This is a genomic window from Acinetobacter sp. CIP 64.2 (assembly GCF_000369645.1).
Lineage (GTDB): Bacteria > Pseudomonadota > Gammaproteobacteria > Pseudomonadales > Moraxellaceae > Acinetobacter.
Map to the genome: position 1 here is coordinate 1,997,202 of NZ_KB850122.1, position 57,671 is coordinate 2,054,872.

Here is a 57,671-nt window from a genome sequence, read left to right on the forward strand (position 1 = left end):
TGTAGATGTGGGACATAAAATCGGTTTTCCCCCATCTTCACATATTTAAACACCTTGCTATCGTCAACTTCACCTTCTTCATCGACCACTTCCGAAATACGTAAACGGATCGACTCAGGCATTTGATTGCAAACTAGGGCAAAGCGTTGTGATACATCATCTCCTTCGACAACCAGGGCCACACCTTGTTTTTGCATCGGATCATTGACCGCGTATACAGGAAGTTTTAAATCATGCCATTCAATATGATCAACATTGGTTTGAGTATCCATTGCTGACAATACAATATTTTGTGGCAACAGCATGGGTACGTTTTGATGACATTCAATAATGTATGCATCAATAAACCCCGTGGAAACCGTAATTAAATGTTGTAACTCTTGTTGGTCAATTTGTCCCAACGCCGAGTTTGCGCTTTTCTTAACCATTATTTTTTACCTCTTAGCGCACCGTAAGTAAGCTTTCAATATTCTCCAAGAGTGCTTCTTCTTGGAATGGTTTACCCATATATTGGTTAACGCCTAGTGATAGTGCACGTTCACGATGCTTCTCACCAGTACGTGATGTAATCATGATGATCGGCAAGTCGCGGTGTATTTCATGATGGCGTACCAGATTCGACACTTCAAAACCATCCATACGCGGCATTTCAATATCCAGTAACATCAGGTCTGGTTTCACGGTTTCAAGCTGTTCTATGGCATCCACACCATCTTTCGCGGTCACTACATCATAACCTTGACGCTCTAACAGACGTGAGGTCACCTTACGTACGGTCACCGAGTCATCGACAATCATAATCAAGCGACGCTCATCATAACGCTGTTTGCTATATGTCTCATCTGCCTGCTTACTCCGCGCAGTAGACTGCGCTTGTCGTGCAATATTTTGACCATCCAGAATCAAACAGACCTGACCATCACCAAGAATCGTTGCACCTGCAATCACCCCAATATTGGAGAACTGTTGCCCCACCGGTTTGACGACAATCTGTCCACGTGAACCAATCAGTTGATCAACCAACAGGGCTGTGGTTTGTCCTTGAGCACCTTTAATCAACAACACAGGTAAAGAATGAACCACTCCACTTAAGCGAGGAACAGGTTGTCCTGCAACGAACTCGGATAAGTAGCGTAAGCGATAACGTTCTTGGTCAATGGTAAAATAGTCATCCTGACTTTCAAAGTATTGTTCTAACGCCAATGGAGAGATACGAACAATACGGTCAATCTGAGCCAATGGGAAGGCAAACTGCTGATCGCCTGCTTTTACCATCAAGGCATCACTGACGGCAACCGTGGTTGGTACGCGAATGGTAAAGGTTGTTCCCTTACCCAGCGTAGAGTCGACACTGACATGACCACCCAAGGCCTTAATGTCACTCTGAACCACATCAAGACCCACACCACGACCCGAGATTTGAGTCACTTGGGTTGCCGTACTAAAGCCTGGATGGAAGATAAACTGTAGAATTTCTTCCTGATCCAGTTTCTGATCTTTGGTCATGAGGCCAGTTTGTAACGCTTTTTCTTTGATGCGGTTAACATCAATCCCTTTACCATCGTCACTGAACGTCACCACGACATCTGTCCCTTGGCGACCAATGTTCAACACAATATGCCCAGTTTCTGGTTTTTGTGCTTGTAAACGCTGTTCACGATCTTCAATACCATGGTCAATCGCGTTACGTAACATATGCTCAAATGGTGCAACCAACCGCTCAAGAATACTACGGTCCAATTCACCTTCAGTATTGTTCACCACCAGTTCTGTTGGTCGATTCAACGTCGATGCCGTTTGACGCACAATACGTTGCAGACGTGGTAATAGACGAGAGAATGGAACCAGACGGGTACGCATCAGGCTTTCTTGAATTTCAGCCTGAATCCGCGACTGTTGTAGTAATAAGCCTTCAGTATCACGTATTTTTTCAGACAGTGTCGTTTTAAAATCAACCAAATCCGAAGCCGATTCAGCAAGTGATTTGGAGAGCTGATTCAACGATGAATATTGGTCCATTTCCAGTGGGTCAAAGTCTGCATAACGTGCCTCTTCGCCACCATGACGGGCGATAATCTGGCTTTCCAACTCACCTTCCATTCGGCGTAACTGATCCGCCAAACGCTTGATTGCCAATTCCATTTCCGTCAACGTACTGCCTAACTGACCCAAATCCATTTCAATACGTGAACGGTTAATCGCATTTTCCCCTGACAGGTCAATCATCTTCTCGATGACCTCAGCAGAGACACGAATCATTTCATTGTTCTGTTCTATGCGTTCCGTGGTTTCCCACTCACCCAACATCGATGGAGGTTCAGTGCCATCCCCCTGCACAAACTCCATGGTAAATTCAGGTGTAAAGATATCTTTGGTCGAGAGCTTCTGAGGAAGTTGTGCAGATACATCGACAAACTCCATCTTCTCCAAGCTTTGTTTCAAGCCGTCAAAATTTGCATATTGACGTTTAGAGATGGCATCATTTAACCATGCCAATGCGGTATTGAGCAGGTTATCATACACATTCGAATTGAAATGATGTACACCAAATTGCTCAAAAGCATTCTCTAAATGGTAGGCGATAATCGCAATGGCATCCATTTCAGCCATACGCGCACCACCTTTCAGACTATGCGCAATACGTTGTAACTGTAGCAACAAACTACGGTTACCCCGTTGCTCAAACCATTGCTTCAATAAGCCTTGTGCTTGTTCCAGCAATTCCTCTGCTTCTTCAAGGAAGGTTTGCTCAACCAGAGAACGAACGTCATCATCCGTAGGTCCCGTCACTGTCTGCGGCAGTTGTGCCGCTACAGTATGCTCAAGAACTTCGGTTTCAACCCGCTCAGACACAGACTCAACGTCAACAGGCTGTTCATCGACCAGCGTTTCAGTTTTGATAGGCTCAGGCTGTTCCAGCGAAATCTCGACTTGGCTCGACTCAACTCCTTCAAACTCTAGTGCTGTTTCAAGCCCAGACTCAACAGAAGCAACATCCGATTGATCAGCGTGTTGCAATAATTGCACCACATGGGTCGATGGATAATCGGTGTGCTGATCACGAATGGTCTGGATACGATCCGCAATATCATCCTGTACCAAACGAATGATGGCAATCAGTTGTGGTGTCGCCTGAATCTGTTGGTTGATCAGCTTCTCATAAATGGTTTCTAATTCATGCGCAATCAAACCAATATGACGCGCTTGAATCATATTTGAACCCCCTTTTAAGGTGTGCAAATAACGCATCAGGTTTTTGAGGGCATTGATATCTTGATGATCCGTCGTCCACGTATTCAGATCCGCATCAATCCCGACCAGCAACTCATCTGCTTCTTCAAGAAAAATCTCTATCAGGTCAGGATCAAAGTCACGGTTGGCCTGATCAGACGGTAACTGCTGCTTATCCAGCGCGAGTTGCGCTGCAAATGCAGTAACATCAATCGTCGTCGTTATCGATTCAACCTTATGTGGCGTCGCAGTAAGAGCAACTTCCGTATCATCGCCTTCCATTTCGGCTGTTTTTAGTTGCTCAGGCACGGTGACTGGCACAGTTTCACGTTCAAGCTGCTCAGCAACAACTGTTGTTTTCGATAACTGCTCAAGCACAGCTAAAGTATGCGTGGCAGGATAATCCACCTGCTGATCACGAATGGTTTGGATACGATCGGCAATATCATCCTGAACTGAACGAATCGCTGTAAGCAATTGTGGTGTTGCTTGAATCTGCTGATTAATTAACTTTTCATAGAGGGTTTCTAGTTCATGCGCAATCAAGCCAATATGACGTGCCTGAATCATATTTGCTCCCCCTTTTAGGGTGTGCAAATAACGCATCAGATTCTTTAACGCATTGATATTTTGATGATCAGTTGCCCAAGTGTTCAGGTCAGTATCAATTCCGCCAAGCAGTTCATCTGCTTCTTCAAGGAAAATCTCCACAAGATCCGGGTCAAAATCACGGTTTGCTTCACTTGACTGCAATTGCTGTTTATCGAGCGCAAATTGACTGGAAAAATCCGTTGTTTGAATAGCTGAACCAGCTTTTACATGAGCTTCAGTCGCTGCTGTTTCTTCAGCTGCATCTACTTCCTCTACAACAGATATGTCATCCAAAGATTCAACATTTTGTTGTGTAAATGAACTCAACTCATTTAAAACACGTTCATGTGCTTTGGTTAAAGTGACGCGCTGTCCCGCCGCCAAGGTATCAAATAGCTGGATAAACTGTTGATGGACTTGGTGATAGAGCTCAAATGCATAATCCAAATGCAGTAAACTTGGCTTAAAAATCAGATCTTGATAGCTAGAACGCAACAGACTGGTGTATTGATACATCCCGATGGTTGCATGATGATGCGTATGCTGTAACAAGGTCTCTGTTTGTTGACTGAGTAGTTGCAGGTATTGAGGGAACTCCTGACGGGCACGACTCTCAAAATCAAATTCAACATCTAAAAGATCATTGATATTGAGTTCAAGCAACTCAGATACCAAGCCTTGCGGTCTTATTGCAGCACCATTCTTTTCTTCAAGCTGGAAATCGTAACTGTCCCATGCAACATTAAACGTCTGATAGATTTCATCGAGTTTCTGCTGTGAAGCCTGTTGTTTTAATGTATGCAAATAATCCCGTACAAACTGCGCATAATGCGTCAGCAAAGCCGTTTCATCCGAACTAGAATCCAACTCTTCTTGTAATAAGGTTTTAAATAGATTCTCAACTTTTGAGCTCGCCTCAAAAACGTGATTCACATGCGCCATGGCAGAACTGCCACGTAAGGTATGTAATGCACGAATCAAGGTATTATAATGGTCATTATTTGGGCGATCATTCTGCAAAAATTGGTCGATGGTGGCTAGATGTTCTTCGGCTTCTTCTTGGAAAATGGCCAAGGTTTCTTTAGCCAGTGCCTCATCTTCAAACGGTGCCGCCCATTCAAGTTCAGATACAGGCTCAACCTGCTGCTGTTCGAGATCAGCGGTTGCTGTTTCCTCCATCTGCTCAAGTCCAGTCATTTGCTCTTCACTGGTTAAATCAGTCGCAAGATGAAGTAATTCTGCTAAGGCTGGTTCAGGACTTTGCTGTTGTTGTAATTGCTGTCCCAACACGACCAAAGGTCTAAAGTCGATTAAATGCTGTTGAACTGCTTTAAAATCATGACAAAGTTTAAAACGATAAATATTGAACACTGTTTCTACATAACGCTGAATATCTGCATTCAAGCTAATCGTGCCTGCGATAACACGATTCAGCGTATCTTCAACTGTCCATGCCAACTCACCTGAAGATTTAGCTCCCACCATTCTTCCAGAACCTTTTAAGGTATGAAAGTGGCGGCGAATATCGCTCAACACATTCTGCTGATGTGGTTGTTCCGCCCACTGAACGAGTAATGGTTCTAACTCAACAAAGATTTCATCTAATTCTTCAATAAAAATCTCAAGAATCTCTGCATCTTGCTCAAGATAACTGTCTTCAGGAAGCGTCATCGTTTCAACTAACGTTTTTAATATTTGTTTCATAGCTGCTTCTTTCGTTTTTATCCACCAATGTGGGTAAAAATTACGTCTATCTATTACACAAGATGTAGTCCCACTGCACCATCATCTTGTTGAGATATCCAACCTCTTTAAAAATGGAAAGGCAGACACCCCCATCTGCCTTTCCAATTCGGTTTAGTCTGGTAACTTAAAGTCAGTTACAGACTCACGTAATGATTCAGCCATGTTTGCCAACTCAGATACTGAGCGCGCTGTATCAAACGTTGCTGTTGTCGTTTGTGAAGTAATTTCCTGCACGACATTCATCGTCGTAGCAATATGACTGGCTGAGGCAGACTGAAGTTTCGCTGCATCGGAAATACTTGCAATCAGTTTTGCCAAGTCACCCGATACCGTTTGAATCTCATCTAGTGCAATCCCCGCATCTTTCGCCAAGTTCGCACCACGGACAACTTCCGACGTGGTTTGTTCCATCGAGATTACAGCTTCGTTGGTATCCGTCTGAATGGTTTTTACCAGGCTTTCAATCTGCTTGGTTGCGGAAGCAGAACGTTCTGCAAGACGCTGTACTTCATCGGCTACGACCGCGAAACCACGTCCCGCTTCACCCGCCATCGACGCCTGAATCGCAGCGTTTAATGCCAAGATGTTGGTTTGGTCGGCAATATCGTTAATCAGCGAGACAATGTTACCAATCTCTTGTGAAGATTCACCCAAACGCTTAATACGTTTCGAAGTCTCTTGAATCTGTTCACGAATGTGATCCATCCCCTCAATCGAACGGTTTACCACTTGCGCACCATTGGTTGCAATTTGTACTGAACGTTGTGCTACGTCAGCAGACTCAGATGCGTTGGCAGATACTTGGTCAATTGACAATGCCATTTCGTTCATTGCCGCAGATGCCCCTGCGATTTCTTGTGCCTGATGCTCAGATGCCTCTGCCAACTGGTTGGTAATGTTCTGAGTGTCTTGGGTATAACGTGCAACTTCTTGCGAGGTATCGGTAATTCGGGAAACAAGGTCACGTAACTGATCAATCGCAAAGTTAATCGAGTCGGCAATCGCACCTGTAAAATCTTCTGATACCGTTGCATATGAACGTAAGTCACCATCTGCTAAGTCTGCAATTTCATCAAGTAAACGTAAAATCGCATTTTGGTTACGGTCATATTCATCTTGTAAGCGTGTTACGCGCTCTTTATCGGTATTACTACGTAACATCAAGAGTTGTAATACAAAGAACACCAATGCCGCTAACGATAAAATTAAAACAATAACAGCAAAGACATTGCCCCAGCCGCCTTCAGATTTATTCGATAAATCATTCAGTGAAGTAAGAAGTGCATCTGACTCGGTGAAAATTTGTGAAGATGCCTGGCGTACACGAACAATCTGATTGGCGTTTTGAAGTACTGTTGCTGCGGCAGACTTCAATACTGCATCGTAGTCAGACTTAATACTATCCACAGATTCACGTAAAGCGGCAGAACTAATTCGGTCTACACCCAGTTCAGCACTTCCATTCAACTGCGCATTTAGATACACACCAAAGGTATCAATATCGGCACCAAAGTCATTCGCCGAAACGTTTGAGTTATCTGTTCCCACCAGTACCGAGTTGATCGAACGTAAAATACGCTCGGCAATGAACACCTGGTTCTTGGTAATGATTACCTGACTACTCGGCATGTTCTCACGTACCATCTGATCAACCATCAAGTTATATTCAGCCTGAATCTCAGGAATGGTTTCACTAATCGAAATGTTGGTATCGTAAAGCTGGTTAATAACTTTTTGTTGCGATGCAATCAGGTCAATGTTTTTAGAAACATTGTCCCAAAGCCCACTCACCTTCTTGTATTCATCCGAACCTTTACCGTACACACTTTCAACAGTACTCAGGTTTTCAGCAAATTGCTTTTCAGACTCAACCAACTTCTTCATTGCTTCTGGTGTACCAGATGCAGTAGCTTCCGTTGCTTGACGTGAAATGGTTTGTGATAACAAACGCAACTCACCGAGACTACGGGTGAGTTGATTCGAACGAGGAACACTTACGAATAAGTAAATGAGGAGAATAACTGCAAGGGCCAAAGCAATTAAAGCGCGATAGATAATCGGTTTTGATTTCTCTGTTTCACCGAATAAGCGCGAAAACTGGTCAAGTTGCGTTCGAATATTATCGAAGAACGCACCGCCTTTTTTCAGCCCGGCACTATCGCCATTGCCGTTCTTTTTTTTAAGTTTAAAGCCCATATCAGCTTCTCCCCGAATACGCGTTTATGTTCCGTAGCGTAGAATTAGTTTATAAATTTTATTGATGCATTCATATATTGAGGATTGCTTAACAAACGACTCAATAAAAACACATGCCATTGTTGATTATGTTGATGGAAATGACCTTGGCAATAATCTTTCAGCTTATTATCCAGATCATTATTCTGGGAGAAAAAACTCTTTTTGTTAAAGTGTTGAATCCCCAAAACCTGATCGACGACCAACCCCACATAATGGTCTTGATGGCTAATACAAATCACTTTTTGCGTTGGTGAAAACTGACTCCGTTGCCCTGAAATAAAATGTGTTAAATCAGAAACTGAAAGCAGACGTCCACGAATATTGGCCAAACCTCTTACCCACGCCTGAGTATTTGGTACTGGTGTATATTTCGGCGGATAAATCACCTCCGAAATTTCCCCTAAAGGCGCAACAAAATATTGCCCTAACATCTCAAATGCAATACCAGACCAACGACTGACTTCATTTTGAGTTGAAGTGTATTGTTTATTGCCTCGCTTGGATAAACGAAGCAATTCGATAAATCCATTTGCTGCCATACCCTATCCCGTATTGAGTAATGAGAAGGCTCAACTTGAGCAAAAAATTAACTTAATAATTGTTTAATGACATCAATAAGTTGCTGTTCATCAATGGGTTTAGTCAAATAGTCGCAAGCCCCTTGACGTTTACCCCACACACGGTCTGTGGCCTGATCTTTGGTACTAACAATCACAACAGGAATATGTTGTGTATCCTTACCTTTACTGATTTGGCGGGTTGCCTGAAAGCCATTCATCCCTGGCATCACCACATCCATCAGCACCAAATCTGGCAATTCAGCTTGAGCCATTGTGACTCCATCAGCACCATTGGTCGCTTCAATAACGTCATAACCGTGCTTTGTCAAAATCTCTCTAAAGCGAAATGTTTCTGTAGGTGAATCATCTACAATAAGTATGCGAGCCATTTTTTCCTCAATCTTAACTTTTATTATGCACTAACGTGGTTGCGAATCGCGTTTAACAACTCATCTTTACTAAATGGCTTGGTTAAATATTCATCCGAGCCCACAACACGCCCTTTTGCTTGGTCAAACAAACCGTCTTTGCTTGATAGCATAATCACTGGAATATTTTGATAACTTAGAGAATTTTTAATTAATGCACAGGTTTGATAACCATCTAAACGAGGCATCATGATATCAACAAAAACGATATCAGGATTGGCTTCTGCAATTTTTGACAATGCTTCAAAGCCATCAACAGCGGTAATGACTTCACAACCTTCACGCTGCAATAACGTTTCAGCTGTACGACGAATCGTTTTTGAATCGTCAATCACCATCACCTTTAAATTTTGAAATTTATCTTCCATTTATTGTCCCGCCCCAATACTCAATACAAATTATGGTTGGTTTAATTTGTTTTATACAGATTAGTTGATATTTTTAACATATCTTTACTTGCATTATCAATGAAGTTTTTTGAACCAACCTATCAGTTTCTCTACACAATCACAAACAGTTCACACTTTTAATTAAATTCCTAATTTTTTTGCTGAATAACTATTTTTAAATGTAGAAATTAGCACTAATATACAACTGATTATTATTTAAAAATAAGTGATTTAATTAACTTTTTTTCGGGGAATGTAATGACTGGTTCGTTAAAGTGCGGTTTTCGCATGGGTCACTTTACAACGATTACTCGTACTTACATTTGTTCATTTTTTCTATTGTGTTTTGTTAGCTATTCCAGTGCTGCTACCACAGAACAACCTAAAGCTGTCTGGTATCGTTACTATGACAAAAATGGCGTTGCCAATGTCAGCACTTCCGTTTCCCCAAATCATATTCGTTACGGCTACGAAGCACTAGATCGTAACATGCAAGTGATAAAACGGAATAACCCCTACAACGCAGCCGCAGATGCCCAACAATCTGCACAACGGGAATCCATAGCGCGTCGTCGCGAACAGGACTTAAGACTAAAACGCGCCTATGGCAACCCACAAATTGCCGCAACAAAACGAGACCAAATTTTGGCGAACCTGAAAAAACAGCTAAACTATCAGCAAGAACAATTACAACAATTACAAAAGGATAAAATCGCGTTTAAACGTCAGGAGATGGAATATCATCGTAAAGGTGAAGTACTGCCAGCACAGCTTAAAAACAATCTGGAAAATAACACTCAAAATATTGAGAACATCAAAAAAACGGTGGAAAGCCTCCGTAATGCCTATCACAAGACTGAAGTCGAGTATAGCGATATTATCCAGCGCTTAAATGCGCTGGGCCCGACTTAATCCATATGCCCTTTTACAATCTCGACATTAAATTTTAAGTAATTCGAATATTTAAATACTCAGCTCTACTTTATACTGCGCCAAATTGAATGATTCATGTCATAATGCCGATTGCCCAAAACTGGGCATATTATTTTGCTCGTTGTTGTAGCACTTTTTAAATAACACTTAACTTTAGGACAGTTTCCATGCGCGCAAGCCGCTTTTTATTTGCAACGTTAAGAGAAACCCCAAATGATGCTGAGGTCATTTCTCATCAGCTGATGTTACGTGCGGGGATGATTCGTAAACTCGCTTCTGGCTTATACTCTTGGTTGCCCATGGGAACGCGTGTTTTAAAGAAAGTAGATGCGATTGTACGTGAAGAAATGAATCGCTCTGGCGCATTGGAAGTATTTATGCCAGTGACCCAACCTGCAGCGCTTTGGGAAGAATCTGGTCGTTTTGAACAATATGGGCCAGAACTTCTACGTTTTAAAGATCGTCATGACAATCCATTCGTGCTTGGGCCAACCCACGAAGAAGTCATTACTGATTTAGCACGTAATGAACTGAAAAGTTATAAACAATTGCCGTTGAATTTCTATCAAATTCAAACCAAATTCCGTGATGAAATTCGTCCACGTTTCGGTGTAATGCGTTCTCGCGAATTCATCATGAAAGATGCTTATTCTTTCCACATCGATCAAGCATCATTACAAGAAACTTATGATGTGATGTATGACACCTATAGCCGTATCTTCACCCGTCTGGGGCTGGATTTCCGTCCAGTACAAGCAGATACAGGATCAATTGGTGGCTCTGCATCACATGAATTTCATGTCCTTGCAGCCAGCGGTGAAGATGATATTGCCTTCTCTACTGAATCTGACTATGCAGCCAATGTTGAAATGGCTGAATCGCTTTTGGTCGGTGAACGTGCTGCTGCAACCCAAGCCTACAGCGTGGTTGACACCCCAAATCAAAAAACCATTGCTGATGTGTGTCAGTTCTTAAATACTGATGCAAAACAGTCTGTCAAAGCATTATTGGTACAAGGTCCAACAGATGAAAAAGGCAATACACCTGTAGTTGCCCTGTTCTTGCGTGGCGACCATGAACTCAATGATATTAAAGCTGAAAAGCATCCCTTAATTGCAGCCCCTTTAACATTTGCCACTGAAGAGCAATTGCAACAACATGGCTTAACGGCAGGCTTCTGTGGCCCGCAAGGCTTAGTTGAAAAAGGGCTCACCGTGATTGTAGACCGTGCTGCATCGGTACTGTCTGACTTCGTTGCGGGGGCAAATGAAGTCGACAAGCACGCAACTGGAGTAAACTGGGATCGTGATGCGACATTTACCGAAGTCTTTGACCTGCGTAACGTAGTTGAAGGCGATCCATCTCCAGATGGTAAAGGCACAATTCAAATTAAACGCGGGATTGAAGTTGGTCATATCTTCCAGCTGGGTACCAAATACTCAGAAGCATTAAACTGTAAAGTGCTGGGTGAAGATGGCAAACCCCTCACCGTGACCATGGGTTGCTATGGTATCGGCGTGACTCGTGTGATCGCATCCGCTATTGAGCAGAACTTTGATGATAAAGGGATTATCTGGCCTCAAGCGATTGCACCTTTTGAAGTTGCGATTGTGCCAATGAATGCCCATAAATCACCACGCACCCTCGAAGCTGCCGAAGCACTTTATGCAGAATTACAAGCACAGGGCTATGATGTCCTACTGGATGACCGTAACGAACGTCCAGGCGTAAAATTCTCTGATCTTGAATTGATGGGTATTCCACACCGTATCGTGATTGGTGAAAAGGGTCTCGATGCAGGTACCTTCGAATACAAAGGCCGTCGTGATGCTGAAGCCAGCAACCTCAATAAAGAAGAATTATTGGCGAAATTGATCCGCTAATCTGAACTCTAGAGATAAAAAAGCCGTTTCAATGAAACGGCTTTTTTATTGATTAAACAGTTAAATCTTTAATAGTTTCAGATGGCCCATTATTTTTCACAGATTCAATGCCCTTGTCACGCGACTGCTCACTGGAATACAGCTGACTGGTTCCAATGACCTGATGATTGGCTGCTTTCAAATTAAAATATGGTTTTTCATTCTTTGAGGTTAAGCGATCATATCGACCATCATCAGGACTATTTTTCTGTACTGATGCGATCCCATTCAATGCTGCTGCTTTGGTTTTATATAATTCACTATTTAAAATTGGTTCACCATTTCCTGCCTTAAGTACAAAACGATATTGCCCATCACTCGCCTTACTTACTTCAAACCACCCTGACATAAGAACCTCTATTTATTGGAGTTAATCATTGTTTGTTATCTCCACCAATATAGTTCAGCTATCCCAGTTTAAAAAGCTTGTTTTTTGTTCAATTTTAGTAATTGACCGACTGCATCAAACTATAAAACCAGACCAAGGCCAAACATCTCCTACTGTTGTTCTTTTAAATGTCGACGTAGTATTTTTCCGATATTTGATTTCGGTAACTCTTGTACAAACTCTATATATTTTGGACATTTATAGGCGGTCAAATGAGCTTTGGTATAGCTTAAAATTTCCTCTTCCGTTAAAGATGGATCTTTACTCACAATAAAGATTTTTGGAACTTCACCAGATTTTTCATCCTTTACCCCAATCGCAGCCACCTCGAGCACCTTATGATACTGGGCGACAACTTCTTCAATTTCCCTTGGATAAACATTAAATCCAGAAACAACGATCATATCTTTCTTTCTATCAATCAGTTCAATAAATCCCTGCTCATCCATTATGCCAATGTCACCTGAACGGAACAGTTGATCCCGAGTCATAACCTGTGCTGTTTCTTCTGGTTTTTGCCAATAGCCCTGCATCACTTGTGGGCCACGTATGGCCACTTCACCTGGCTGACCATAGGGCAGTGGATTGCCATGCTGATCAATAATCACGACATCCGTTAAGGGGACCGGGATACCCACCTTGCCACTAAAAGTCGTTTGCCCTTTGGGATTAAACGTAGCTAAAGGCCCTGTCTCGGAAAGGCCATAGACCTCACAAATAATATTGCCCGTCAACTGCTGCCATAAATCTGCTGTTGCCTGCAAGGTTGGCATCCCGCCACTCACGGCCAGTTTGAAGTCAGAAAAATCTATTTCCTTAAAATCAGGTTGATTGGCGAGAGTATTAAATATCGTGTTGACACCAGGAAATACATTTGGAGAGTAACGGCGCCAAGCGTCTAGAATGTAATTGATGTCGCGTGGATTCAATATGAGTACGACCGTCTGACCTGAATAAAGGCTATATAAAATACTGAAAGAAAAAGCAAATATATGATAAAACGGCAGAAGGCATAAAATTCGACTACTGCCACCTTGAGACGATAACAACAAATTTGAAGAAAAAGCGGCATCCATCTGCAAAGTATTAATAAATAAATTACCGTGCGTTAGGATGGTGCCTTTTGAAAGACCCGTTGTGCCACCAGTATATTGTAGTAAGGCAATATCATGAAGCTGGAGTGCTGGGCGTTGATAATGCGTAGAACCAACCTCATTCATGATGCTTTTAAATTGATATACATTACCGATAAGCTCATGTTGAACCGCTTTGCTTTCTTGCAAGTGTGGATATTTAAATCGTGTTTCCTCCGTCAATAAATCCGGAATCGAGGTCTGGATAATCGTCTTGACCTTGGTTTGTGCTTCAATTTGCTGAAAAGCTGGAATCGCATCATCAATAATAATCAAGACCTCTGCGCCAGAATCATTGAGCTGATACTGAAGCTCACGGGGGGTATAATGAGGATTCACATTAACTGCAATATAACCCGCACGAAGAATGGCACAGGCAATGACTGGATATTGCAGTAAATTCGGGAGCATGATTGCAATGCGGGTTTGCTGAGCTAAATTTAACTGTTGTAAATAACTGGCAAATCGCAGACTAAGCTGATCAAGCTCAGTAAAAGAAAGGATTTGATCATAAAAAATAAAAGCAGCAGCATTACTGAATTGCTGAAAAGATTGCTCTAGCATCTCAATTAAAGATTCATGCTCGCTAGGTGATTTTAATTGATAAGCAACATTATACTTCTGATATTCATTATACCAAGGACGTTCGATTTTCATTTATTAGAGCTATTTATTTGATGAAATTTCAAGTATAAATTTTTCTACTGAAAAAAGTTGTCGATTATGTAAAAAACTGTGAATCGACTTAGCACCATAGAAACACAATGATTATTAATAATAAATCAATATATTATGCTTTAATCAAGATCATACCTTATTACTTAGGAGCGATTAATACCTAATCCCGTGATCACAACGCTCCACAATTTCAGTTAAAATAATCAACTAAATAGCAGATAAAGAAAATAATTACCTCTCCAGCCTAAATCTAAAAAGGAGCATCTACATACTCCTTTTTAGATCAGATGATTAAACTTTTTTCACGAATTCAGACTTAAGTTTCATCGCACCAACACCATCAATTTTACAATCAATGTTATGACCATCACTTGCATCGGCAACCAAGCGAATGCTTTTGACCTTTGTTCCAACCTTCACCACAGAAGATGAACCTTTAATTTTTAGATCTTTCACGACCGTTACACTATCACCATCAGCCAAGACATTTCCGTTGGCATCTTTAATAATGTCCTGTACTTCTGAAGCAACAGCTTCCCCTTCCTTCCATTCATGTGAACATTCAGGACAAATCAATAAATCGCCATCTTGGTAAGTATATTCTGATTGGCATTGTGGGCAATTTGGAAAAGACATAAAAAAAACTCAAAAGGCTATTATGATGGATAGACGCTACTTTTTCAAAATTTCAGCCTTGAATCTCTTTCCCAAGTAGATAATTCTTCAGTACCAAAGCATGATTCAAGGCTGGGTCTTTGGCCGCATAAATCAGCGTTAAAGGTTGCTGTTTGGCCATCTCTCTCAGTTCTTGAACATGTGGATTATGACTTAATTCTTGATAATAGCCCTGCTGAAAACTCAGCCAATGCTCGGCTTGATGACAAAATGCCTGTCGCAACTCGGTTGAGGGGGCAATTTCCTTGAGCCATAAATCCAAATGTGCCCGTTCTTTCTATATTCCTCTCGGCCATAAACGATCTACCAAGACACGTTTGCCATCGGAAACGGCGATAGGATCATAAATACGTTTAATCTCGATTTGCATACACACTCGCCTACAATTTAGGCTTAGCTTTCCATTGCGATATCAATCACCTGCCCTTTTGCATCAAAACTTACACAAATCACATAATTGGTCATTCCATCGGGCAAAGTAAAATCAAGCATCTCATGCGGTTCTAAGCCGTCATCATCGCATTGATGATCCAAGACTAAAATCTCTAGCACCTGTAACGGTGTTGGAGTAGGTGTCCCAAAATGTTTTTGCCAATATGCAGATTCAACCTCCTCAAGATGGTGTTGAATAAATAGCTCTACACTGTCTTCGGCTTGTTGGTTTTCTAAAGCTTCTCGCATTGCACGACGTGCAAGCTGTTCACGGTGTTCAACAATTGCTTGTCCTGACATAGCATCCCCCGATGTCATCATCATAAACTGTATTTTTAAGCTGATTCTGCTTTTTCAATTTCTAATCTGGAATCTCAACCTGCACCAATAAGCCAAGCAAATACAATGATTCTTGCCAGCCTAAATAACACGCTTCAACTGGAATCACGTCTGGTATCCCTTCTTGGGTAATATGGATTTCAGTACCGACCAATACTTGTTTGAGTTGAATCGTCACCTGAATATCACCGGGCAGGTTTGGGTCATCAAAACGACTGGTATAACGCAAGCGTTCATTGGGAACCAGTTCGATATAGCTTCCACCAAAAGAATGAGAGTGTCCTGTTGAAAAATTGGTAAATAACATTTTATAGCTCCCCCCCTCTTGCGGATCAAGATGATGGATTTTTGCTGTGAATCCATGCGGTGGTAACCATTTGACCAAGGCATCTGGATCTAAAAAGGCTTTAAAAACCCGAGCAGGTGGCGCATTTAATACACGATGTAATTTTACTGTACCCGTCATTATTATTCTCCAATCTTACAATTCTTGCGCTGGATCGATTTATCATAGCGATTTGCTGTACAAATGCCATGCCTTCAATCGCTCATTTGAGCACGATTATCGAGAATCTAAAGCTGCTTTTTTGTGAAAAATGGCGCAAAATAACAATCCATATTTTAGTGATCAGAACGCAGATTTAGGATTGATCTATGAGCCAGCTTGCTTTTACTGCTTTTAGCTTAAATGGTGTAGATGCACAGAAATTTTTACAAGGTCAGGTGACCATTCATGTCGAACGGATACCTGAAAATGAAAATCGCTATACCGCTATTTGTGATTTAAAAGGACGTATTCATTTTGGTTTATGGATTAAAAGACTCACCCCAGAGAGCTTTGAACTTGTGACCACGCAGGACCAAGCCGAAGAATTTGCTAAGCATATTAAAAAGTTTGGTGCTTTTTCTAAAATGAAGTTAGAACAAATCAGCCCTGTTTACCCAACAGTAAATGGTATTCAAACTGAATTTTCTGCAACAGTAAGTGATATCAGTACTTGGCAAGTTCAGGCAATTCAGTCTGGGCAAGCTTGGATTAGTCAAAGTACAGAACACTTATTCCAACCACAAGAATTACGATTACATCAACGCGATGGCGTACATTTTGATAAGGGCTGTTATCTTGGCCAAGAAATCGTGGCACGTCTTTGGTTTAAAGCCAAACCAAAGCATTGGTTGCATTTAATTCAAGCCGAAGGTGATCTGCCAGCCCCAGCAACGCAACTCAGTAAAGATGTTGAAGTAGTCAATAGTGTTGCCTTTGAAACTGGTTATCTGGCACTTGTGATTGCCAAACCCGCAGCCTTAACAGAACTTGGTGTAACTGTTTTAGAGCTGCCTGAAACACTGAATGGCGATGTCGCTCGACCAAGTTAAACCCTTGTGGAAATTAGGCTTTAATATTATAGTAAAAACTCATGTGTTATCGCGGCTGCTGAACCCGATTAACTCATGAGTTTTTTATAATGGATGATTTAGCACAACAACGTAACCGAGCATGGCGACGTAAGCAAAAGTTTTTATTTCGAGGCCGAGACTGTAGACACACAACACGTTTGTGGAAGCCTGTAAAGCAATGGAAATATCTCTATACAAGACAAGTTAAACTTGCTCGGGCAAAGCAATTAAGAATCGAATACCCTCGCATTTCTAAAGCTCAATCTTTACATGATGCCCGTTTTAATTATTGGACTCTTTGATTGTGAATATTCTCTTTATTTGCAGCCGTAACCAATGGCGCAGTCCAACAGCTGAACGTATTTTCGCACAAGGGTATGGTCTACGTACCCGTTCAGCTGGCACCAGCCGTCACGCCAAACACACCATTTCATTAAAAGACATTGCTTGGGCTGAGCAAATCTTTGTGATGGAATCTCGACACAAGCAACAGATCAAAGAACAGTTTTCCAAACAACTAGCGCATAAAAAAGTGTTTGTGCTCGATATTCCAGATGACTATCACTATATGGACCCTGAGCTGATTGAATTACTTCAATTGGCGATGCAGCCCTATTTAAAATAAAGTTTCATCGCTGTTCTTGTCGAAAGTTTAAATCGACGTTATTGTTCCTATATTCTCAACACAATCGATTCCACATGAAAATAACGATCAAAACATGGTTATCCGCTATCACGCTTAGCCTTTTTGGCTTACAAACATTACATGCCGATAGCAAAACACTGGAACGCAACTTCAAACAGAATTATCCAGATATTCCGGTCAAATCGGTTAGTCCTTCTCCTTTACCGGGTATTTATGAAGTCTATGCCGCAGGTAAAATCATCTATACTGATGAAAGCGCCAAGTACCTGTTTTTCGGTAACCTCCTCGATGTCAAAAACAAGAAAAATCTGACCGAAGAGCACTTAGCTGAATTTGGAAAAATTGATGTCAAACAACTGCCGCTCGATCAAGCAATCAAATATGTCAAAGGCAAGGGAGATCGTATCCTGTACGTCTTTAGCGATCCTGACTGTCCTTATTGCCAAAAACTTGAACAGCATATGACCTCTATAGATAATGTCACAGTTTATCTGTTCTTATTCCCACTGAAAAAATTACATCCTCAGGCAGAAGCGGTTGCCAATAAAATTTGGTGTTCCAAAAATCCGTACGAAGCTTGGGAAGATTATATGCTGCATCGTAAAGCACCAAAAAATGCAGCTCAGTGTGAAACCCCAATACAAAAGAATTTAGCCTTGGGTCAAAAATTACAAATTGATGGCACTCCGACCCTATGAACCGTACCGGGTTTGTCGGAGAGTCAATATTCTGAGAGACTATCCCGATGACAAAACCAAACTATACCCCCGAAATTAGAGAAAGAGCGGTTCAATTACTAATTGAATCTGAAAAAGATTATCCTTCTACTTGGGCAGCAATCACAGCTATTGCTCCTAAAATCGGTTGTACTCCTGAAACATTGCGTGTTTGGTATTTAAAGCATCTGGATCAACTAAATCCTGCCAAAGTACAACAGATATCTGACCAAGAAAAAATGAAGCAAATGGAACGTGAAATTAAAGAATTAAAACGTGCCAATGAAATTCTACGTAAAGCAGCCGCTTTTTTCGCCCAGGCGGAGCTCGACCGCCCACACAAATAATGGTGGATTTTATCCATAACAATAAAGATCGATATGGTGTTGAAGCGATTTGTAGAATTTTACCGATTGCACCTTCAACCTATTACCGAACTTTAGATCTCACTGACAATCCAGAACATCGAGCGAAACGAGATCTACATGATGAGTATCATGCTGAACAAATTAAACGAATTTGGAAAGAAAGTTCAGGTCGATATGGTGTACGTAAAGTTTGGCAAAAATTGAAACGTGAGGGTTATGTTATTGCACGTTGTACAGTTGCTCGATTGATGCAAAAGCTAGGTATACAAGGTGTTTGGCGTGGTAAGAATAAACAAACCACCCGTAACCGAGATGACCAAAAACGGGCAGATGATTTAGTGAAACGTAATTTTAATGCTGATCATCCAAACCAACTATGGGTGGGTGACTTTACGTATATTCAAACTCATTCAGGCTGGGTATATACCGCATTTGTTATTGATGTGTTCTCACGAGCAATTGTTGGATGGAAAGTATCTACACGGATGAATACAGATATGGTGCTTGATGCATTAGAGCAAGCATTGCATGATCGAGGCATGCCAAAGAATGTGATTCATCATTCCGACAGAGGTGTGCAATATCTTTCCATTCGCTATACCAATCGTTTAGAAGCAGCAAATTTACGAGCATCAGTCGGTACAACGGGTGATTCATACGATAATGCTCTGGCTGAAACGGTGAATGGCTTATACAAAACAGAGGTGATTGAATATTTAAAAGCAGATTGGCAAGGTTTAGCAGATGTACAACTTGCGACACTAAACTGGGTAGATTGGTTCAATAAAAAGCGTGTACACAGTGCACTGGGTTATGTATCGCCTTTTGAGTTTGAAGCAATGTACTATGATAAGATTAACCCGTTAGGTCAGGTGGCTTAACTTAAATAAAAAAGTCTCCGACAAACCCGGTACGGTTCACTATTCTTACAAAATGGCATGCGGCTCTCTGGCAGCCCACAAAATGCTGAACAGATTGAGCAGCTTTTACAGGAAGCCAGCAGTAACAAATAATATGCAATGATGAAGGCTTATGACTCTTTTGCCACAGAAGGGTCACAAGCGATTATCTAAAAAAATAAAACATAAGATATTGATTTAATAGTTCTTAACTCATAGAAAATAGTTAATTTAGGTTCTTTCATTTCACCACGATTTATACAAAATCCTTATTTACATTTTTGCCTAAACTTTTATGATGAGGACAGCATATTGAGTTCTGCCATACAAGGGATGAAAGCAGATCAACATGAAAGGAAAAATAAACATGAAAAAATTGCTGATTGCGAGTTTAATTACTGTTGTTAGCCATAGTGCTTTCGCAGCAGACGCAAAAACATCGACCATTAAACCCGATCCTGTCTTTACAAAAGCAACCCAACTTTACGAAGCAAAGGACTATGCTGCTGCCTTTCAAGAAATGCAACGTTTAGCCACAACGGGTAATCAACAAGCGATTTATAATCTTGGCTACATGACTCAGCTAGGTCAAGGTACCGCAAAAGATGAGAAAAAAGCATTACAATATTACCAAGACGCATCAACTAAAGGCTATGGCCCAGCCAGCTTTAGTATTGCTCAGGCCTACCACAAAGGTACGCTTGGCCTAGGTAAGAATCCACAAAAATATAAAGAATATTTAGAAAAAGCCTCGATCCAAGGCTCAGATGAAGCAACCGTGGAGTTTGCTGACCTCCTATTCCGCCAAGGAAAACCTGAATACGACCAACTCGCCATTCAGAAATTATTGCCTCTCCTCCGAAAGGATTATTATCCGGCACGAAATTTAAAAGCAGTTTATGACCTTGGCATTGGTGTGAAGAATAAAAATCCGTTTATGCAACAGCAAGCAATTGAGAGCTTAAAGGATCTTGCCAAAAAGGATTATGCACCCTCTCTCATGATTCTTGGCAATATGCTTGCCAATGGCAGTATTATCGATCAGGATTTAGAGCAGGCAAAAAATATCTTTTCACGCTTAGCAGCTGTGGACTATCCAAATGCGAAAGAATCATTAGTCAAAGTTAACGAAGCCATTGCTGCAAAAAAAGCAGCGCCAACCAAAAAATAAAAAGCCAAAAGCAGCACTTTGTAAGTGCTGCTTGTTTTCACTTAGAACTGTTTGCTGACTTTAATCCCAGCACTCCAATTACGCCCATCTGCGGGTTCAAAGAAGCGGTTGCTTCCTTCGTTAACAATCACCGAGCCTGCATAGTTTTTATCGAACAGGTTATCTACGCGTGCAAAACCACTCACTCCCCAGTCTGCATATTTCCACGCATATCCAGTATACAATGACGCGACCGTATAATTTGGTGCTGCATCACTATTAATATCATTAACATACACTTTATCCATATACTGCACATCTGCACCTGCGTAAAAGCCCTGCTCAGGTTTCCACGCCAAACCAATAAAAGCTTGGCTCTTTGCGATTCCAGGAATTGCATTTCCCTCAGGAATCTCAGCAACTTTTCCAACCGCAGGAACTTTAGAATCAAAGGTCGCATCTAAATAGGCATAACTAGCATTGATGGCCAAATCTTTCCAAAGCGCTTTATTCCAAGCCAACTCAACACCTTTGCGTAAAGTCTTATCTGCATTCCTAAAAGTTGCACGACCACCAATATTTTCAGCTGCAACAATGTCATCCTTGGTTTGAATGTAGAATGTAGCCAAATTAAAATCACCTAACACATTTGAAGATTTTAGACCCACCTCATAGTTATCACTTTTTGAAGGTCTTAAGTCTAGCGTGCTGCTGCCACCTTTTGCAGGATAAGCCATCTCAGTGAATGTTGGCGTTTCAAAACCTTTGGCATAACTTGCATAGAGTAAAGCTTCTGGAATAACTTGCCAACTTAGAGCCACTGAAGGTAATACTTCTTCATAGCTAGTTTTGCCACTATTATCCCCATTCAGACCAACAATATAATGATCTTTCGATTCGTAATGCACATTACTATAACGCACACCTGTATCTAGACGCATCGTTGGTAAAAAAGACCATGAAGCCTGTAAATAAGGATCGACATTCCACAAGGTATTACGCTCATCACGGCGCAGGGCTCCTTTTACCCCTTTATCCCCAGTCTCATTAAAGTTTTGATAGCCTTGTCGACCTTCATTCATCGCATCAATTGCCACACCTGCACTGAACTGGGTATTCGGTAGTAAGTCCTTCCCCGTCCAGCGGAAGTCTGCACCATAATAATCACGTTTAAAATCAATTACTCCACCAGCTTGATACGGTGTCGCTGGATTTTTTTGAACCATATCTGGAATCGATTGATATTGTGTTACTTGACGTTGCCCAATGTAGGCCATCGCATACAGTTCATTTTGGTCATTGATTGGTTTTGACCATGTAAGCCCTGTTTGGGTTTGATCAATCTTTTTACGTGCATTGTAATCCAAAACATTTTTTGCCACTTGTCTTGGATTCACTTCCCAATCTGCTCGTGTTAAGCCACTAGGATCATCAGCATCAATCTTGACGTAGTTAGTGATCCAGTTAATCTTACTACCATCATCCAAATTCCACGTCAGTTTTGCATTGCTTAAAACCTTGTTTGCCCCGCTATGGTCTCGAAAACCATCGGTATCAAAATAAGATGAGCTAATCACATAACTCGGTTCATTTTGATTTTTAGCACCGCCTTGCAACACAATACCCGCGCGATTCTTATTGTGGCTGCCCCCAGCATAACTCATTTCAATCGAGTCTTTACCCTGCCCCTCTCTGGTTGTTGCCAGAATCGCGCCGCCTGATGAATTGCCATATAGTGATGAAAATGGGCCCGTTAATACTTCAAGATGGCTCAAGCTGCTTAAATCAATATTTGAGGTTTGCCCCTGCCCATCGGGCATCGTTGCCGGAATACCGTCGGTATATAAACGAATGCCACGCACACCAAAAGTAGAGCGTGCACCAAAACCGCGCATTGACAATTGCAAATCCTGTGCATAGTTCTCACGATTACGTAATTGAAGACTTGGAATTCCTTTAACAACCTCTGTTAAATTCACTTGTGCTGATTGATCATCTTTAGGCATATCCACCCTAAAAATTGAGGCTGGTGTTTGCATATATGTAGTATCGGTGCGTGTTGCCTCGACTTTAATTGATGGCAATTGCACAGCTTGCTCAGCATCAGATTCACCCGCCCAGGCAGCGCTATTACCCACCCCCATACACATTGCGACGCAACCATATAAAAGGTTAATTTTCAGTGAAGGCATGAAGATTCCTTATTTCTCAAAATTTCAAAAGGATGATTTTTAAAAGTAAGCATCTAATTATTTTATATTTAACTTACATATTTAAATTTTACGGCCATCATCAAGAACGTTACCGATCTGCATTGGCAAATAAAATTAAATACCGTCATAATTGTAAGTGAAACATTTACCCTCATTGTATTGTTGTTGAAACAACTTGAGCTCTATATGCCTGAACTTCCTGAAGTTGAAACCACCAAAACCAGCCTTCTCCCTCTTTTAGAGCAACGTGTTCAAGCAGTCACTGTATTGAATGCGAGTTTACGCTGGCCAATTCCCAACGATCTCGACAAACTGGTTGGACAACGTCTAACGCAACTGAAACGTCGCTCTAAATATATTCTGGCCGAATTTGAACAAGATCAGATGCTCTGGCATTTGGGTATGTCTGGCAGCTTTCGTTTGTGTCAAGCTAATGAAGCGCTGAGAAAGCATGATCATCTGGTGATTGATTTTGAGGATTTGCAACTCCGCTATCACGACCCACGTCGTTTTGGCTGTATTTTGTGGTTAGACCAAGCCAATCAAAGCAAACTGATCGACACACTCGGCCCTGAGCCACTCAGTGAAGATTTTAATGCGGCTTACTTAGGTGAAAAACTGAGTAAAAAGAATGTCGGCATTAAAATTGCTTTGATGGATAATCATGTGGTGGTTGGTGTCGGCAATATTTATGCGACTGAAAGTTTATTCAATATCGGGGTTCATCCTGCACAGCCAGCTTCAACCTTAAGCAAAACACAGGTAGAAAAACTGGTCATTGAAGTTAAACGCATCTTAAAACAGGCAATTGATCTTGGTGGCTCTACCTTGCGTGACTATAGCAATGCCATGGGTGAAAATGGTTATTTTCAACAGACGCTTTTGGCCTATGGGCGTGCAGGCGAAATGTGCGTAAATTGCGAAACCACACTGGAAAACTTAAAGCTTGGTCAACGTGCCAGCGTATTTTGCCCGCAATGCCAACCATTGAAGTTAAAAAAAGCTTAGGCTTATTCAGATATCCCAAGGAGAACAAATCATGCAAACTGCGATTGTTCGACATATTCTCGTCAAAGATAAAGATTTAGCTGAGCAGCTAAAAAAGCGGATTCAATCAGGTGCAGATTTCGGAAAAGTTGCCAAGCAATATTCAACCTGCAACTCAGCCAAACGTGGTGGTGAACTCGGCGAGGTGAAAAAAGGTCAGTTGGTGCCTGTCATCGATAAACTGGTCTTTAGCGCAGCAGAACGTATTTTACATGGTCCGATTAAAAGCCAGTTTGGTTTTCATTTGGTTGAAGTCAAATTCCGTATGGGCAGTTTGAGATAATCGGTCTACTTGAGCTTAAATTTAGATTTAAGCTCAACAGTCAGTTCCGAGAATAAATCTTTTAATCCTGTGGCCTCATCACATAGGTCCATGCCAATGTCATTTCACCATTAGACAACTGAACCTGAGTCTTTACACGTTGATATTGTATCCCTTCAAAATCATCCAGCATTTGCCAGTTTTGTTCTAATTTGTCAGTACTAAACAAATATCCCTCAACCAAAGAATCTGCTTCATTCAGAACGATAGCAGGCAAGCCTTTATCTGGCCCCCAATCTAGAATATGAATCGTGCCATGCACCGAAGCTTGCTGCCAGTCGCCACCGATTTCTCCCAAAATATGGGCATTTTCTCGATTTGGGCATAATGTACCATATACAAATAATCGGTTCATGTTGGTTGATCCCCCTCACAATATGTACAGCATCTTAAAATGAAAGCAGCTTTTTTTCTATGAGAAATGACGATTTTACGCCACTATCCAGCACGGTCCTGTTCCAATAGACAATAAAAAACGGCATCTCAGATGCCGTTTTTTATTCAAGCTAACTTAGCCCTGTTTTTTCAACTCATCACGAATTTCACGTAACAGTTGAACATCTTCTGGCGTTGCTTCTGGCTCAGGTGCAGCCTCTTCTTGTTTACGAATACGATTCATCACTTTCACTAATAAGAACACAACCCATGCTAATAACAAGAAATTAATAAGAATAGTTAAGAAGCTACCATAAGCAAAGACATTTAGTCCTGCGTCCTGTGCTGCTTTCAACGTCGTTACATTGTTCGGGTTATCACCAAGGATGAGGAACCAATTGGTGTAATCAACATTACCGCCCAAGATCCATGAGATCACAGGCATTACAATATCTTTCACTAATGAATCAATAATTTTACCAAAAGCACCACCAATGATGACACCAATCGCCAAATCCATCATATTGCCCTTGATGGCAAATTCTTTAAATTCTTTAATAATACTCATCTATAACTCTCCAGAGCTGAACTTGATCGCGGCCTGTTTTTGCATTGTTTATTACACAGGTGCGGTTATCCACATAATGCTGATAATTTAATATTTTTATCAAAAAAAGAAAGTTATTTCACACTTTAACAACACTTTTTATTTTCATAAAAATATGTCTTTAAGCATGTCCTTCCCATCAGATTTATGCAATAAAAAACCGCTAAATAAATTTAGCGGTTTTGTCATTTTTCGGTGAAGAAAAATTATTTATCGCGGTTACGCTTACGTTCGTTTTCAGTTAAGTAACGCTTACGGATACGAATCGATTTTGGTGTTACTTCAACTAACTCGTCATCTTGAATGAATTCAAGCGCTTGTTCAAGCGTGTATTCCATTGCAGGTGTTAAAGTTAAAGCTTCATCAGTACCTGACGCACGAACGTTAGTTAACTGTTTCGCTTTGGTTGGGTTTACAACCATATCGTCAGAACGTGAGTTAATACCGATGATCATACCTTCATACACTTCCAACTGTGGTTTAGCGAATAAACGACCACGGTCTTGAAGCGTAAATAATGCATAGCCCAAGCAAGTCCCTTGAACCATAGAAATCAACACACCATTTTGACGTTTCGCAACAGTACCTGCTTTTGCTGGACCGTAATGCGAGAAGCTTGATGTCATGATCCCTGTACCAGAAGTCATGGTTAGGAATTCAGAACGGAAACCAATCAAGCCACGTGAAGGTACAGTTGCTTCAATACGGATACGGCCTTTACCGTCAACTTCCATATTGGTCATTTCGCCTTTACGGAAGCCCATTTGTTCCATTACAGAACCTTGATGCTGTTCTTCAACGTCAAACGTTACGTTTTCGTATGGCTCTTGTTTTTCGCCATCGATTTCTTTCATGATCACTTGTGGACGTGATACGCCCATTTCGAAGCCTTCACGACGCATGTTTTCAATTAAGACTGAAAGGTGAAGTTCACCACGACCTGAAACCTTGAAACGGTCTGGGCTGTCAGTATCTTCAACACGAAGTGCTACGTTATGAATCAATTCACGGTCAAGACGTTCACGAATGTTACGTGAAGTTACGAATTTACCTTCTTTACCAGCAAACGGTGAGTTGTTTACCTGGAAAGTCATCGATACAGTCGGTTCATCTACAGACAATGCTGGTAATGCTTCAACATTTTTAGGATCACAAATCGTATCGGAAATGTTTAATGCATCAATACCCGTAATACAGATGATGTCACCAGCTGAAGCTGATTCAACATCAACACGCTCTAAACCATGGTAACCCATGATTTTTAAGATACGGCCGTTACGTGTATTGCCATCTTTATCGATAACAGTAACAGGTGTATTTAATTTTACAGAACCACGTTGAATACGACCAACACCGATAACACCTACGAAGCTGTTATAGTCAAGTGATGAAATCTGCATTTGGAAAGGACCATCAACATCAACTGCTGGTGGTTCAACGATATCAACGATAGTTTGGAACAACGGTGTCATATCTTCCGCTAATTCTTCTGGTGAAGGACCAGCAACACCACGAAGACCAGAAGCATAGACAACTGGGAAGTCTAACTGTTCGTCAGTACCGCCTAAGTTATCAAACAAATCAAAAACTTGATCGATAACCCAGTCTGGACGCGCGCTAGGCTTGTCAACTTTGTTGATAATCACGATTGGCTTCAAACCACGTGCGAACGCTTTTTGCGTTACGAAACGAGTTTGTGGCATTGGACCTTCTTGTGAGTCTACAAGAAGCAATACACAGTCAACCATCGACATTACACGTTCAACTTCACCACCGAAGTCGGCGTGTCCCGGGGTGTCAACAATGTTAATGCGGTATTCAGTGTTTGTACGTGCATCTAACCATTTAATTGCAGTATTTTTTGCAAGAATGGTAATACCACGTTCAGACTCAAGCGCGTTAGAATCCATAACACGTTCAATCTCGCCTGCGCGATCACCAAGAGCACCTGATTGTTGTAAAAGTTTGTCGACTAAAGTCGTCTTACCATGATCGACGTGCGCAATAATGGCAATGTTACGGAGAGTTTTAATATCTGACATGTAAAATTCGATACGCTTTAAATTTGAGGGCAAATTATACAGAAAAATACTAAACTTTAGTAGTGACAGTTTATTGACAGTGCATTTTTTTTCTGACGAAGTGTCATTGAATCGTTGGTAAAGCGAGCTAACTCTATTAGAATATCGCCCTAATGCCTCTCGCTTTTTATACTCCCATGTCGAATTCACAACCTCAGCAGCAGCTTGATCTGGTCTATGGACTCAATGATCGACCGAAACCTTTTGTTGCATTTTTAGCCGCTCTACAGCATCTCTTGGCGATTTTAGTCCCGATTGTGACCCCTGGATTACTGATTTGTTTGGCACTTGGCGTCTCGCGTGAAGACACCAATATGATCCTTTCCATGTCACTGATCATCTCAGGAATTGCAACTTTTTTACAATGTAAAAAAGTTGGCCCTTTTGGTGCCGGATTGTTAATTGTTCAGGGTACCAGCTTTAATTTTATCGGACCAATCATCGGGATTGGTAGTGCAATGGTGGCTGCAGGCACCCCAGTTGAGCAAGTGATGGCCGCCATTTTTGGTGTCGTCATTGCCGGTTCATTTATTGAGATGGGTGTATCACGAATTTTACCTTGGGTGAAAAAGCTGATTACTCCGTTAGTCACAGGCATTGTGGTGCTATTGATTGGTCTTACTCTGATTAAAGAAGGTTTGATCAGCATGGGCGGTGGTTATACCGCCATGCAAGACAATACTTTTGCCAATGCAGACAACTTGATCATGTCCTGTACTGTTCTTGGAATTATTATCTTACTGAATCGAATCCGCATTGTTTGGGTGAAAAGTTCAGCCATTTTAATTGCACTGGTGATTGGCTATATTCTTGCCGGTTTTATGGGACACCTGAACTTTGCTGTCCTCAATGATGCACCATTAATTCAAATTCCAACCCCAATGCATTTTGGATTAAGTTTCTCTTGGAGCTTATTCATTCCAATGGCATTCATTTATCTGGTCACTTCACTTGAAGCAATTGGCGACGTCACTGCGACCAGTAAAATCTCGAATCAACCAGTTGATGGTCCAGTTTGGATGCAACGCATTAAAGGCGGCGTACTGGTCAACGGTGCAAACTCATTCTTAGCAGGTATCTTTAATACTTTCCCAAGTTCAGTATTTGCACAAAACAATGGTGTCATTCAATTGACTGGTGTGGCAAGCCGCTATGTCGGAATCTGGATTGCCGTGCTGCTCGTGATTTTAGGCTTATTCCCTGCTGTAGCTGCTGTAATTCAAGCCGTGCCACAAGCGGTCCTTGGTGGTGCCGTGATGGTGATGTTTGGGGCTGTAGCCGCGTCTGGGATTAATATTCTTTCGAGTATTCATCTCGACCGTCGCGCCCTGCTGATTATTGCGATTTCACTTGCACTTGGTTTAGGTGTCGCTCAAGTTCCTCAAATTCTTGAACACCTGCCTGAACTATTTAAAAATATTTTTAGCTCTGGTGTCGCAACTGGCGGTATTGCCGCTTTGATTTTAAACATTGTTTTACCTGACACACATAAGTAATCAACAAACAATCGCAAGTGCCCAGTTTCACGACTGGGCTTTGTTTTTGATGAGAGATCAAAATGGATCCACGTAGTGAAGTTGTCATCCGACAGCAAGATTATTTAAATGGCCAAGTCTTATTGATCAATGCGCCCAATGATCAGCTCGCCAAAAATTTACCCGAAAAAGCCCAAGCATCCGTGTGGACTTGGAATTATGCTGATCATCTAGGTTTTTTAAAAACTGATATCAACTCACATTTTTCAGTTGAGTTTCCTCAAGCCCAATTTGATCAAGTTGTTATTTTTGTTCCTAAATCAAAAGAATTATTAAACTATATTCTGCATGTTGTCATGAGCCACCTAAAACTGGATCAGCAGGTTTTTTTAGTGGGTGAAAAAAAAGGCGGTGTTGAGCGAGCGGCCAAGCAATTACAGCCTTATGGTAAAACATTAAAACTCGATAGCGCACGTCACTGTCAATTTTGGCAAATGAAAATTGAAAAAACTGAACAGTTAAAACCACTTGAAAACTGGTTAAAAAGCTATACAGTTCAGATAGATCAAGATCAATTAGAGATCTGTGCCCTACCCGGTGTGTTTAGTCAAAATCATTTAGATGTCGGAACAGCCATATTAGTCCCTTACCTTAGCCAAGTAAAATCAGGTAAGATTGCCGACTTTGGTTGTGGTGCTGGAATTATTAGCGCTTATTTAGCCAAGCTAAATCCGAACCAACAAATTTTTGCACTTGATGTTGATGCATTTGCATTACGGTCAACTGAGCTGACTTTTCAGAAAAACAATCTGAATCTCAATCAGTTAAATCTACATGCTGTCACTGGTTTCGTCGATGCACCCAAAGATTTGGATGCCATCGTAAGCAATCCACCTTTTCATCAGGGGATTCATACCAATTACGATGCCAGTGAAGAACTTTGCCAACGTGCGAAACAGCATCTGAAAAATGCAGGTGAATTATGGATCGTAGCCAATCGTTTTCTGAATTACCCGCCCCTCATTGAGCAAAATTTTGGTCAATGTCTGGTTAAGGCAGATCAACAAGGATTCAAGGTGTTATATGCCTGTGCAAAATAAACATTTTAAGGAATTTTTATGAGCGATACATCTGCTCCTCAACACCTTCAGCGTAAGCTCGGGGCACGTCACCTGAACATGATTGCGATTGGTGGATCGATCGGCACAGGCTTATTCCTTGCTTCTGGTTCAACCATTGCAACTGCCGGTCCTGGCGGTGCCTTACTGGCCTATGCGCTCATTGGTATCATGATCTACTTCTTGATGACCAGTTTAGGTGAGTTAGCCACGCACAATCCAACATCGGGTGCATTCTTTACCTATGGCAGTCGCTATGTCGAAGACGGCTTTGGTTTTGCTTTAGGTTGGAACTATTGGTACAACTGGGCGATTACTGTTGCATTTGAATTGGTTGCGGTTCAATTCATCATGAAATTCTGGTTTCCCGATATTCCCGGGTTCTACTGGAGTGCGATCTTCCTAGCCATTATTTTTGGGATTAATGCCTTAACGGTGAAAGGTTTTGGTGAAAGTGAATTTTTATTCTCCTTGATCAAAGTCATTGCCATTATCGTGTTTATTGTCATTGGGATCTGGATGATTGCTAAAATCATGCTGACACCTAATGTATCGGTATTTCAGCACTGGACTTACAAAGAAGCGCCTTTTGTCGGTGGCTTACAAGCCCTGATCGGGGTTGCCATGATTGCCGGATTCTCGTTCCAAGGGACTGAGATGGTGGGGGTTGCAGCGGGTGAATCTAAAGATCCGAAGAAAACCATTCCTTTAGCGATTAAACAGATCTTCTGGCGCATTTTACTGTTCTATATCCTGTGTATCTTTATTATCGGGACATTGGTCAGCTATGACGACCCACTGTTGTTAAAAGCAGCTCAAAGTGAAGATATTGCACTTTCACCATTTACATTACTATATGAAAAAGCAGGCTTTGCTTTCGCAGCAAGTTTAATGAATGCGGTGATTCTCAGTGCAATCTTATCTGCGGGTAACTCTGGAATGTATTCTTCTACCCGTATGTTATTTGATATGGCCAAAGAAGGCCGCGCGCCAAAATGGTTCTCGAAACTGGATGGCCGCGGTGTACCCATGAATGCCCTCTACGCAACGACTGCGGTTGCAGCGCTGTGTTTCTTAACCACGTTCATTGGTGAGAAACAGGTATTCAACTGGTTACTCAATATGTCAGGCATGTGTGGCTTCATTGTCTGGCTTGGGATTGCGATTTCACACTATCGTTTCCGTAAAGGGTATATCGCACAAGGTTATAAGGTTGAAGACCTTGCTTACCGCGCCAAGTTTTTCCCATTTGCACCATGGTTTGCATTTATTCTTTGTTCGATCATTATCTTAGGTCAAAACTATCAAGCTCTGCTCGGTGGAAAAATTGATTGGTTAGGGTTGATCTCAACCTATATCAGCATTCCATTATTTTTGGCAATTTGGCTCGGTTATAAGTGGAAACACAAGACTAAACTGATCGCATATCGAGATATGAATGTCAAAGAAGGCGAATAAAAACTTGACCCAAATGAAAATATGAGTAAAATCGCGCTCATATTTTCAACGGCACCACATAATAGGAGGACGACAGCATGCCATTACAACTAGGAACTACACCATAAGATTTGGCACTGTCAACTCACGGACAAGTGTTCAAATATTATGATCGCTTGTCCGAATGCTCTATTTAACCTAGCATTCGCTAGGTTTTTTTACGCCTATTCGGACCAACAATTAAAATACCCGAGACAAGAAAATGGGCATACAAAAAATTCTCAATGCTGAGGCTGAATATGGCGTTCCAGTGAAAATTTTCACCAACGACATTGATAGCGAAAGTATTGAACAACTGAAAAAAATGGCACAACTACAATTTGTTTATTCACATATTGCCGTGATGCCTGATGTACATGTCGGCAAAGGTGCGACTGTAGGTAGCGTGATTCCCACAAAAAATGCCATCATCCCCGCAGCCGTAGGGGTTGATATCGGTTGTGGCATGAATGCGATTCGACTCAATCTTAAAGCGTCACAACTACCAGATCATCTAGCACCATTACGCCATGCAATTGAACGCAAAGTCCCTGTCGGCTTTGAATTACACAAACAAGTGAAAGCTAAAGCTTCTAGTATTATTCCGCTAGAAAAACGCTTACAACCCATCATCAAGAAACATCCAGGTCTGGTTCGAATGCTTAGAAAGTTTGATGCCACTTGGCAAAAACAGCTGGGGACCTTAGGGGGTGGCAATCATTTTATTGAACTGTGTCTTGATGAAAATCAGGACGTCTGGGTCATGCTACACTCAGGTAGCCGCGGTTTAGGCAATGTGATCGGCACATATTTCATTGAATTGGCAAAGAAAGAAGCACAGCATCGTTTCGGTCACGTTCCGGACAAAGACTTAAGTTATTTTGCTGAAGGCTCAAATAGTTTTGACGATTATGTTGAAGCCGTGCAATGGGCACAAGAGTACGCCTTTGAAAACAGACGTGAAATGATGCGTCTGATCCTAGAAGCGATTCGTCCACTACTACCACCTTTTCAAATGACCAAAGAAGCAATTAACTGCCACCACAATTATGTGAGTCAAGAAACCCACTTTGGTGAGAATCTATTGATAACACGTAAAGGTGCAATTCGGGCAGGTCAGGATGAATTGGGCATTATCCCAGGTTCAATGGGAGCTCGCTCATATATCGTCAAAGGCAAGGCCAATCCAGAGTCCTTTTGCTCATGTTCACATGGTGCAGGTAGAAAGATGAGCCGCAGTAAGGCAAAACTGCTATTTAGCCAAGATGACTTGATTCAGCAAACCCAAGGGATTGAATGCCGAAAGGACAGCGCTGTGATTGATGAAATTCCAGCTGCCTATAAAGATATTGATCAAGTTATGGCAAACCAAGCGGACTTGATCGAAATTGTACACACCCTCAAACAAATCTTATGCATTAAAGGTTAATGATATGAAACTCAAGGAAATGCCTAAAATCAAAGTGCGCAACCCTGTTGCACTCTCCCCTTTATTACACAAAGGTGGCGTTCATGAAACAGAAAAGCCGCGAGCCCAGCATCGCCGTGCAAGACAGGATGCCAAACAGCAACTAAAAAAACAGATGTGGTAACTCAAAATCCCCCTAACGACCAAGGAGAACAAAATGACTCCATATTTAAATTACTCAAATAAAAAAAGCGACTCAATTGAGTCGCTTTTTTATGATCTTAACTAGAGATTATCTAGCTTGACCTGGTTGTACAAGAACAGTACGGCTACCGCTGATCGCAGCAAATACGCGACGGTTCATAGCACGACCTTCTTTAGTTTTGTTGTCAGCAATCGGTTGATCCCAAGCGAAACCTTGAGTTGTCAAACGAGATGCGCTTACGTTGTATTCGTTAACAAGTGCAGACTTAACAGAGTTAGCACGCGCTAAAGATAAACGTTCGTTTAACTTACGTGGACCAGTGTTATCTGTGTGACCTTCAATGCGAGCTGTCGCATTCGGGTACTCAGCTAACTTCTCTGCAACTTTAGCAATTTCAGACTTGTATTGTGGCTTGATGTCAGACTTGTTCGTATCGAAGAATACGCGAAGTTCCATGTTAAGGTCTTCAGTCAACTCTTGTGGTTGTGGAGCAACTGGAGTTGGTTCAACTGGAGTAACTTCTACTACTGCAGCAGCAGGTTTCAAGTGACCACCAAGAACTACGTTTAAGCCTGCAAGTGCAGTATAGTTCCAGAAATCTTCATCGATGTTATAAGTACCACGAGCTTCTGTACGAAGAGACAAAGCATCGTTCAAGCGCCAGAAAGCACCAAAACCTGCATTACCCAAAGTACCTTCTTCTTTCAAGCCACGACCAGCGCGACCCAATTGAGCTGGAGTAGCATCATCAAATGTATATTTGTAATGACCAGCACCTAACAATACGTAAGGCTTGATTTTGCTGTCATAGTTTTTAGTGATCAAATCAGAAGTAACATAGAAGTTACCGTTGATTTGTTGTTGTTTGTAGCTAGCATTAGGAGTAGAACCGTCTACATCACCTTTAACTTGGTTGTATTCAGCTTCAAAACCTAACCATGGCGTTAATTCAACACCTAGTGCAGCACCAACAAATAAGTCATCCTTAATTTCAGGAGCATTTGTTAAATGCTTAGGACCATTGTTGCTTTTAGAATCTTGGAATGTGTAACCAAGCATCAATGGTGTTACTGTAATACCCGCATTAGCAGCAGCTAAAGGAGCAGCAACAAGCATAGCAAGTGCAATACGACTCAATTTCATGGAATATCCTCCAAAACAAAAACTGTTGTTCTCTAAACTCTATCTAATAATTTTGAATACTGAGAAATAGCTTTATTGCATCTTTTTCAGTCATTCACTTGGTGTTGAATCATACAAATACTTGGCCAACATTCCAAGTATTTAACAACATTTAGTTTGCAGCCACTGAAAAAATGACCTATTTCTCGCCCAAAAAGCTAGAACTTTCTCATTTAACAACGTCAAATAAAGCGCTGAGAGCTTATCACTTTTTAATCAAAATTTTAACAAGCTACCAAAATCTTTTCAATAAAACTAAATAATCCCCATGCAACGCTCAAGATTAAAATCAGATTATGCTAGTTTTTGACCAAGTATTGTTTACTTTTACATCAATGCCACAAAAACACTTATATCCATAAAAAAAGCGACTCAATTGAGTCGCTTTTTTATGATCTTAACTAGAGATTATCTAGCTTGACCTGGTTGTACAAGAACAGTACGGCTACCGCTGATCGCAGCAAATACGCGACGGTTCATAGCACGACCTTCTTTAGTTTTGTTGTCAGCAATCGGTTGATCCCAAGCGAAACCTTGAGTTGTCAAACGAGATGCGCTTACGTTGTATTCGTTAACAAGTGCAGACTTAACAGAGTTAGCACGCGCTAAAGATAAACGTTCGTTTAACTTACGTGGACCAGTGTTATCTGTGTGACCTTCAATGCGAGCTGTCGCATTCGGGTACTCAGCTAACTTCTCTGCAACTTTAGCAATTTCAGACTTGTATTGTGGCTTGATGTCAGACTTGTTCGTATCGAAGAATACGCGAAGTTCCATGTTAAGGTCTTCAGTCAACTCTTGTGGTTGTGGAGCAACTGGAGTTGGTTCAACTGGAGTAACTTCTACTACTGCAGCAGCAGGTTTCAAGTGACCACCAAGAACTACGTTTAAGCCTGCAAGTGCAGTATAGTTCCAGAAATCTTCATCGATGTTATAAGTACCACGAGCTTCTGTACGAAGAGACAAAGCATCGTTCAAGCGCCAGAAAGCACCAAAACCTGCATTACCCAAAGTACCTTCTTCTTTCAAGCCACGACCAGCGCGACCCAATTGAGCTGGAGTAGCATCATCAAATGTATATTTGTAATGACCAGCACCTAACAATACGTAAGGCTTGATTTTGCTGTCATAGTTTTTAGTGATCAAATCAGAAGTAACATAGAAGTTACCGTTGATTTGTTGTTGTTTGTAGCTAGCATTAGGAGTAGAACCGTCTACATCACCTTTAACTTGGTTGTATTCAGCTTCAAAACCTAACCATGGCGTTAATTCAACACCTAGTGCAGCACCAACAAATAAGTCATCCTTAATTTCAGGAGCATTTGTTAAATGCTTAGGACCATTGTTGCTTTTAGAATCTTGGAATGTGTAACCAAGCATCAATGGTGTTACTGTAATACCCGCATTAGCAGCAGCTAAAGGAGCAGCAACAAGCATAGCAAGTGCAATACGACTCAATTTCATGGATATCCTCCAGAGATAACAATTGTTTGTTGTGTAAGCTTAGCCTATGATTTTTCGTCCTGAGAACACGAATGTCCAACAGTATTATTTTTTAAGCTATTCACTTCACTTTGAATCATACAAACACTTGATGAATTTTCCAAGTGCTTGATAACTTTAACCTCGTAAATTATTGACAAAATTTCTTACAATTTCCGTTGTAGTTCAGTAAATTTTCAATTCCCATTTAATATTGGGATGAATTATGGTTTTAAAGCTTGCGATTTAGTATTTCTTAATTAATTTATTAGTAATATTTTTATTACCGATCCTGTTCCGGATTATAAAAAATCAATCCAAGTATTTGTTAATCAAAAATTTAATAAAAACACAAAGAGATAATATGTTTAAATTCCATGGACTGACTCTAATCGAATTAATCATCACGCTTGGAGTTTTAGCCATTCTTGCCACCTTTGCAGTCCCCTATTTCCGTGAAATTATGATCTCAAACGAAGCTGCCTACCTTAAAAGAATCCTCACAATTCATATACAAAAAGCAAAAACGGATGCACAACTTCATCATCAAAATGTGATGCTGTGCCCAAGTTCAGATGAGATTCATTGTGATCATGACTGGAATAAAGGTTTTATTGGATTTATTGATAGCAATCGGAATAGACAACGAGATGCAGAGGAAACATTGTTATTTACAATTGCACTCAACCATAAATATGGTCATTTAAGCTATAGAGCATTTGGCAATACCCCCGATTCTATTATATTTCAATCCAGCAATGGTCTTCCTCTAGCATCCAACGGCAGTTTCATCTATTGCTCAACCTCTCCAAACTATCATACGAAAATTATGTTAAGCCGAATGGGTAATATACGTTTCGAAAAGTTATCGCGTTGCTAAAAACTCTTCAGTCTAGCCTAAAATAGGTAAAACACTTTATTCAGATGCTTTTTTTACTATACTGCTTAAGTTTGGAACATTTTTATAAATTATAAGTGTGGAGACACATCATGACTGACATCGTAATCGTTAACGGCGCTCGTACAGCAATGGGCGGCTTCCAAGGTGCACTTTCAGGTGTAACAGCACCAGAACTAGGTGCAGTAACAATTAAAGAAGCAATTGCTCGTTCTGGCCTACAACCAACCGATGTAGAAGAAGTAATCATGGGTTGTGTTTTACCAGCGGGTTTAAAACAAGGCCCTGCACGTCAAGCCATGCGTCAAGCAGGTCTACCAGATTCTACCGGTGCAGTCACTATTAACAAGCTTTGCGGTTCTGGCATGAAAGCCGTGATGCAAGCAACTGATATGATCAAGGCTGGCAGTGCAGAAATCGTCGTTGCGGGCGGTATGGAATCAATGACCAACGCACCGTATATATTACCTAAAGCACGTGCTGGCTATCGTATGGGCCATGGTGAAATTAAAGACCATATGTTCCTTGATGGCTTAGAAGATGCTGAAACAGGTCGTTTAATGGGCTCATTTGCCCAAGATATGGCCAATAAACGCAGCTATACACGTGAACAAATGGATGATTTTGCGATTCGTTCTTTGCAACGCGCACAAAAGGCCATTACTGAAGGTTACTTTAAGGATGAGATCGTACCTGTTACCGTTTCGACACGTAAAGGCGACGTGGTGATTGATCAGGATGAACAACCATTAAGTGCAAAAATTGACAAGATTCCATCACTTAAACCCGCTTTTGCAAAAGACGGAACCATTACCGCCGCAAACGCAAGCTCAATCTCGGATGGTGCATCTGCACTGGTGTTAACATCTAGCGATGTTGCAACGCAACGTGGTTTACAGCCTTTGGCAAAAATTATTGCAACTGCTTCAAACTCACAGCACCCTTCTGAATTTACCATTGCTCCTGTAGGCGCGATTGAAAAAGTATTGAACAAAGCTGGTTGGGATGCGCAAGACGTCGATCTATGGGAAATCAATGAAGCTTTTGCGATGGTCACCATGTGCCCAATCGATGATTTCAAATTAGATGCTGAAAAAGTCAATATCAATGGCGGTGCCTGTGCATTGGGCCACCCTGTTGGTTCTACAGGCTCTCGTATTATCCTGACATTGATTCACGCCCTTAAACGTACAGGTGGTAAGAAAGGTGTTGCTGCACTGTGTATCGGTGGTGGTGAAGCAACTGCGGTCGCAATTGAATTGATCTAAATAATTTTTCAATTTGTTCAAAAAATCCTGCGTAATGCAGGATTTTTTAGGTTTGGGATTACAAAAAATAATGCATCCATTGCTAAAATCCCGATAAGTTATGCATTGTATAAAAAAACAACAAGGAGTCCCCCATGCAACTCAATCATTATCTAAATTTCAAAGGACAAGCAGAACAAGCATTTAACTTTTATAAATCTGTGTTTGGTGGTGAATTTGCCATGCTTAGTCGTTATGGTGATATGCCACCGACTGAAGGTATTAGCCTATCAGAAGCCGATAAAAATTTAATTTTACATGTGTCCTTACCCATCAATGAATTTACCGTATTGATGGCATCTGATACCAATGACCAGTTCTGTGCTCCCAACAGTGTCTTTACCCAAGGTACAAATCACTATATTTCAATCAATCTTGACCCGGATGAGTTGGATGAAGCGCAACGACTATTTGATGCTTTGTCTGCGAATGGCCAAATTGAAATGCCACTCGAAAAGACCTTCTGGGGTGCGCTTTATGGCGCTTTTACCGATCAGTTTGGAATTAAATGGATGATCAATTGCCAGTTAGATGAATAATCTGCATCAAATAAAAAAGCTGAACCAAAGTTCAGCTTTTTTTGTTTCAATCTCTTTACGCACCAGTTTGATAACTTGCCTGTGGCACAGCAGTTGAAGCTTGATAAGGGTTGGTAAAGTCCTGAAGCCCTGCAGCCGCTTCATGAATATCCTTACCCTCTTTCACCACAAAAGTGTCAAAGCCAGAACGTTTTAAATAGTTTAAAACGTCCTTAAAGATATCACCGACCGCTCGTAACTCACCTTGATAACCTTGGCGACGTAATAAAGCAGCAAATGAATAACCACGACCATCATTGAAACCTGCAAACTCAATAAAGATCGCATCCAGTTCATTTAATGGAAATTGGTGTGTTTCAGGTGAATCATCAACAGTAATGTACAACGCCTTCTTACCTTGTACATGTGCTAATTGATCCAACTGTGCCGTTGTAAGCACCACATCCCCCTGTGGAACAACGCCCTCTTCGGTAATGATTTGGTAGCTATTGTCAGCAATCGTGCCATCTTTAAACAGCACTTGTAGCGTTGTATTAAGCATAAGCACGCTCCTTAAATGGTTGAATGCCGACACGGCGGTAAGTATCAATAAAGCGCTCACCTTCATTACGTAAGTCAAGGTAGGTATTCAAGATTTCATCAATCACATCAGGTACAGCATCTGCAGCAAAAGATGGGCCTAGGATATCCCCTAATGATGCATCATGATCAGCATGTCCACCCAGCGTGATCTGATAAAACTCAGCACCTTTTTTGTCCACACCGAGAATACCAATGTTGCCGACATGGTGATGACCACAAGCATTCATACAGCCAGAAATGTTTAGATCCAGTTCACCTAAATTATAGATCGTGTCTAAATCTTCAAAACGGCGGCTGATCGCTTCCGAGATCGGAATTGATTTGGCATTGGCCAATGAGCAGAAGTCGCCACCTGGACAGCAAATAATATCGGTAATAAAGCCAATATGCGCACGCGCCATGTTGTGATGTTCAAGCGTTTGCCACAATTCAAATAAATCTTTTTGTGGTACATCAACCAACGAAATATTTTGTTCATGGGTGGTACGGAACTCACCAAAGGTATACTTATCGGCTAAATCTGCGATTAAGTTCATTTCTTCAGTGGTGACATCACCAGGAGCAACGCCGGCACGCTTCAAGGAAATCGTCACAATACGATAGCCTTTGACTTTATGTGCATTGGTATTAACGTTAAACCATTGTTTGAATTTCGGATGTTCGGCAAACAAAGCTGTGAAATCTTGATCTTCTAAATCTTGATAAGCAAATGGAGTGAACTCTTCATCCAATTTTTTCAAGATTTCAGGTTGAATCTTTAATGTTTCGCGTGTGTGCTGAAACTCAGCTTCCACTTTTTGTGCAAATACTTCTGGTGTTAAAGCTTTCACCAAAATTTTGATACGTGCTTTGTATTTGTTATCACGGCGGCCATGCAAGTTATACACACGTAAAGTTGCTTCCAAATAAGCAATCAAATCTTCACGTGGCAAGAATTCACGGATCACACTACCAATGATCGGGGTACGCCCCAAACCACCACCCACCATAATTTTGTAACCCATTTCGCCTGCATCATTACGCACCAGATAAACACCGATGTCATGGAATGCTGTGGCAGCACGGTCTTTTTCTGCTAAAGCCGAAACCGCGATTTTGAACTTGCGTGGCAAAAAGGCAAATTCAGGATGGAAGGTACTCCACTGACGAATCAATTCACAGGTCGGACGTGGATCCGCAATTTCACCCGCAACTACACCTGCAAACTGGTCAGTCGTAGTATTACGGATACAGTTACCTGAGGTTTGTACGGCATGCATTTGTACCGTTGCCAGTTCAGCAAGGATATCAGGGACATTTTCTAATGCAGGCCAGTTCAACTGAATATTTTGACGCGTTGAAACGTGCGCATAGCCACGGTCATATTCAGTCGCAATTTCAGCAATTTTTCTAAGTTGTTTGGTATTCATCAAGCCATACGGCACAGCGATACGGAGCATAGGCGCATAACGTTGCACATACAGACCATTTTGCAAACGTAATGGACGATATTCGTCTTCTGTTAATTTTCCTGCTAAATAGCGTTCTGTTTGATCGCGAAACTGAGCAACACGTTGGTTAATCAGCTGTTGATCGAAATCCGTATATAAATACATGGCGTATGGCTAGTCATTCATTATAAAGGCGACTAGCATAGCGAGCTTTCATTCATCAACAAAATGCTTTTTTTGCATATTTAATAACGGTTTTATTGATAAGCCTATCTAATTGCCACAAAAAGAAAAAGCCTAGACGAATCTAGGCTTTTTCGGATAATTTCTAAATGAAATTAGTTCTTATCTGGCAATGCATAAGCCACGAGATAATCACCCATTTTGGTGCCGAATGAACCGTGTCCACCCGCCATAATCACCACATACTGTTTGCCATTGGCTTCATAAGTCATTGGTGTTGCTTGTCCACCCGCAGGTAAACGTGCTTCCCATAACTTGTCACCATTTGAAACATTGAATGCGCGAATATAGTTATCTTGTGTTGCACCAACAAACATCACATTACCCGCAGTCGAAATCGAACCACCTAAACCAGGCACACCAATTTTCACTGGTGGTAATTGGAATAATGTTGGCAAGCTATCACGGATGGTACCAATACGTTTTTTCCAGACCACTTCATGGGTTTTTAAATCCACACCAGCAACAAAGCCCCAGCCTGGTTGTTTACATGGCAAACCTAATGGGGAAAGGAACGGGCTGATATCCACACCATATGGCGTGCCATACATCGGTTGCATGCCATGCTCCGTACCAGCACCACGTGCAACCGCTTGGCGATTTGGATCTGCTGGAATTAAACGGCTTACGAACGGTAAACCAATCGGGTTCATGACTGCAACCTGACGGTCCGCATTCACAGACATACCACCCCACTCAAATACCCCCAAGTTACCAGGGAATACTAAAGTTCCGTTTTCAGAAGGTGGCGTATAAATACCATCATAGTTCAAACTTTTAAATTTCACACGACACATCAACTGGTCAAACATGGTGGCACCCCACATGTCTTTATCCGTCAATTTGTCTTTTGGTGCTAAATCGAAGTCAGAGAACGGTTGAGTTTTTGAATAAAACTCACCTTTGGTTTGAGGACCCCATTTCACCGTTTGCGGAACAGGTTTCTCTGTAATCGGTACAATCGGCTGACCATTACGACGATCTAAAACAAAGGCATTCCCTGTTTTGGTCAATACATAAATCGCAGGGACTGTTTGACCTGATTTATCTTGAATATCGGCCAATGAAGGTTGTGATGGTACATCCATATCCCACAAATCATGATGTGTGGTTTGGAAGTGCCAGACCAACTTACCTGTCGTTGCATTAATCGCCAGCATTGAGTTGGCATAACGCTCTTTCAACTCAGTACGGTCACCCCCCCAGATATCTGGTGTACCGACGCCTGTTGGTACATAGACGATATCCAGTTTTGAGTCATAGGCAAGCGGCGCCCAAGCATTAGGTGAGTTATGTACAAACGTTGTGCCTTGACCAGGCATTGCATTTGGATCAGCTGCACCTGTATCAAATACCCATAACAACTTACCCGTGTTGACATCATAACCACGGATGACACCTGAAGGCTCTTTATTCGAATGGTTATCCGTTACAGAACCAGCAATCACCACAGTTGTACCAGAAACCACACCTGGAGAAGTCGGGTTATAACCACCTGGGTAGGCGTATGGCATGAATTCCTGTAAGTTTACTTCACCGTTTTGACCAAAGTCAGAACATGCCTTACCTGTATCTGCATTCACAGCAACTAAACGGCCATCATTCACAGGTACAAATACTTTACGCGGACACTCAGTTGAACTCGACTTTTTCGCCTGTAAACTGGTTGCAAATTCAGTGGTATTGGCCGCATCGTAGTACATCACACCACGACAAGTTAAATGCTGAAAAGTTTTATCCGCTTTGAGTTTCGGATCAAAACGCCATTTTTCCTTACCTGTCGCAGGATCAATTGAAATCAAATGTTGATGTGGCGTACACATAAACATGTTATTGCCAATCTTGATTGGTGTGACCTGATTGGTGGTTTCACCCGAATCATTTTCAGTACGGAAATCGCCAGTACGCAATGTCCAAGCTACTTTTAGATCTTTAACGTTTTTATCATTGATCTGTGTCAATGGCGAGTAGCGCTCACCACCCTGACTACGACCGTATGCTGGCCAATCTTCAGGTGCGATACCCTCCACTGCTTTCGCTTGTGCGGGCTGAGGTGTTTGAATCACCCCATTAATTTCTTGTGGATCATTGAAGATCGAATACACCATCACCACAATCGCAATCGCTAAAGTCGATGATAGCGCAACTTTACTCGAACTGAGATTATCAATACCACGCGTTACCGCAGGTACCAGTAACCACAACCCCAAAATGCCGAGGATATCAAGACGCGGTGCCAGTGCCCAGAAATCGGTTCCAACTTCCCAAACACCCCAAACAACGCTACCTAACATCAATCCAGCATAGACCCATAAAGGCCCTGACGCTCGTTTATAAAGTTGTACTGCTACAACCAGTAACAGTACGCCTGCAATCACATAATAAAAAGACCCACCAATTACTGCGAGCCAGATACCACCAATCAGCAAGAACAATGCAATGAGGGCGATAATCACCACCGTCAATGTTCTAAGCCCAGATTTTGAAGCAGATTGATTCATAAGATCACCTTGCATCTTTTATATTTTGGATCCATAAAAAGCAAAAAAGGTCTGTTTTTATGGTCGAGTTCAAATCACAACAACTTTGCAGATCTCACCCATGTCTGGCCTCACGCTGCAAAGTTGCCCGAATATCGAAATTAGAAAATGGTTTGGAACTTAATCCCGCCAACCCAAGTCTTATCACCATCTTTCAGTGCACCGACATGACGGACATATTGAATATTTGGACGAATGGTCAACCAGTTGGTCGCATGAATGCCGTAATACAACTCGGTGTTATATTCGTCATCCAGTAAACCATTATTTTTATCGTTGGCATGAATACGCGCGACACCCAAAGCAAGTTCATCTCTAGGGCGCTGATCAAATGGGCCTTTATAGATTAAACCAACATTTTGCATGTCTTTAACCGAATTGGTTTTCGAGTCGTGAACTGTAATATTCACAAAGCCCGTTAAACCACGATCAGACTGACCATCATGGCGAGTGAGCTGCTGCTTCGCTGTAAACCAGCCACCCTGTTTATGTCCGGTTCTGGCAGGATTTTCAATTTCAGCAGCATCAGCAGTACTATAGTAATAACCAAAACGATACTCGCCTGGTAAAGACTGCGCACTCAATTTTGGAGTCCAGACCACTTCTGCTGGAATAATCGCGCCACGTGAACCATCTGTGCTCAGGTTAAAACCTTTGCCACGTTGCAAGTTTTCAGGGTTATATTCATATGCCCCGATTTGTGCGTATAGGTCGGGTTGCAAGTTGTATTTGACACGCAATGCCCATTGGCTTACTGGCCAGTTATACCATTGGTCACCAACCCAGTTACCCACCTGAGAACCGCATAAGGCCAAGTTTTGGAAATCACAGTCAAAGCTATTGAAATCTTCACCTTCGCCGAAACGACCCACTTTGATATCCAAAGCCTGATCTAAAAATTTCTTCTTGATCCACAGGTCAGTTAAACGCCATGTTTGACCACGCCCCCAGACTTCTTGCGCAGAACTAAGATGTCCTTGTAAGGCATCTGCAGTTTGAGACAAAGACTGACCATCACGATAGGTTACCGTGATTTGGGCTTCAGTATCCTGCCAACCTAAAATTTTATTCAGGTCGAAATGAGTACCTAAAGCCAACTGCCCAGTGAATTCACTGCCATGGCTTGAGTGTTGTTTAGAATCTAAAACCCCTGCAAATTCACCAGTGTAATCAGCAGAAAATTTGTAACCCTGTTCTTGCAACGCAGTGCGTTGACCGTTCCAATCACCAAACAGCCATTGACCATTTGGATCAAATGCGGAAGAAGCTGCTTGAGTATGTTGTGTGAAAAGACTCAATGAGAGAACGGATAAACAGGAAACAATCATAGATTTAGAGATTGTCATGTTTACGTAACCTTTTATGTTATTGTGTATAAAAGGTTACTCTTATTTTTAAATTACAACTTATTCAAAATGTTAACAATCTGTACAATATTTTAACAATCAGTGATTGGTCGCACATATTTTCTACCATTTACCCTCACCCAAACCCTGACCAATAAAAGCATACTTCATTTGTGAACGAGAAAATTTGATTGGGCAGGCCAACTGAGGCTCAGTTTGTGCTGCATTTTCCGATAATGGAACTTCTACCACCCAACCCCGTTGCTGCGCGATGGGCGAGACCAATGCTTCATCCAGACTGAGTACAGGTTCAACACAGATATCCAGACGTTGGAACAAATGCTGCCATGCAGCAAAATCTTGAGTTTGAAACTTTTCCTGCAAGGCTTGTTTCACCGCTTGTCGATCTTCTGGATCAAAGGATGTCCCTTTGGCAAGCAATATAGGTAGCTCTAAAGCTGTAGCCAGACCTGCCATGAATTGTGGCTCTAAACTCCCCACCGAGAAGTAACGTCCATCTTTGGTTTGATAATAATCATAGAAGCTTGCACCATTTAACATTCCTGCCTCAGCAGCCTGTGGTGTTTGTCCTGCCAGACTTGCTGAAGCGGCCATACTATTCAGACTCGCCACACAATCCGTCATGGAAATATCAATATATTGCCCAAGACCACTGCGTTGCCGTTCAACCACAGCAGCCAGAATACCAATCACTGCATGTAAAGAGCCGCCCGCCACATCTGCAATTTGAATCCCCAGTGGTGGTGGACCTCCCTCCTGACGACCGCTATGCCCCGATACACCTGCCAGTGCTAAATAGTTAATATCATGTCCTGCCCGATCTTTATATGTTCCTGTCTGACCATAGCCTGTAATGGAACAGTAGATTAAACGCGGATTAATCTCAGCTAAAGTTTCATAATCCAAGCCTAAACGACGCATGACATCAGGACGAAATTGCTCTAGTACAATATCAAACTCAGAGATTTTATTTTTGATCAGTTCAATATTAGCGACATCTTTCAGGTCGAGTGCAATCGACTGTTTATTTCGATTCAGGTAACTATGTGCAGTGGCCTGACCGTTAGCATAGGGTGGCATAATCCGTACCAGATCGGGACGCGTCGGTGATTCCACATGGATAACTTCTGCACCCATGTCCGCAAGGTACATACTGGCAAATGGTCCTGGTAACAAAGTCGAAAAGTCGAGGACTTTCAATCCCTTTAGTGCAGATGGCATAATATTTTTTACTCAATTTGTTTAAATTTTCTTTTATACTAGGTGTGGATAAACACAAAAACAATGTCATGTTCAGCCATTTACCTTGATAGTTTCGGCAATTTAACATGTATACAAGGCGCAATTATTTTTCTTGTCAATTGCCATAGGGCTTGTTAATTGATCATATATATGTTGCGTTGTTGGCAAAAATTTTATCAGACGAGGCATGAAACGACAGGAATGATAATTCATTTCCAAGTTTTATAACGATGTATGAGGAAATTTTTGTTACAACCCTACGGGACAAAAGCATTTTTTGATGCTACTGCGTTATGTCATGCTCATTTAGAAGTACTAAATTTCACAAGCCACGCCTTGTACCATCTAAAAAATGTCTATTGTCGCAGCTATATCTGATCAACTAACAAGCCCTTTTTATTTTAGACGGTTATTTAGGTCAATTATCGTGAATAGTAAAGAAACTGAAGGATTCAATATGAGCCGTGATACGATCAGCATCCACTTCGTGAATGCGGCTTTAACAGGTGTTAAACGCCTAGGCATGGACGTTGAAACATTACTTTCACATGTCGGCATAGAAGCAGAACTACTCCGCCAACCGAAGGCTCGAATCTCTCCAGAGCAGTACACCCGTTTTATAAAAATGTTATGGATGGTCACCCAAGACGAACATGTCGGTTTTGATATACAACCGCGTCGTTTAGGTACTTTTGCCATCATGTGCCAATTGATTATCCATTCCAAAACGCTTGGTCAGGCACTGGAACTCTCCTCTCAATTCTACAAACTGTTTGGAGATGAGTGGGCGGTCAGCTTAGAGCGTGATAAACATGAAGCACGTTTGGTTCCACACATTCCCAAAGCTTTAGATCCAGATCACTTTATTACTGAAAGCATGCTGATGATCTGGCATGGTCTTGCGTCATGGTTAATTGAACGTCGTCTACCTTTAGAGCGCGTGCATTTTGGTTATGAGCGTCCAAATCATGCCGATGAATATGATGCCTTGTTTTTTGCTCCAGTGATGCAGTTCGATGCACCACGCACCGAAATTACATTTGCTGCCGATTATCTGGATCTCCCGATCCGTCAAGATGAAAAAACTTTAGAAGAATTCCTGAAAGCAGCACCTGCCCAGTTGTTAGTGAAGTTCAAAAATACCAACTCATTGACTTCGCGTATCCGTGATGTATTAAAGAGCCAGATTGGTGAAGAAATGCCAACACTGAATGATGTCGCGGCAATGTTGTATTTATCACCGCAAACCTTACGTCGTCGTTTGGCTGCAGAAGGTAAAAGCTATCAAGGCGTAAAAGATGCCTTACGTCGTGATGCTGCAATTCATTTATTGTTGACACCAAATCTCACCCTTGAAGATGTAGCACAGCAAGTCGGCTTTAGTGAAACCAGTACCTTCCACCGTGCCTTTAAGAAATGGACGGGAGTAACCCCTGGTTTATATCGTCAGTTGCACGGGCATCACAACTAATATAACAACAAAGCAATGTTCAACTTTATACAGTTGAACATTGCTTTTTAAATGTGCTAATAATCAAGCAGACCTCTACAATTTGCTTGAATAACAATGATCATTAAAAAAGCTGACTTCTGCCATCCACAAGTTCAAAATTTGATTTATCTCCATTTGCATGGTCTACATCAAAATACCCCACTGGAACATAGTTTTGCATTAGACCTCAGCAGTCTGCAAAAAGATTCAATTAGCGTCTATACCTTGTGGAACGATGAGCAATTACTGGGCTGTGGCGCAATCCAAGAACTGACACCCGACCACGCAGAAATCAAATCTATGCGGACTCATCCTGCCCATTTACGTCAAGGGGTCGCAGCACAACTGCTTGAATTTTTATTAAAACTCGCTCAACAACGTCACTATCAAAGAGTCAGTTTAGAAACAGGAAAAGACGTTCACTTTGATGCCGCAATCAAACTGTATAAGAAGTTTGGATTTGTTGAAGGTGCTGCTTTCGCAGAATATAACGAATCACCCTACAACCAATTCTTTCATTTAGATTTATCAGATTAAGCAATCTGGATAAGCTTCTTTCTACAAGTTAAATAAATGAGTATCCATCTCGTTTAAAAATACTGCTGTCTGTTTTGGCGAAGTCAAACGAATAAACTGGATATGCTGATATCGAGCATCATTCATCATCGCCAAATACTTTTTACGATTTTGAGCATGATGGGTAATCATCCATAAAATAATCGAATCCTTAGACAGAAAACTGGTCTTGAAACTTTCTCGATTATTGGAATTTTCCCATAATCTTTTTTGTGTCACCGCTCGACTAATTGCTCTTTTAACTGAGCGGTACAGATTTAACGAAAATGAATAATCCAGCCAAATAATCGTATCAATATATTTAAGCTTCAAATCTTGGGTTCGAGAATAATTACCATCAAGCACCCATCCACCAGCGGCTTGATCCATTTGATGTTGTAATTTAGCAAAAAACTCATGATCAGGTGTTTCTTGCCAATCATCCAGCCAAAATAAATCATCCATTTCAATGTAAGACAATCCTAGCTTTTGAGCAAGTTGACGAGCAAAAGTGGTTTTTCCAGCAGCAGATGTACCGACGACATTGATAAACTTCATGGCTTCTCGACGTTATTCATAAGCACTCAATGTTTTTCTCTTCTTCCTATTTAAATAATGACACATCTATCACTTATCTCTTGCCGCTTGAATAAGTTTCACGGCATTGTCTCCAGTTACCTGCCAAGTCAGACAACGCACACTACCGCCCATTGGACAAACACTTTCGGCATTTATAGGAATAACTTTCTTACTGGTATTTTGCTGGATAATCATGAGTGCTTTTTGATCATGCGGCATATTAAAGGTCGGCACATAAATATTATGATGCGTGACCGTGGCATTTAAATTCACCCCACAAGCCGACTCAAAACCTTCCCATTGCCCTTTGGGATTAGTTTTATATTCCACAGGCACTTCGACAATTTTTGCAGTTGGAAATGAAGCTTTTAACTCCTTCATCACCGTTGTTCTAAATGCAGGCGTTTTTGAATAGTCATTCACCAACAAGGTATTTTTATCTACCCAACTGACCATGCCATCCGAATGTGCTAGTACTTCTTCATCTGGTTCTAAAATTGCAACTTCGGTTGCACCCAACGTGGCTTTTAACTCTTGTTTGGCCTCGTTATAACTCAGTTCATTATCTTCCATGAAACGTGTGGTGGTAATCACACGACCCGCATAGTCATCAACCAGATTCCCCCCATCAAGCATCAGATCAGTTTTGGCGCTTTGAATCTGATAGCGATCTGTAAAACGACTAAAGCTTTTTTGCACATCTTTACTTTGCTTCTGCGTCATCGACGCCCACGTATAAGTAAATTGCACCGGTTGCATTGGATTAACGGTAGTAAAATCACGCATCCAGATATCACGGACATCATCCACCAGTAAAATGTCTTCTGGCACTTTGCCAGTGAAATACGGTTTGGTGTCTTTATCGACCACAATCACCACATTATCATTACCCAAAATGGACTTGGCATAATCAATCTGGAAATCGACAATCCGTTGAAAAGCAGATTTGTAATAAGGGTCATGTACAGAAGGTGCAGACAATACCAACAACATTTTGTCATCAGCAACTTGATTGGAATAGGTTTGACTCATCTTGTTTTTATCCTGCTTTGCTGTGCTGTTATCAACATCCCGTCCCGAGGTATCGCATCCCAAAAGTGACAAGATCAATGCCATCACTGCATAGTGGCGCTTGGTTTTTATCATGTGCTTTCGCTCATCATTTCTATCTCTCATTTTCAAGCACCAGTCTAATCGAAGACACTGTCAGACATATCAAAAGACACCAAAATTAACGATTGTCTGAATTTCTCAGCCCATTGGCGAAAAACATCAAACTTGTCAATGTTTATCATCATTGCACTGACACTTAAATTGAGTACACTCGATAAACAACAATTTTAAGGTGATACAAGGAAAACCTATGAGCGAGGCCTACATTATTGATGCCATTCGCACGCCACGCGGAAAAGGAAAAAAAGATGGCTCACTGCATGAAGTCAAACCGATTACTTTACTCACATCATTATTGAATGAATTACAACAACGTCACCAACTGGATACCTCAAAAGTCGATGACATTGTTTTAGGTTGTGTCACTCCAATTGCAGATCAAGGGGGCGATATTGCCAAAACCGCTGCGATTGCTGCAGGGTGGAATGATGATGTGGCCGGCGTACAAATCAACCGTTTCTGTGCGTCTGGCTTAGAAGCGGTCAATTTGGCAGCACAAAAAGTCCGTTCAGGTTGGGAAGATGTGGTAGTTGCCGGTGGCGTGGAATCGATGTCACGTATCCCAATGGGTTCTGATGGTGGTCCTTGGGCACTTGATCCTGAAACCAACTTAAAATCGTCTTTTGTGCCACAAGGTGTTGGCGCAGACTTAATTGCCACTTTAGATGGCTATAGCCGCGAAGATGTAGACGCTTTTGCCGTCGGTTCGCAGCAAAAAGCGGCTGCGGCTCAAGCCAAAGGTTATTTCGACAAATCCGTAGTGCCTGTTAAAGATCATTCAGGTGTGCTGATCTTAGAAAAAGATGAATTTATTAAAGGCAATACCACAGTTGAAGGCTTGGCAAAACTCAATGCCAGCTTTGAAATGATGGGACAAATGGGCTTCGATGCGGTTGCGCTACAGAAGTATCCTGAAGCACAAAAAATTAACCATGTGCATCATGCAGGTAACTCCTCAGGCATCGTTGATGGTGCTGCGGTGGTGTTATTGGCTTCTGAAAAAGCCGTCAAAGAACAAGGTTTAAAACCACGTGCCAAAGTACTGGCAACGGCCTTGGTGGGTACAGATCCAACCATCATGCTGACAGGTCCTGCCCCTGCTGCACGTAAAGCTTTGGCCAAAGCAGGCTTAAGCATTGATGACATCGATCTGTTTGAAGTCAACGAAGCCTTTGCAGCAGTCGTAATGCGTTTTATCAATGAACTCAAGGTTCCTGCCGAGAAAGTCAACGTCAATGGCGGTGCTATTGCCATGGGCCATCCATTGGGTGCGACTGGCGCGATGATTTTAGGCACTTTGCTGGATGAATTAGAGCGTCAAGGTAAAAAACGTGGCTTGGCTACCTTGTGTGTCGGTGGTGGAATGGGGATTGCCACCATTATTGAGTTGGTGTGAGGAGAACAACATGAGCGCTATTAAATACGAAAAAAACGCGGACAATATTGTAATTCTTACTCTTGATTCATCGGGTCAATCTGCCAATACCATGAATGCAGAATTCCGTGATTCACTCAATGAAGTCAGCCAAAAGCTTAAAACAGAAACGGATCTGAAAGGCATTATTTTCCGTTCTGCCAAGAAAACCTTCTTTGCAGGCGGTGACTTGGATGAATTGATTCAAGTACAACCTGAACATGCTACTGAATTCTTCAAAATGATTGAAGAGCTCAAAGGTGACTTACGTACGATTGAAACTTTAGGTGTACCTGTTGTTGCTGCCTTAAATGGTACGGCACTGGGTGGTGGTTGGGAAATTGCGTTGGGCTGCCATTACCGTATTGCCATCAATGATCCAAAAACCAAATTTGGTTTGCCTGAAGTAACCTTAGGCTTGCTGCCAGGTGGTGGCGGTATCGTGCGTATGGTGCGTTTGTTGGGCTTACAAAATGCATTTCCATTCTTGATGGAAGGTAAGCAGTTTGGCGTGGATAAAGCAAAATCGTTGGGTCTGGTACATGACACTGCTGAAAATGAGCAAGAGCTATTAGACAAAGCCATTGCTTGGGTCAAAGCCAATCCGAAATCGCAACAACCTTTTGATGTGAAAGGCTACAAAATTCCGGGGGGCGATCCCAAAACGCCTGCAGTTGCACAAGTGCTTGCGATTGCCCCTGCGATGCTACGTGACAAAACCAAAGGTTGCTATCCTGCGCCTGAAGCGATCATGGCGGCTGCGGTTGAAGGTGCACAGGTTGATATTGATACCGCTTTGCGTATCGAATCACGTTACTTTACTCAACTCACGGTCGGTCAGATTTCTAAAAATATGATCGGTACCTTCTGGCATGGTCTGAATGCAATCAAATCAGGCGTAAGCCGCCCTGCTGAAGTTGCAAAATGGCAAGCGACCAAAGTCGGTGTGTTAGGTGCAGGGATGATGGGTGCAGGCATTGCCTATTCAACCGCAATCAAAGGCATTCCTGTGATCCTGAAAGATGTCTCTGTTGAAAATGCAGAAAAAGGCAAAGCTTATTCACAGAAACTTTTGGATAAACGTGTTTCACAAGGTCGTATGACGGCAGAAAAACGTGATCAAGTGCTTGCACTGATTACCGCAACAGCAGATGCAGCTGACTTACAAGGCTGTGACCTGATCATTGAAGCAGTGTTTGAGAATCAGGAACTGAAAGCTAAAGTGACTCAGGAAGCTGAACAATATTTGGCTGAAGGTGGAATCTTTGCATCGAATACCTCGACCCTGCCCATCACAGGTTTGGCGACAGCGAGTAAAGATGCTCAAACATTCATTGGGCTGCATTTCTTTAGCCCAGTGGATAAGATGCAACTGGTTGAAATTATCAAAGGCAAACAAACCTCTGCCGAAACTTTGGCCAAGGCTTATGACTTTGTTCAGCAAATTGCCAAAACTCCAATCGTGGTGAACGACAGCCGTGGCTTCTTTACCAGTCGCGTGTTTGGTACATTCATCCAAGAAGGAATGCGTTTACTCGCAGAAGGTGTACACCCTGCCAAAATTGAAATGGCCGCATTGAAAGCAGGTATGCCGGTTGGCCCACTGGCGATTAAGGATGAAGTCTCTCTAACCTTGACTGAACATGTTGCAGCAGAAACTCGCAAAGCCTTACAAGCAGAAGGCAAAGATTTACCGAAAACCCCAGTGGATGAGGTGGTACACACCATGATTCACGAGCTAAACCGTAAAGGCAAAGCGGCCGGTGCAGGTTTCTATGACTATCCTGAAAATGGTAAAAAACATTTATGGGATGGGCTCAGTCGCTGGCAAAAAGACAACAATATTTCTGAACAAGACATGATTGACCGTTTCCTGTTTGTGCAGGCACTGGATACGTTGCGTTGCTATGAAGAAGGCGTATTAGAATCTGTGATTGATGCCAATGTCGGTTCGATTTTTGGAATTGGCTTTGCCCCTTGGACAGGGGGTGCGATTCAATTCCTGAATCAAAATGGCATTGAAAAATCCTTACAACGTGCTGAGCAACTAGCCGATCAATATGGTGAACGTTTCACACCACCAAAATTATTGAGAGAGAAAGCGCAACAAAAGGCAGTGATTCAATAATCTCGATTTAGCCAAGCCGATTAACGCCCGTATGGAACTCCTTGTCTATACGGGCTTTTTTATAGGTTCGACAAAATCACAGCAAAACATCTGAGTAATGCATCACAATTTATGCTATAACTTCAGCAATTCTGCTTTATTTTTTTGCATCATTTGGAAATTTCTTATGTCTGAAAAACTCTGCCCAGAAACTTCGCCTTGGGGCTGGAAAGCATTAATTATCACCACAATTCTTAGTTTTTTGTTTATGGTGATTTTCTACTTGGCTATTAATAATGAACCAGATTATATGCCAATGAACCAGAAAAAAGCGGCAACCCCTGCTGAAATGTCACAATCCTCAATGTCGACAGAAACTGGCTCAACTGAAGCACATCAACACAATCACTAAAGTGTTATTGTCGAATATGATAAATCCGTGTAAAACATGGGTTTATCATGGTACTCGAGATTTTCAATGCTTCAACAAAATCGTCAGGCACTGGTCGTTGAAGGCGGTGGCATGCGTGGCGCATTCACCAGTGGTGTCTTAGATGCATTTTTACAGCAACAATTTAACCCTTTTGATCTCTGCGTTGGTGTCTCTTCAGGTTCGACCAATGTCGCCAATTATCTTGCCGCACAGCAAGGTCGTACGCTAAATCTCTACCTCGACCACTCACTTCGTTCTGAATTTATCCAATATGGTCGCTTTTTCAAAGGGGGTGACTTACTGGATTTAAAATGGATGTGGGACATCGTTGAAAAAGAACATCCTCTCAATCAAGCCCATCTATTTGCCAATCATCCTGAATTTTATATGGTGTTGACCCATGCTATTTCAGGTGAAGCCACCTATATCAAAGCTTCGAAAGACAATATTCTTGACGGATTAAGAGCCTCGAGCTCGATTCCAGTATTAACACGTCAAGCCGTTGAAGTATTTGGTGAGCCCTACTTTGATGGGGGTGTTGCCGATGCCTTGCCCGTACATTGGGCAGCGCAACAGCATGATGTCTCTAAACTCATGGTACTCCGAACTCGCCCAAAAAATTATTATAAGGCCAGCAGTAAAGGTGACCAATTGCTTGCCAAATACCTGTTTAAGCAGCAACGTGGTTTTGCACATAGTCTTTTGACTCGCACCCAACGTTATAACGATGCTGTCGAATTTACCCGCTCAGCCTCTGACCAGAAAATTCTGGAAGTGTGTCCCCCTGATTTAAAAAACATGGCAGGTCGTCTTTCCAAGGATAAGGCCAAGATTCGCTATAGCTATGATGTCGGTCTGGAAACAGGTTTTAAGGCGATTGAGGACTGGAACGCACTGTAATCATCTCTAGTTCAAGTCAATAACCGTCTGAATGGCCGCACATCGTGCCGATGATAAAACGGATGAGATGACAGAAATCTCGTCTGTGTGCACCATTCAAAGTGCTGACTCACTCAACACAATCAAGAAGTGTATATTTCCACTTGGCAAATCAGCCGCAAAAGGCGCAAAATCTAGTTTTGTTTTTGTTATTTTTGGAATTTATTATGAATAACCAGCCATCCCCAAAAAAAGATTCAAATGAAGAAACCGTATTGGGATGGAAATTTGTCATCATTGTCGGGGTCCTCAGTACCATCTTTTTAAGCTTTTTCTATTTGGCCATGACCCAAGAACCGGATTATATGCCAGGTGCACAACGTAAAGCGCAACAACAGCAACATATTGAACCAGCAGCTGCTTCGGAAATCGCAACCGAACAGCATTAACGGATTTTAGATCCTGACAAACTTCTCATGCGCGAAGTTTGTCATCTGTCTTCCCAAATTAAAGCGCTAATTATTACTCACCTTTCCCCCAAAACTTCCACTTATCTTTTGGGCAGATATAGGCTTGCTCTGAGACAGAAACCAGTTGTCTCGATTCTAAGTCATAGACCTTGAATTGGCATTTCTGGTTTTCATTTTCTCCCAATATTTCATACTCGCGGCCTGCTTGTGGCTTAAATGAAGCTTCCGTATTCTCACATCCATCGACCAGTTTGGCTTTACCTGTAGTACGCTCTGTACCTACTACAAATCCATGCAGGCTGATCGGTTGATTAGCAGTCACCACATATTCCTTATAGGTCACCATCTGATAGGTATTAAAATTCTGCTCAATGTCCTTTTGTATGATTGTTCGTGGCATACCAATCGAATAATTCATATTGATTCGAGTATAGGTTTTAAAAGCATTCCATGCCCCGTAGCCACTTAAATTTTCACGTATGCCCTGTTTTCTATTTTTACAATCAAAAGTATGCTGCATATATATTTGCTGACCATTTTGACCATATAAACGGACTCTGGCTTGTGTTGAAGGATTAAAACTGACGACTCCCTTCTGATTGAGTGGACTCTCAAATTCTTTTGCTTTACTTAAATTGGAGAAGACCAAGAGCAAAACAGCGAGATAAATTTTGTTTTTCATCATTGGAATGACTCGACTTGTTATTCTTCAATTTTTATTTATAACCCTATCGCATAAGTAACGATATCAACCCATATTGATTGATATCGTTAGATTTATCCAGCAATCAATTCATGCTATTAGCACTTACAGCCAATATTCTCGATGGGCATTTGATCTTGCAATAATAATTCCAGACTTTGTTTTTCAATACCATACATGGCTTTTAAAGCTTGGATCTGCTGCATAATCTTGGCATCGGGCTGTTGAATTTGTTTGCGTTTGGTCGCTAATATCATTTTATTCTTACTGGTATGCTCCAAAGAGACAAACTCGAATACCTTAGTTTCATAACCATAGGCTTTTAGCAATAAGGCACGCAAAGTATCGGTCAGCATTTCCGCCTGTTGCCCCGCATGAATTCCGAATTGCAACATTGGCTGTAACACCTCTGGGCTTTGCAGCTGTGGACGGAGTTCCTTATGGCAACATGGTGCACACATAATCATTGACGCATTCAGACGAATACCGGTATGAATGGCGAAGTCAGTGGCAATATCACAGGCATGTAAAGCGATCATCACATCCAGCTTTTCAGGTTGATAACTCCGCACATCCCCTTCAAAAAAATCAAGATGGTTAAAATCGACTTGATCAGCGACGTTCTTGCAAAACTCAACCAAGTTTGAACGTAGCTCAACGCCCGTGATTAACGGGGTTTTCTGTTGCGCTTGCAGATAATCATATAAGGCAAAGGTCAAATAGCCCTTTCCTGAACCAAAATCGACAATATTCAATTCTTGCTGCGATGCATCAATCTGCTCATAGGCATGTGAAAAGATTTCAATGAATTTATTAATCTGTTTCCACTTACGTGCCATGCTTGGAATGATGTGTCCTTTTTCATCGGTAATCCCCAGATGTTTTAAAAATGGACTCTGCTGTTGCACATAACGTTGCTTTTCACGATCATGCTGCTGTTCAACTTTGAGGGTTGACACTTGTTTTTTCTGAGTATTCAACATGGCTTTCTTTTTATTTTTCTTCAGTTGAACATCTTGATCAGAAGTGAATAGATTGGCTTGCTTAGACAGGTTCAATAGCTCAGCAATTTTTTCTAAACCTTCATCAATCGCATAGTTTTTGGTCATGTCTTGTGTAGTGTAATGATATAAGCAAGACAAGCTTGCCTGACCCTGTAACTCAATCACACGGAAGGTCATCTTTTCTAATTGCGCCATTTCGCCTTTGTACTGACTCAAAATCAGACGATCAAAGCTTTTATTTTCAATAGATTGCTGGATATCCAAGAAAAACTGCTGTTCTTGTTCAAAAGAAAAATTCGGCGCAAACATAATGAAAACCTGACAAATAGAAACTAAATTTTAAAGCGTCTTACTTTAAAAGGGAAATTGCATTACGATACAGTTGTATTTTTATGCAATATGACTGCGCCTGATGAACACAAACACATTACTGGACTATGACCCCAAAGAAGAACTGATGAATGCCTATAGTCATGGGGCTGGCGCAGTACTGGCTTTAATTGCCTCAGTCTTTTTGATCATCAAAGGCTATGGCCTGCCTTTGGGACAATGGATCAGTTTATGGGTCTATGGCTTTAGCTTGGTATTATTACTGAGTAGTTCCATGCTGTATCACTTTGCCCAAGACGAACGCAAACGTTATTGGTACAAGAAACTGGATCATACCGCGATTTACTATCTGATCGCAGGCACCTATACCCCTTTTCTCAGTATCGCCATTCCAACGGCCAAAGCGCATTATTTACTGATTGCCTTATGGGTCATTGCCCTGATCGGTACACTGTTTAAGCTGGTCTTCATTCATCGCTTCCAAAAACTTTCTTTAGCCGCCTATTTAGTCATGGGTTGGCTGGCTGTTTTGG

52 protein-coding genes, 3 pseudogenes and 1 other annotated feature (2 of these 56 cut by a window edge) are annotated in these 57,671 nt (G+C 41.7%); of the genes and pseudogenes, 28 read left to right on the plus strand and 27 right to left on the minus strand.

Annotated elements, in window-relative coordinates; genetic code table 11:
• The 6 genes from F895_RS01830 to pilG all read right to left on the minus strand — a co-directional run.
• Window positions 1-428 carry the 5' portion of a hypothetical protein gene (locus F895_RS01830; RefSeq protein ID WP_005244051.1) on the minus strand. 28 nt of this gene lie to the left of the window's left edge, so 428 of the gene's 456 nt are visible here — the first part of the coding sequence; its start codon is at window positions 426-428; the stop codon falls past the left edge of the window.
• Window positions 429-441: 13 nt separating this feature from the next.
• On the minus strand, window positions 442-5,526 hold the full coding sequence (locus F895_RS01825; protein ID WP_005244053.1) for an Hpt domain-containing protein: 5,085 nt from the start codon (window positions 5,524-5,526) through the stop codon (window positions 442-444).
• Between the two features lie 153 nt (window positions 5,527-5,679).
• Window positions 5,680-7,764: a methyl-accepting chemotaxis protein gene (locus F895_RS01820; RefSeq protein ID WP_005244055.1), complete on the minus strand. Its 2,085-nt coding sequence runs from the start codon at window positions 7,762-7,764 to the stop codon at window positions 5,680-5,682.
• Window positions 7,765-7,808: 44 nt separating this feature from the next.
• Window positions 7,809-8,345 (minus strand): chemotaxis protein CheW, encoded by a 537-nt coding sequence (locus F895_RS01815; RefSeq protein ID WP_005244057.1) that lies wholly within the window; start codon window positions 8,343-8,345, stop codon window positions 7,809-7,811.
• A 47-nt stretch (window positions 8,346-8,392) separates the two neighbouring features.
• The gene (locus tag F895_RS01810) at window positions 8,393-8,755 is read right to left on the minus strand and encodes a response regulator (protein WP_004652355.1); all 363 of its coding nucleotides are present in this window, start codon (window positions 8,753-8,755) and stop codon (window positions 8,393-8,395) included.
• Between the two features lie 23 nt (window positions 8,756-8,778).
• Entirely contained in the window at window positions 8,779-9,162 is a 384-nt protein-coding gene (gene pilG, locus F895_RS01805; RefSeq protein ID WP_005244059.1) for a twitching motility response regulator PilG, read from the minus strand.
• A 279-nt stretch (window positions 9,163-9,441) separates the two neighbouring features.
• Between pilG and F895_RS01800 the strand changes: the two genes are divergently transcribed.
• Both F895_RS01800 and F895_RS01795 read left to right on the plus strand, forming a co-directional pair.
• Window positions 9,442-10,095, plus strand: coding sequence for a hypothetical protein (locus tag F895_RS01800; RefSeq protein ID WP_005244062.1), 654 nt, complete (start codon window positions 9,442-9,444; stop codon window positions 10,093-10,095).
• A gap of 188 nt (window positions 10,096-10,283) precedes the next feature.
• Window positions 10,284-11,999 carry a proline--tRNA ligase gene (locus F895_RS01795; RefSeq protein ID WP_005244064.1) on the plus strand — a complete coding sequence of 572 codons (1,716 nt, stop codon included), beginning with the start codon at window positions 10,284-10,286 and terminating at the stop codon, window positions 11,997-11,999.
• A gap of 52 nt (window positions 12,000-12,051) precedes the next feature.
• Here the strand turns inward: F895_RS01795 and F895_RS01790 are convergent, their stop codons facing one another.
• From F895_RS01790 to F895_RS01770, 6 genes and pseudogenes are all read right to left on the minus strand, one after another.
• The gene (locus F895_RS01790; RefSeq protein ID WP_005244065.1) at window positions 12,052-12,387 is read right to left on the minus strand and encodes a YegP family protein; all 336 of its coding nucleotides are present in this window, start codon (window positions 12,385-12,387) and stop codon (window positions 12,052-12,054) included.
• A gap of 149 nt (window positions 12,388-12,536) precedes the next feature.
• On the minus strand, window positions 12,537-14,210 hold the full coding sequence (locus F895_RS01785; RefSeq protein ID WP_026040220.1) for an AMP-binding protein: 1,674 nt from the start codon (window positions 14,208-14,210) through the stop codon (window positions 12,537-12,539).
• Between the two features lie 318 nt (window positions 14,211-14,528).
• A complete protein-coding gene (locus F895_RS01780; RefSeq protein WP_005244069.1) occupies window positions 14,529-14,873 on the minus strand; it encodes a zinc ribbon domain-containing protein YjdM in 345 nt (114 codons plus the stop codon).
• Between the two features lie 52 nt (window positions 14,874-14,925).
• Window positions 14,926-15,282 (minus strand): annotated as a pseudogene (locus F895_RS0119130) (DUF488 domain-containing protein).
• Window positions 15,283-15,305: 23 nt separating this feature from the next.
• Window positions 15,306-15,668: a DUF2004 domain-containing protein gene (locus tag F895_RS01775; RefSeq protein WP_005244075.1), complete on the minus strand. Its 363-nt coding sequence runs from the start codon at window positions 15,666-15,668 to the stop codon at window positions 15,306-15,308.
• A gap of 37 nt (window positions 15,669-15,705) precedes the next feature.
• A complete protein-coding gene (locus F895_RS01770) occupies window positions 15,706-16,155 on the minus strand; it encodes an SRPBCC family protein (protein WP_373463005.1) in 450 nt (149 codons plus the stop codon).
• Window positions 16,156-16,337: 182 nt separating this feature from the next.
• On the opposite strand from F895_RS01770, the gene F895_RS01765 reads away from it, so the two are divergent.
• The 7 genes and pseudogenes from F895_RS01765 to F895_RS01735 all read left to right on the plus strand — a co-directional run bounded on the left by F895_RS01765 (window position 16,338) and on the right by F895_RS01735 (window position 20,881).
• Window positions 16,338-17,060, plus strand: coding sequence for a CAF17-like 4Fe-4S cluster assembly/insertion protein YgfZ (locus F895_RS01765; RefSeq protein ID WP_005244079.1), 723 nt, complete (start codon window positions 16,338-16,340; stop codon window positions 17,058-17,060).
• Window positions 17,061-17,149: 89 nt separating this feature from the next.
• Window positions 17,150-17,383 (plus strand): hypothetical protein, encoded by a 234-nt coding sequence (locus F895_RS01760; RefSeq protein ID WP_005244081.1) that lies wholly within the window; start codon window positions 17,150-17,152, stop codon window positions 17,381-17,383.
• Window positions 17,384-17,385: 2 nt separating this feature from the next.
• Window positions 17,386-17,706 (plus strand): low molecular weight protein tyrosine phosphatase family protein, encoded by a 321-nt coding sequence (locus F895_RS01755; RefSeq protein ID WP_005244084.1) that lies wholly within the window; start codon window positions 17,386-17,388, stop codon window positions 17,704-17,706.
• Between the two features lie 74 nt (window positions 17,707-17,780).
• Window positions 17,781-18,422 (plus strand): annotated as a pseudogene (locus F895_RS01750) (DsbC family protein); the annotation flags it as partial.
• 50 nt (window positions 18,423-18,472) lie between these two features.
• Window positions 18,473-19,692 (plus strand): IS3-like element ISAba19 family transposase gene (locus F895_RS01740; protein WP_087486619.1). Its coding sequence is split into 2 segments (ribosomal slippage): window positions 18,473-18,749 and window positions 18,749-19,692, totalling 1,221 coding nucleotides; the frame shifts between segments, so codons are not numbered across the junction.
• Window positions 18,748-18,864 (plus strand) — a sequence feature (AL1L pseudoknot). It overlaps the preceding gene by 117 nt.
• A gap of 36 nt (window positions 19,693-19,728) precedes the next feature.
• Window positions 19,729-19,824: pseudogene (locus F895_RS20365) on the plus strand (DsbC family protein); the annotation flags it as partial.
• Window positions 19,825-20,077: 253 nt separating this feature from the next.
• Window positions 20,078-20,881 (plus strand): tetratricopeptide repeat protein, encoded by an 804-nt coding sequence (locus F895_RS01735; protein ID WP_005244089.1) that lies wholly within the window; start codon window positions 20,078-20,080, stop codon window positions 20,879-20,881.
• A gap of 41 nt (window positions 20,882-20,922) precedes the next feature.
• On the opposite strand, the gene F895_RS01730 is transcribed toward F895_RS01735, so the two are convergent.
• Window positions 20,923-23,052, minus strand: a complete 2,130-nt coding sequence (locus tag F895_RS01730) for a TonB-dependent receptor (protein ID WP_005244091.1) — start codon at window positions 23,050-23,052, stop codon at window positions 20,923-20,925.
• 207 nt (window positions 23,053-23,259) lie between these two features.
• Between F895_RS01730 and mutM the strand changes: the two genes are divergently transcribed.
• Window positions 23,260-24,081 (plus strand): bifunctional DNA-formamidopyrimidine glycosylase/DNA-(apurinic or apyrimidinic site) lyase, encoded by an 822-nt coding sequence (gene mutM, locus F895_RS01725; RefSeq protein WP_005244100.1) that lies wholly within the window; start codon window positions 23,260-23,262, stop codon window positions 24,079-24,081.
• 31 nt (window positions 24,082-24,112) lie between these two features.
• Window positions 24,113-24,403, plus strand: a complete 291-nt coding sequence (locus F895_RS01720; RefSeq protein WP_005244102.1) for a peptidylprolyl isomerase — start codon at window positions 24,113-24,115, stop codon at window positions 24,401-24,403.
• A 61-nt stretch (window positions 24,404-24,464) separates the two neighbouring features.
• Here the strand turns inward: F895_RS01720 and F895_RS01715 are convergent, their stop codons facing one another.
• The 3 genes from F895_RS01715 to typA form a co-directional block, all read right to left on the minus strand.
• A complete protein-coding gene (locus F895_RS01715) occupies window positions 24,465-24,797 on the minus strand; it encodes a gamma-glutamylcyclotransferase family protein (RefSeq protein ID WP_005244104.1) in 333 nt (110 codons plus the stop codon).
• 156 nt (window positions 24,798-24,953) lie between these two features.
• Window positions 24,954-25,385, minus strand: a complete 432-nt coding sequence (gene mscL / locus F895_RS01710) for a large conductance mechanosensitive channel protein MscL (RefSeq protein ID WP_005244106.1) — start codon at window positions 25,383-25,385, stop codon at window positions 24,954-24,956.
• A gap of 245 nt (window positions 25,386-25,630) precedes the next feature.
• Entirely contained in the window at window positions 25,631-27,466 is a 1,836-nt protein-coding gene (gene typA / locus F895_RS01705) for a translational GTPase TypA (RefSeq protein WP_005244111.1), read from the minus strand.
• Window positions 27,467-27,642: 176 nt separating this feature from the next.
• Here typA and F895_RS01700 point away from each other — a divergent pair, with 176 nt between their 5' ends.
• From F895_RS01700 to F895_RS20130, 5 genes are all read left to right on the plus strand, one after another.
• Window positions 27,643-29,001, plus strand: a complete 1,359-nt coding sequence (locus F895_RS01700) for a uracil-xanthine permease family protein (protein ID WP_010590226.1) — start codon at window positions 27,643-27,645, stop codon at window positions 28,999-29,001.
• Between the two features lie 62 nt (window positions 29,002-29,063).
• Window positions 29,064-30,080, plus strand: coding sequence for a methyltransferase (locus tag F895_RS01695; RefSeq protein WP_005244115.1), 1,017 nt, complete (start codon window positions 29,064-29,066; stop codon window positions 30,078-30,080).
• Window positions 30,081-30,098: 18 nt separating this feature from the next.
• On the plus strand, window positions 30,099-31,556 hold the full coding sequence (locus tag F895_RS01690) for an amino acid permease (protein ID WP_005244116.1): 1,458 nt from the start codon (window positions 30,099-30,101) through the stop codon (window positions 31,554-31,556).
• A 241-nt stretch (window positions 31,557-31,797) separates the two neighbouring features.
• Window positions 31,798-33,003, plus strand: coding sequence for an RtcB family protein (locus tag F895_RS01685; RefSeq protein WP_005244117.1), 1,206 nt, complete (start codon window positions 31,798-31,800; stop codon window positions 33,001-33,003).
• 4 nt (window positions 33,004-33,007) lie between these two features.
• Window positions 33,008-33,166, plus strand: coding sequence for a hypothetical protein (locus tag F895_RS20130; protein WP_005244118.1), 159 nt, complete (start codon window positions 33,008-33,010; stop codon window positions 33,164-33,166).
• A gap of 108 nt (window positions 33,167-33,274) precedes the next feature.
• Here F895_RS20130 and omp38 (F895_RS01680) read toward each other — a convergent pair whose 3' ends face one another.
• Both omp38 (F895_RS01680) and omp38 (F895_RS01675) read right to left on the minus strand, forming a co-directional pair.
• Entirely contained in the window at window positions 33,275-34,330 is a 1,056-nt protein-coding gene (omp38, locus tag F895_RS01680) for an outer membrane protein Omp38 (RefSeq protein WP_005244119.1), read from the minus strand.
• A 447-nt stretch (window positions 34,331-34,777) separates the two neighbouring features.
• On the minus strand, window positions 34,778-35,833 hold the full coding sequence (gene omp38 / locus F895_RS01675; protein WP_005244119.1) for an outer membrane protein Omp38: 1,056 nt from the start codon (window positions 35,831-35,833) through the stop codon (window positions 34,778-34,780).
• 382 nt (window positions 35,834-36,215) lie between these two features.
• Between omp38 (F895_RS01675) and F895_RS01670 the strand changes: the two genes are divergently transcribed.
• From F895_RS01670 to F895_RS01660, 3 genes are all read left to right on the plus strand, one after another.
• Window positions 36,216-36,731 carry a GspH/FimT family pseudopilin gene (locus F895_RS01670; protein ID WP_005244120.1) on the plus strand — a complete coding sequence of 172 codons (516 nt, stop codon included), beginning with the start codon at window positions 36,216-36,218 and terminating at the stop codon, window positions 36,729-36,731.
• A gap of 110 nt (window positions 36,732-36,841) precedes the next feature.
• Complete coding sequence (locus F895_RS01665) at window positions 36,842-38,017, plus strand: thiolase family protein (RefSeq protein ID WP_005244121.1); 1,176 nt, start codon at window positions 36,842-36,844, stop codon at window positions 38,015-38,017.
• A gap of 134 nt (window positions 38,018-38,151) precedes the next feature.
• On the plus strand, window positions 38,152-38,595 hold the full coding sequence (locus F895_RS01660; protein ID WP_005244123.1) for a VOC family protein: 444 nt from the start codon (window positions 38,152-38,154) through the stop codon (window positions 38,593-38,595).
• Between the two features lie 55 nt (window positions 38,596-38,650).
• On the opposite strand, the gene F895_RS01655 is transcribed toward F895_RS01660, so the two are convergent.
• From F895_RS01655 to F895_RS01635, 5 genes are all read right to left on the minus strand, one after another.
• Window positions 38,651-39,136, minus strand: a complete 486-nt coding sequence (locus F895_RS01655; protein WP_005244124.1) for a DUF934 domain-containing protein — start codon at window positions 39,134-39,136, stop codon at window positions 38,651-38,653.
• Window positions 39,129-40,772: a nitrite/sulfite reductase gene (locus F895_RS01650; protein WP_005244127.1), complete on the minus strand. Its 1,644-nt coding sequence runs from the start codon at window positions 40,770-40,772 to the stop codon at window positions 39,129-39,131. The genes F895_RS01655 and F895_RS01650 overlap by 8 nt, the downstream gene beginning before the upstream one ends.
• Before the next feature lie 173 nt (window positions 40,773-40,945).
• Entirely contained in the window at window positions 40,946-43,351 is a 2,406-nt protein-coding gene (locus F895_RS01645; RefSeq protein WP_005244129.1) for a glucose/quinate/shikimate family membrane-bound PQQ-dependent dehydrogenase, read from the minus strand.
• A gap of 140 nt (window positions 43,352-43,491) precedes the next feature.
• Window positions 43,492-44,715, minus strand: a complete 1,224-nt coding sequence (locus F895_RS01640; RefSeq protein ID WP_171057887.1) for a carbohydrate porin — start codon at window positions 44,713-44,715, stop codon at window positions 43,492-43,494.
• 144 nt (window positions 44,716-44,859) lie between these two features.
• Window positions 44,860-45,978, minus strand: a complete 1,119-nt coding sequence (locus F895_RS01635; protein ID WP_005244139.1) for a CaiB/BaiF CoA transferase family protein — start codon at window positions 45,976-45,978, stop codon at window positions 44,860-44,862.
• A gap of 478 nt (window positions 45,979-46,456) precedes the next feature.
• Here F895_RS01635 and F895_RS01630 point away from each other — a divergent pair, with 478 nt between their 5' ends.
• Entirely contained in the window at window positions 46,457-47,470 is a 1,014-nt protein-coding gene (locus F895_RS01630; protein ID WP_005244141.1) for an AraC family transcriptional regulator, read from the plus strand.
• Between the two features lie 96 nt (window positions 47,471-47,566).
• The gene (locus tag F895_RS01625; protein ID WP_005244142.1) at window positions 47,567-48,028 is read left to right on the plus strand and encodes a GNAT family N-acetyltransferase; all 462 of its coding nucleotides are present in this window, start codon (window positions 47,567-47,569) and stop codon (window positions 48,026-48,028) included.
• A 21-nt stretch (window positions 48,029-48,049) separates the two neighbouring features.
• Here F895_RS01625 and F895_RS01620 read toward each other — a convergent pair whose 3' ends face one another.
• A complete protein-coding gene (locus F895_RS01620; RefSeq protein WP_005244144.1) occupies window positions 48,050-48,604 on the minus strand; it encodes a shikimate kinase in 555 nt (184 codons plus the stop codon).
• Between the two features lie 69 nt (window positions 48,605-48,673).
• Entirely contained in the window at window positions 48,674-49,771 is a 1,098-nt protein-coding gene (locus F895_RS01615) for an agmatine deiminase family protein (RefSeq protein ID WP_010590163.1), read from the minus strand.
• Window positions 49,772-49,988: 217 nt separating this feature from the next.
• Between F895_RS01615 and F895_RS01610 the strand changes: the two genes are divergently transcribed.
• The 6 genes from F895_RS01610 (at window position 49,989) to F895_RS01590 (ending at window position 55,080) form a co-directional block, all read left to right on the plus strand.
• The gene (locus tag F895_RS01610) at window positions 49,989-51,194 is read left to right on the plus strand and encodes an acetyl-CoA C-acetyltransferase (RefSeq protein ID WP_005244148.1); all 1,206 of its coding nucleotides are present in this window, start codon (window positions 49,989-49,991) and stop codon (window positions 51,192-51,194) included.
• 10 nt (window positions 51,195-51,204) lie between these two features.
• The gene (locus F895_RS01605; protein WP_005244149.1) at window positions 51,205-53,340 is read left to right on the plus strand and encodes a 3-hydroxyacyl-CoA dehydrogenase NAD-binding domain-containing protein; all 2,136 of its coding nucleotides are present in this window, start codon (window positions 51,205-51,207) and stop codon (window positions 53,338-53,340) included.
• Window positions 53,341-53,506: 166 nt separating this feature from the next.
• Window positions 53,507-53,731 (plus strand): hypothetical protein, encoded by a 225-nt coding sequence (locus tag F895_RS01600; RefSeq protein ID WP_005244151.1) that lies wholly within the window; start codon window positions 53,507-53,509, stop codon window positions 53,729-53,731.
• A gap of 66 nt (window positions 53,732-53,797) precedes the next feature.
• The gene (locus tag F895_RS01595; RefSeq protein ID WP_005244152.1) at window positions 53,798-54,652 is read left to right on the plus strand and encodes a patatin-like phospholipase family protein; all 855 of its coding nucleotides are present in this window, start codon (window positions 53,798-53,800) and stop codon (window positions 54,650-54,652) included.
• 31 nt (window positions 54,653-54,683) lie between these two features.
• On the plus strand, window positions 54,684-54,866 hold the full coding sequence (locus F895_RS0119135) for a hypothetical protein (protein ID WP_010590162.1): 183 nt from the start codon (window positions 54,684-54,686) through the stop codon (window positions 54,864-54,866).
• Entirely contained in the window at window positions 54,859-55,080 is a 222-nt protein-coding gene (locus tag F895_RS01590; protein WP_005244154.1) for a hypothetical protein, read from the plus strand. The genes F895_RS0119135 and F895_RS01590 overlap by 8 nt, the downstream gene beginning before the upstream one ends.
• Before the next feature lie 73 nt (window positions 55,081-55,153).
• Here the strand turns inward: F895_RS01590 and F895_RS01585 are convergent, their stop codons facing one another.
• Together F895_RS01585 and F895_RS01580 are read right to left on the minus strand one after the other, a co-directional pair.
• A complete protein-coding gene (locus F895_RS01585; protein ID WP_005244156.1) occupies window positions 55,154-55,786 on the minus strand; it encodes a hypothetical protein in 633 nt (210 codons plus the stop codon).
• Between the two features lie 116 nt (window positions 55,787-55,902).
• Entirely contained in the window at window positions 55,903-57,117 is a 1,215-nt protein-coding gene (locus tag F895_RS01580; protein WP_005244163.1) for a class I SAM-dependent methyltransferase, read from the minus strand.
• 103 nt (window positions 57,118-57,220) lie between these two features.
• On the opposite strand from F895_RS01580, the gene trhA reads away from it, so the two are divergent.
• Window positions 57,221-57,671 carry the 5' portion of a PAQR family membrane homeostasis protein TrhA gene (trhA, locus tag F895_RS01575; RefSeq protein WP_005244165.1) on the plus strand. Its footprint extends 191 nt past the window's final position, so the window shows 451 of its 642 coding nt (coding positions 1-451); its start codon is at window positions 57,221-57,223; its stop codon lies off the right edge, out of view.

Coding starts and splice junctions, on each gene's coding strand:
- F895_RS01825 (WP_005244053.1), bottom strand. CDS start 5,526: ATGAAACAAATATTAAAAACGTTAGTTGAAACGATGACGCTTCCTGAA.
- F895_RS01820 (WP_005244055.1), bottom strand. CDS start 7,764: ATGGGCTTTAAACTTAAAAAAAAGAACGGCAATGGCGATAGTGCCGGG.
- F895_RS01815 (WP_005244057.1), bottom strand. CDS start 8,345: ATGGCAGCAAATGGATTTATCGAATTGCTTCGTTTATCCAAGCGAGGC.
- F895_RS01810 (WP_004652355.1), bottom strand. CDS start 8,755: ATGGCTCGCATACTTATTGTAGATGATTCACCTACAGAAACATTTCGC.
- pilG (WP_005244059.1), bottom strand. CDS start 9,162: ATGGAAGATAAATTTCAAAATTTAAAGGTGATGGTGATTGACGATTCA.
- F895_RS01800 (WP_005244062.1), top strand. CDS start 9,442: ATGACTGGTTCGTTAAAGTGCGGTTTTCGCATGGGTCACTTTACAACG.
- F895_RS01795 (WP_005244064.1), top strand. CDS start 10,284: ATGCGCGCAAGCCGCTTTTTATTTGCAACGTTAAGAGAAACCCCAAAT.
- F895_RS01790 (WP_005244065.1), bottom strand. CDS start 12,387: ATGTCAGGGTGGTTTGAAGTAAGTAAGGCGAGTGATGGGCAATATCGT.
- F895_RS01780 (WP_005244069.1), bottom strand. CDS start 14,873: ATGTCTTTTCCAAATTGCCCACAATGCCAATCAGAATATACTTACCAA.
- F895_RS01775 (WP_005244075.1), bottom strand. CDS start 15,668: ATGATGATGACATCGGGGGATGCTATGTCAGGACAAGCAATTGTTGAA.
- F895_RS01765 (WP_005244079.1), top strand. CDS start 16,338: ATGAGCCAGCTTGCTTTTACTGCTTTTAGCTTAAATGGTGTAGATGCA.
- F895_RS01760 (WP_005244081.1), top strand. CDS start 17,150: ATGGATGATTTAGCACAACAACGTAACCGAGCATGGCGACGTAAGCAA.
- F895_RS01735 (WP_005244089.1), top strand. CDS start 20,078: ATGAAAAAATTGCTGATTGCGAGTTTAATTACTGTTGTTAGCCATAGT.
- F895_RS01730 (WP_005244091.1), bottom strand. CDS start 23,052: ATGCCTTCACTGAAAATTAACCTTTTATATGGTTGCGTCGCAATGTGT.
- mutM (WP_005244100.1), top strand. CDS start 23,260: ATGCCTGAACTTCCTGAAGTTGAAACCACCAAAACCAGCCTTCTCCCT.
- F895_RS01720 (WP_005244102.1), top strand. CDS start 24,113: ATGCAAACTGCGATTGTTCGACATATTCTCGTCAAAGATAAAGATTTA.
- F895_RS01715 (WP_005244104.1), bottom strand. CDS start 24,797: ATGAACCGATTATTTGTATATGGTACATTATGCCCAAATCGAGAAAAT.
- mscL (WP_005244106.1), bottom strand. CDS start 25,385: ATGAGTATTATTAAAGAATTTAAAGAATTTGCCATCAAGGGCAATATG.
- typA (WP_005244111.1), bottom strand. CDS start 27,466: ATGTCAGATATTAAAACTCTCCGTAACATTGCCATTATTGCGCACGTC.
- F895_RS01700 (WP_010590226.1), top strand. CDS start 27,643: ATGTCGAATTCACAACCTCAGCAGCAGCTTGATCTGGTCTATGGACTC.
- F895_RS01695 (WP_005244115.1), top strand. CDS start 29,064: ATGGATCCACGTAGTGAAGTTGTCATCCGACAGCAAGATTATTTAAAT.
- F895_RS01690 (WP_005244116.1), top strand. CDS start 30,099: ATGAGCGATACATCTGCTCCTCAACACCTTCAGCGTAAGCTCGGGGCA.
- F895_RS01685 (WP_005244117.1), top strand. CDS start 31,798: ATGGGCATACAAAAAATTCTCAATGCTGAGGCTGAATATGGCGTTCCA.
- F895_RS20130 (WP_005244118.1), top strand. CDS start 33,008: ATGAAACTCAAGGAAATGCCTAAAATCAAAGTGCGCAACCCTGTTGCA.
- omp38 (WP_005244119.1), bottom strand. CDS start 34,330: ATGAAATTGAGTCGTATTGCACTTGCTATGCTTGTTGCTGCTCCTTTA.
- omp38 (WP_005244119.1), bottom strand. CDS start 35,833: ATGAAATTGAGTCGTATTGCACTTGCTATGCTTGTTGCTGCTCCTTTA.
- F895_RS01670 (WP_005244120.1), top strand. CDS start 36,216: ATGTTTAAATTCCATGGACTGACTCTAATCGAATTAATCATCACGCTT.
- F895_RS01665 (WP_005244121.1), top strand. CDS start 36,842: ATGACTGACATCGTAATCGTTAACGGCGCTCGTACAGCAATGGGCGGC.
- F895_RS01660 (WP_005244123.1), top strand. CDS start 38,152: ATGCAACTCAATCATTATCTAAATTTCAAAGGACAAGCAGAACAAGCA.
- F895_RS01655 (WP_005244124.1), bottom strand. CDS start 39,136: ATGCTTAATACAACGCTACAAGTGCTGTTTAAAGATGGCACGATTGCT.
- F895_RS01650 (WP_005244127.1), bottom strand. CDS start 40,772: ATGTATTTATATACGGATTTCGATCAACAGCTGATTAACCAACGTGTT.
- F895_RS01645 (WP_005244129.1), bottom strand. CDS start 43,351: ATGAATCAATCTGCTTCAAAATCTGGGCTTAGAACATTGACGGTGGTG.
- F895_RS01635 (WP_005244139.1), bottom strand. CDS start 45,978: ATGCCATCTGCACTAAAGGGATTGAAAGTCCTCGACTTTTCGACTTTG.
- F895_RS01630 (WP_005244141.1), top strand. CDS start 46,457: ATGAGCCGTGATACGATCAGCATCCACTTCGTGAATGCGGCTTTAACA.
- F895_RS01625 (WP_005244142.1), top strand. CDS start 47,567: ATGATCATTAAAAAAGCTGACTTCTGCCATCCACAAGTTCAAAATTTG.
- F895_RS01620 (WP_005244144.1), bottom strand. CDS start 48,604: ATGAAGTTTATCAATGTCGTCGGTACATCTGCTGCTGGAAAAACCACT.
- F895_RS01615 (WP_010590163.1), bottom strand. CDS start 49,771: ATGATAAAAACCAAGCGCCACTATGCAGTGATGGCATTGATCTTGTCA.
- F895_RS01610 (WP_005244148.1), top strand. CDS start 49,989: ATGAGCGAGGCCTACATTATTGATGCCATTCGCACGCCACGCGGAAAA.
- F895_RS01605 (WP_005244149.1), top strand. CDS start 51,205: ATGAGCGCTATTAAATACGAAAAAAACGCGGACAATATTGTAATTCTT.
- F895_RS01600 (WP_005244151.1), top strand. CDS start 53,507: ATGTCTGAAAAACTCTGCCCAGAAACTTCGCCTTGGGGCTGGAAAGCA.
- F895_RS01595 (WP_005244152.1), top strand. CDS start 53,798: ATGCTTCAACAAAATCGTCAGGCACTGGTCGTTGAAGGCGGTGGCATG.
- F895_RS0119135 (WP_010590162.1), top strand. CDS start 54,684: ATGGCCGCACATCGTGCCGATGATAAAACGGATGAGATGACAGAAATC.
- F895_RS01590 (WP_005244154.1), top strand. CDS start 54,859: ATGAATAACCAGCCATCCCCAAAAAAAGATTCAAATGAAGAAACCGTA.
- F895_RS01585 (WP_005244156.1), bottom strand. CDS start 55,786: ATGATGAAAAACAAAATTTATCTCGCTGTTTTGCTCTTGGTCTTCTCC.
- F895_RS01580 (WP_005244163.1), bottom strand. CDS start 57,117: ATGTTTGCGCCGAATTTTTCTTTTGAACAAGAACAGCAGTTTTTCTTG.